Origin of the sequence: Streptomyces sp. NPDC002935 (genome assembly GCF_040611295.1) — a bacterium.
Lineage (GTDB): Bacteria > Actinomycetota > Actinomycetes > Streptomycetales > Streptomycetaceae > Streptomyces.
The window spans coordinates 113,063-169,829 of sequence record NZ_JBEXNW010000014.1 but is presented as its reverse complement, the minus strand read 5'-3'; the positions used below and the strand labels follow the sequence as shown (position 1 = coordinate 169,829).

Sequence of the window (56,767 nt, the reverse complement as noted above, 5' to 3'; positions counted from 1 at the left end):
GGCCTGTCCGGCTCACGCACGTCGGCTTCTCCGGCTGAGGGTCCGGAGGAGCCGGCACAGGGGCCCGGCGCCGGAAGGCATCGGCGCCGGGCCCCTTCCCGGGCGACCTTAGGTGAAAACGATTGTCACCGGACACGCCGTTTTCGGTCACGTCCCGACAGGCCGACGGCCGGAGCCCCCGCACAGTGGGCTCCGGCCGTCGGCTTCGGTGAGGTCTCCGTCTAGAGGGCGAGACCCGTCAGCACCAGCACCCGCTCGTAGGTGTAGTCGTCCATCGCGAACTTGACGCCCTCGCGGCCGACGCCGGACTGCTTCGCACCGCCGTAGGGCATCTGGTCGGCGCGGTAGGAGGGCACGTCGCCGATCACGACGCCGCCCACCTCCAGCGCGCGGTGGGCGCGGAACGCGGTCTGCAGGTCGTGCGTGAACACACCGGTCTGCAGGCCGTACTTGGAGTTGTTGGCGGCGGCGAACGCGGCGGCCTCGCCGTCGACCTTCTGCACCGTGAGGACCGGCCCGAAGACCTCCTCGCGGGAGATCGTGACATCGGCCGGCACGTCGGCGAGGACGGTCGGCGCGTAGGAGGCGCCGTCCCGCTTGCCTCCGGTGAGCAGCATGGCACCGGCCGCGACGGCCTCGTCCACCCACGACGCGACGCGCTCGGCGGCGGCCTCGCTGACCAGCGGGCCGACGTCCGTCTTGTCGTCGGACGGGTCGCCGGTGACCTGGGCCTCGACGGCGGCGACGATGCGCGGCAGCAGCCGCTCGTACACCGACGCGTCCGCGATCACGCGCTGCACCGAGATGCAGGACTGGCCGCCCTGGTAGTTGGAGAACGTCGCGATCCGGGTCGCGGCCCAGTCCAGGTCCGCGTCGCTCGCGAAGTCGGCGAGGACGACGGCCGCGCCGTTGCCGCCCAGCTCCAGGGTGCAGTGCTTGCGCGGCACCGAGTCCATGATCGCGTAACCGACCGTCTCGGACCCGGTGAAGGAGATGACCGGAAGACGCTCGTCCTGGACCAGGGCGGGCATCCGCTCGTTGGCGACGGGGAGGATGCTCCACGAACCCGCCGGAAGGTCCGTCTCGGCCAGCAGGTCACCGATGATCAGGCCGGACAGCGGGGTCGCGGGCGCCGGCTTCAGGATGATAGGGGCGCCGGCGGCGATGGCCGGGGCGACCTTGTGGGCGCACAGGTTCAGCGGGAAGTTGAACGGCGCGATGCCGAGGACGACACCCTTGGGGAAGCGGCGCGTGAGGGCGAGCCGGCCCTGACCGCCCGCGTCGGTGTCGAGGCGCTGGGCCTCGCCGCCGTTGAACCGGCGGGCCTCCTCCGCGGCGAACCGGAACACGGACACCGCGCGGCCGACCTCGCCGCGGGCCCACTTGATCGGCTTGCCGTTCTCGGCGGAGATGAGCTGCGCGATCTCCTCGGTGCGCTCGGCGAGGCGACGCGAGACGTGGTCGAGGGCGGCGGCGCGTACGTGGGCCGGCGTGGCGGCGAACTCGTCCCGCACGGCGTGGGCCGCGGCCACGGCCTCCTCGACCTGCGCCTCGGTGGGCACGCTGACCTGACCGACGACCCTGCCGTCCCACGGCGAGGTGACGTCGAACGTGGTCTCACCGGTGGCCTGGCGGCCGGCGAGCCAGAAGGCGTGGGTGACCCCCACAATTTCTTTCTGGGGCATGTGCGAGTCCCGGCCCTTCCATGTCGAGGGGTGTTTCTGGTGGTCTTGGCTTTCCCGCTCCACGGTAGGGCCGGTCCCACCACCGGTCGTTTGTCCGGCGCGTAGCAGTCGGGGGGTGGGGTGCGCCGGTTTGGACTGATCGTGGGGATGCGCGTGCGGCGGGGCCGGGGCCGCGCGGCACCACGGACGCTCCGGGCCGGACGGGGTCCGAGATGCCGTCCGGGGCGGGAGTCGGCCTACTCCCCCGTCGCCGCCGTCGTCTTCAGGGCCAGCCAGAGTTCCATCCGGACATCGGGATCGTCCAGGGACCGGCCGAGGATCTCCTCGACCCTGCGCATCCGGTAGCGCAGGGTGTGACGGTGCACGCCCAGGTCGGCGGCGGCCGCGTCCCACTGTCCGTGGCGCGACAGCCACGCCCTCAGCGAGGCGACGAGGTCCCCGCGCCCGGTGGCGTCGTGCTCGTGGAGCGCCCGCAGGAGCCCGTCCGCGAACGCCCGCACCGCGTCGTCCGCGAGCAGCGGCAGAACGGACCCGGCTGCCAGCTCCTCGTGCTCGACGAGGAACCGGCCCCGCCGCCGGGCGACGGACAGGGCCTGTTCGGCCTGCTTGTAGGCGGCACGGGCGGCGATCGGACCGGCGGGTGCCGAGAGGCCGACGACGAGTTCGGTCTCGTCCGCGGCGGCTCCGGCGGACTGCTCGCGCGGGGCGGTCCGCGCCGCCTCCAGCACCGCGGCGTGGTCCCCGCAGGCCGCGACCGCGGCGCCCCCGTCCACGGCGAGGACGACCAGCCGCTCCCCGTCGGGCACGACGAGCACGGACTCCCCGGAGCGTGCGGCGGCGGACTCGACGACCTCGGCGAGGCCGCCCAGCGGATCGCCGCTGACGTCGGGAACGGCGACGGCGGTCTTCGAGGGCGCGGCGGCGCCCACGCGCGCGTGCCCGTCGGCGTGCGCCCGCCCGGCCGACGCGGACACCGACTCGGCGATGATCAGCCGGAACGGCGCGTCGAGCAGTTCGCCGTACAGGTCCCCGGCGACGGCCCGGGCGTGGTCGGGCTCCCCGGCGAGCAGCATCCCCAGCACGGCCGCGCCGATCCGCTGCTCGGCCGCGTGCAGGGATCGCGACCGCTCCGTGGTGAGCGTCAGCAGGGCGATCGCCGAGTGCACGGCGTAGCGCTCGGCGGTGCCGAGGGCTCCGGCGGTGCCGACGGCGAGCGCGGCGCGCGGCCTGCGTCCTGTTCCCAGGGAGTGCAGTTCGACGCGGTCCTCCCCGCCCACCACCGAGCTCGCGGGCGCGGGCCGCTCCCGCAGCCGCTCCACGTCCGGGGTGAGCCGCGCGGCGCGGCGCTCCGCCCAGTCCGGCGCGGTGGCGACGACGGCGCCGGACGCGTCGTAGAGCGCCGCCCATCCGTCGACCTGTGCGGCGAGTGCGGTGAGCAGTCCCTCCGGCCCGCCGCTCAGCGCCTGCTTGGTGAGTTCGCGCTGTGCGGCGAACCCGGCGGTGACGGCTCGGTACTGGTCCGCGGCGATGGCGGCGGAGACGGCCTTGCTGATGGCGAGGAAGGGGGTGCGCCGGGGCACTTCGAGGAGTGGCAGCCCCTCCTCCTCGGCGGCGTCGACGAGCGCCTTCGGGATCTCCTCGTAGTTGACCCCGACGGCGAATCCGAGCCCGACGACTCCGGCATCGGCCAGCCGCTTCACGTAGCGCCGCATGACGTCGGGATCGTCCGCGTCCAGCTTGAGCGCGGTGATCAGCAGCAGTTCCCCGCCCTCCATGTACGGCACGGGGTCGGCGAGCTCGCTGACGTGTGCCCAGCGGACGGGCACGTCCAGGCGGTCCTCGCCCGCGCGCACCGTGAGCTTGAGCGCGGAGTGGTGGACGAGCGAGGCGAGCGTGGGGGGCATGAGGCCTTCAGGTCTGTGTGATCTCTGCGATCTCTGCGATCTCTGTGAGCTCTGTGATCTTTTGGCCGCTGCGTATGAAGGGCCTGTGTCGATTCTGCCTCACCGTACGGTCGCCGTGTGACGTCATACGCATACGTCCTGCTCAGCGGGTCCGCATATCCATGCGTCCGCCGGACAGGTTCCGGTATCCGGCCGTCCCGCCCGGCGGGCCCGGCAGGCCCCGGTGTCCGGCCGTCCGCCCGCAGGTCCGGGGCTTCGTGCGTCCCGCCCGGAGCCGTGGCGCTGTCGGCCGGCGTTCAGTCCCGCAGGTCCACCAGCAGCGGCGGGGCGTGCTCGCCCTGCACGCTGGTCAACGACAGGACCGCGTGCCCCGGCGGCACCCCGTGGGCCAGCTCGGACGCGGACCAGCGCTCCCGCTCGACCTGGCGCACGGTGACCGCCCGTGCGGTCGGGGCGTTCCCGGTGATCACCCGGCGCAGCATGTGCACGGCCTTGCCGGCCGGCGTCTCGGCGATGATCTGCCGGTCGGTGACGTCACGTGCCTCGATCCACTCCTTGCCCCAGACCTCGGCGAAGTCCTGCCCGTCCCAGGGGGTGAGCCCGGACAGGGCCATCCGGCATCCGATGGCGCCCAGCAGGGGGCTGCGCAACGGCCGGGGCGCGTCGTCGAGGGTGCGCAGCGTCAGGACGGCTCCCGCGTTGCCCGACCGCAGCCGCTGAATGCCCCGTACGGCCTCGGGGGTGACGATCCCGGAGGCGTCGTCGAGGACCAGACAGGCGAACAGCGACCGGTCCTCGCGGACCGCGACGCTCGCCGTGAACTGCGCGAGCACCAGCCGCGCGAGGATCCGGGAGGCATCGGCGTGGCCGCGTGCCGGCAGATCGATCCGGACCCGAACCGGATGGTCGAGGGCGCGGAGCGAGAACGGCCGTGACTGCCCGGAGGTGTCGAAGAAGCCGGCGAACGCGGGGCGGTCGAGCAGGGCGACCCGGTCGGCGAGTACCCCGCCGACATCCCCCGGATTCCCCAACTGCCGCTCGCGGGCGTCGAGTTCCCGGAGCAGCGATTCGTGTCCGGTGTCCTGGAGGCCCTTGCGGAGCGCGCCGAGCGGTCCGGGAGCTCCGTCGAGCAGCTGCCGCAGCTCGGGCACGGACGGGAACCTGCCGTGGACGGCCTGGAAGGGCCCGAGCAGCTGGGCGAGCACCGTGGTGGACCGCCTGCTGTCGCCTCCGGGGTGCGGGTCGGCGAGATCACCGACGAGCGCCTCGGCGAGCACGGCCGCCGCCTCGTCCGGGTCGGTGGTCCCGCCGTACAGGTCGAGGTCGTACACGGACTCGGGATTCCCGATCCGTACGACGACGTCGTACGCGTCGACGGGCCCGAGCCCGGCGCCCGCCGCGCCCACCACGACCACCGCGGCCCGCCCGGCGAGGGCGTGCAGGCACAGCGACTCGGCGAGCGGCCAGACGATGCTGCCGGTCTTGCCGGATCCGGGGGGCCCGACGGCGAGCAGTGAGGTACCCAGCAGGTCGGGTCCGAGGGCGAGTCCGGTGCCGCGGTAGGCGTAGGGATTACGCGGATCGTCGGCGGTCGTGCCGAGCCGTACCTGGCCGGTCACGAGGTCGTGGCGCGCGAGGCGCCCGGGCAGGTCACGCTCCCCGGAAGGGTGCAGACAGGCGGCGGAGCCGTCCTTCAGCACCGCCCCGGTGAAGGTGGCGAGGCTGTGCCGCCCGCTGCGTACGCCCTGCCAGGCCCGGGCGATCCGGGCGTGGTCGACGTCGCGCATCAGCCCGGAACGGGCCTCGGCGGCGAGCCGGTCCGCGGCGTCGGCGGCACCGGCCGCGCGGAGCTGGTTCCACTGGACGGGGTCGTCCTCGGGGGCGGGCGGGCGCTCGCTCACGGGAGCGGCCCGGCGCCACGCAGGCGGCCCGTAGCGACGCCAGACCTCACTCCATCGGCCCAGCCGCCCTACGACGATCATGATGATGAGGGCGATCAGCGTGTAGTAGCCGTACCAGAGGAACGCGTTTCCGACGCGGTCGCCGCTGTGCCGCCAGGAGTCCGGGGTGAACAGTTCGAGGGGCACGACCCACCAGCCGCCCAGGTAGCCGTTCCAGAGAAGCGACCAGATCAGCCACCCCACGAGGAACGCGATCACGGCACCGCTCAGCAGCTGGCGGGCCGGAATCCGCTCCGGCTCCTCCTCCGGCCGCGGCCGGTGCCCGAAGCGCCACACCCCGGGGGCCGCGTCCGGCCTGGGTGCGCGCACCCAGGCCACGAACGCCGATCCGTCGGGCAGCGGCGGCATCCCGGGCGCCCGTGCGGGCCGGGGCGGCGTGGGCGGCCTGTCCGGCGGCACCGGCCCGTCCGGCGGCCCTGCCGGACGCGGCACAGGATTGGCATGCGTGCCCCGCGCGTCCTGGGTCCCGTCGCTGTCCATCGCCCTTGCCCCCTGACCAGCCGCTCCGTGCGTCGTCCGCGAGTCAATCTAGTGCCCCTGCGGGGCGAGTTCACCGTTTACACGGCCGCGCCCGCTCCGGTGCGGGAGCACCGGAGGTCCGCCGCTCTATGTCCACCACGGACAACGGATTCCTCCGACAACGCCCACATGGCGCATGCCGACCCCCCGCCCTCGGCCCTAGCCTGCGAAGAAAGAAGGCAAGCGTCCGAAAACACCCCCCGCCCGGACCGCCCCGCGTTCGCCGGGGACCGTCCGGTTCGCAAGATCATCAGGGAGCCCCTCATGACCGCAGTTCCGCAGGAGCGCCGCGTCGTCACCGCCATCCCCGGCCCGAAGTCGCAGGAGCTGCAGGCCCGCCGCACCGCCGTGGTCGCGGCCGGTGTGGGGTCGGTGCTCCCCGTCTTCACGGCGCGCGCGGGCGGCGGAATCATCGAGGACGTCGACGGCAACCGGCTCATCGACTTCGGCTCCGGCATCGCCGTGACGTCGGTCGGCGCGAGCGCGGAGGCCGTCGTACGCCGGGCCTCCGCGCAGCTCCAGGACTTCACCCACACCTGTTTCATGGTCACGCCGTACGAGGGCTACGTCGCCGTCGCGGAGGCGCTCGCCGAGCTGACCCCGGGCGACCACGCCAAGAAGTCCGCCCTGTTCAACTCGGGCGCCGAGGCCGTCGAGAACGCCGTCAAGATCGCCCGCGCGTACACCAAGCGCCAGGCCGTCGTCGTCTTCGACCACGGCTACCACGGCCGTACGAACCTCACGATGGCACTGACCGCCAAGAACATGCCGTACAAGAACGGCTTCGGCCCGTTCGCGCCCGAGGTCTACCGCGTGCCGGTCGCCTACGGCTACCGCTGGCTGACCGGCCCTGAGAACGCCGGTGCCGAGGCGTCCGCCCAGGCCATCGACATGATCAACAAGCAGATCGGCGCCGACAACGTCGCCGCGATCATCATCGAGCCGGTGCTCGGCGAGGGTGGCTTCATCGAGCCCGCGAAGGGCTTCCTGCCGGCCATCAGCCAGTTCGCCAAGGACAACGGCATCGTCTTCGTCGCGGACGAGATCCAGTCCGGCTTCTGCCGTACCGGCCAGTGGTTCGCCTGCGAGGACGAGGGCATCGTCCCGGACCTGATCACGACCGCCAAGGGCATCGCGGGCGGTCTGCCGCTGGCCGCCGTGACGGGCCGCGCCGAGATCATGGACGCCGCGCACGCGGGCGGCCTGGGCGGCACCTACGGTGGCAACCCGGTGGCCTGCGCCGGTGCGCTCGGCTCGATCGAGACGATGAAGGAGCTCGACCTCAACGCCAAGGCGAAGCACATCGAGGCGATCATGAAGTCCCGCCTCGGTGCCATGGCCGAGAAGTTCGACATCATCGGCGACATCCGCGGGCGTGGCGCCATGATCGCGATCGAGCTGGTCAAGGACCTCGCCACGAAGGAGCCGAACCCGGAGGCGACCGCCGCGCTCGCCAAGGCCTGCCACCAGGAGGGCCTGCTGGTCCTGACCTGTGGCACCTACGGCAACGTCCTCCGCTTCCTGCCCCCGCTGGTCATCGGCGAGGACCTCCTCAACGAGGGTCTCGACATCATTGAGCAGGCCTTCTCCCGTATCTGACGCGTGAGGCGCCGCGGCACCGGAATCCTGGACACCACCCAAGGGCGGACTCCGCTTGGTTCCGGTGCCGCGGCGTTCGGCGTCGGAGCGTGTGAAGAAGGTGTGCGAGGTGCATGACGGGACGCGATTCCGCCTGTCGGAGCCGCACCCCCTGCCGTAGGTTCTAACCAGATCAGCGAAACACCTGCCCACAGGGGACTGTGGGTGACACCGGGCCGAGGCTCCCCCAGCTTCGCCCTGGTCGTGCCCTCGCGCACACACCCGGAGCTTCCGGCTTCGGTTCTCCTCACCGATCGGACAGTCGCCCGCCCCAAACCCCCCGGGGCGCGCGGCATTCCGGTCCGGACGGCCGTCTCGGAACCACCCCCCCTGTTCCGGGGCGGCCGACCTTCTCCCTCTTTCTCGCCGCGTCGAGCGGGCCCGTGCCGCTGAGAGTCGGCGCACTCCGTACGCGGCACCGACGCCCGTGCGATGCCCGTGGTCACCGACCGCCGTGTCCGCCCCCGTAGGGCCGTCACCGGCGCAGCAGGGGCCGCCTCGCTTCCGGCACACGAACCACTCGGCCCGGCCCTCCACCCACGCGGCCGACACGTCCTGACAGGCTGTCCCGCATGCCCCTCCTGTTCGGCCTGCTCGGCCTGCTCGCCCTCGTCCTCGTGGTCATCACCTGGCAGGTCGTGGCGGGCGGCCCGCTCGTGAACCTGGACGAGCGGCTGAGCGGTGCCCTCGTCCGCCCGGACCGGTTCTCCGAGTCGCTCGCCGACCTGGGCAGCGTCCAGGTGGCGGTCCCGGTGCTCGCCCTGGCGCTGGGTTACGTCGCGTGGCGGCGGCGCACCGCCGGCCTGGACCGGTGGTGGGTGCCGTCGGCCGCCGCCGCGGTCCTGATGGCTCTCGTCCCCGCGCTGATCGTGCCGATGAAGGAACTCGTCGCCCGCCCGGGCCCCCCGGTCATGGGACCCGGCACCGGCTTCTACCCCTCGGGGCACACGGCCACCGCCGCCATCGCGTACGGCGCCGCGACGATGCTCCTCCTCCCCCTGCTCCGTACCGCCCGCGCCGGCGCCCGCCGCGCGCTGCTGGGCGTCTGCGTGACCGTGAACGCGTGCGTGGCCTTCGGCCTGGTCCGGCGCGGCTACCACTGGCCACTGGACGTGGTGGCCAGTTGGTGCCTCTGCGCGGTGCTGCTGTACGGCCTGCGGCTCTTCCTCAGCCGAAGTACCCGTCGAAGGTCCGCGAGAACTCCCACCCGCCGAACCGGTCCCAGTTGACCGACCACGTCATCAGGCCGCGCAGGCCCGGCCAGGTGCCGTGGGTCGCGTACGAGCCGCAGTTGGTCTTCTTCGTGAGGCAGTCGAGCGTCTTGGTGACCTCGGCCGGGGACACGTAGCCGTTGCCCGCGTTGGTGGTGGCCGGCATGCCGATGGCTATCTGGTCGGGGCGCAGTGGCGGGAAGACGTTGCCCGCGTCGCCCGCGACCGGGAAGCCCGTCAGGAGCATGTCGGTCATCGCGATGTGGAAGTCGGCGCCGCCCATGGAGTGGTACTGGTTGTCGAGGCCCATGATCGAGCCGGAGTTGTAGTCCTGGACGTGCAGGAGGGTCAGGTCGTCGCGCAGGGCGTGGATCACGGGGAGGTAGGCGCCGGCGCGCGGGTCCTGGCCGCCCCACTTCCCGGTGCCGTAGTACTGGTACCCGAGTTGGACGAAGAACGTCTCCGGGGCCATGCTCAGGACGAACTTCGAGCCGTACTTGGCCTTCAGGGTCTTCAGGGCCGAGATGAGGTTGACGACCACCGGGGTGGTCGGGCTCTTGAAGTTGGTGTCGCTCGCGTCCAGGGAGAGCGAGTGGCCCTCGAAGTCGATGTCCAGGCCGTCCAGGCCGTAGGTGTCGATGATCTTCGAGACCGAGGAGACGAAGGTGTCACGGGCGGCCGCGGTCGTGAGCTGGACCTGGCCGTTCTGGCCGCCGATCGAGATCAGCACCTTCTTGCCGGCCGCCTGTTTGGCCTTGATCGCGGCCTTGAATTCGGCGTCGCTCTCCACCGTGGGGCACTCGGTGACCGGGCAGCGGGTGAAGCGGATGTCGCCCGAGGTGGTGGAGGTCGGTTCGCCGAAGGCCAGGTCGATGACGTCCCAGCTCGCGGGCACGTCGGCCATGCGCGTGTAGCCCGCACCGTTGGCGAAGCTCGCGTGGAGGTAGCCGACGAGGGCGTGGGCGGGCAGGTCCGAGCCGCCGCCACCGCCCGAACCCGCCGAGGTGGTCGCGGTGACGGTCGCCGATTTCGCCGACTCGCCCGCGTCGTTCGTCGCCGCGACCTGGAAGGAGTACGCGGTGGACGCGGACAGACCGCTCACGGTCGCCGAGGTGCCGGTGGCCGTCTGGACCTTCGCTCCGTCGCGGTAGACGGCGTAGCCGGTGGCGCCGGGCACCGCCGTCCAGGACAGGCCGACCGCCGAGGAGGTGACCGTGCCGACCGCCAGACCGGTGGGCGCGGCCGGCGGCTGGCCCGCGTCGACGCCGGGGCCGGTCAGCGACAGGTCGTCGGCGTAGTAGGTGCCGGTGCCGTACCAGCCGTGCGTGTAGATCGTGACCTTGGTGGTGGCGGCGCCGGTGCGGAAGGTGGTGCTCAACTGCTGCCAGTCGGCGGCGGACTGGGTCCAGGTGCTGACGTCGGTCGTACCGGTGCCGGTCGCGCCGAGGTAGACGTAGCTGCCGCGGACGTAACCGGAGAGGGTGTACTGCGCGTCGGGTTTCACGGTCACGGTCTGCGAGCACTGCGCGTAGTCGTTGCCGGCCGGGGTCGCCTTCAGCGCCGAACTGCCGCTGCGTACAGGGGAACCGACGGTGCTCGCCGCCGTGCAGGTCCAGCCGTCCAGGCCCGCCTCGAACCCGCCGTTCCGGGCGAGGTCCGCGTCGGCCGCACGGGCGGCCGACGAGAGCGCGACAAGGCCGGGTACGGCCAGGACGGTGGCCGTGCACAGGGCGAGAAGCCTTCGACGACGACGTGCGAACGGCCTGTTGTGTCTGGTGCGGTCCACGACTGCCTCCGGGCATGGGGGGATGGGAGGGTGGAGCGCGCCCAACTTGGTCCAGACCAATTCTGTTGTCAAGACCTCTGACAGGCAAGGGACTTCGGACGGTCGCCCAGGGCCCGGCCCCTCACCGCTGTGGGCCCTCGTTCCCGGCGAGGCCCGCCGCGGCCTCGTGCATGGCCAGTTCGAGCAGTGTCGGGTCCGTGAGCGTGCCGGAGCCGTCCGGCGGGACCAGCCAGCGGACCCCGCCGGCCGACCGTCCCGGGTACGGCACCACGATCCACGTGCCGCTCCCCGCTGTGCGCACCCCCGTGCCGAGCCACCGGGCCGCGGTCCCGGCGGGCACGAAGAAGCCCATCCGGGCGTCGCCGAAGTCGACGAGCACCGGCCCGGGTTGGTCGATCACCCGGGTCAGTACGTCCAGCGTCGGATAGCCGAGCTCCCCCGGCAGAATGAGGACGTCCCAGGCCCTTCCCGCGGGCAGCAGCGCGATCCCGAGGGGATTGCGCTCCCACTCCCAGCGGCAGGCCTCCGGATCCGGAGCCACGGATGTCAGCCACTCGACCGCCGCCTTGGGCCCTGTCATGACGGAACCTCCCTCTCGTGTCGACGCCGGTCGCGTCACAGAGGAGAGGGAGGTCCGGGCCGTGCATTACGCGGGTTCGGGCCACCAGTCGGTGGTGAACCGGGTCACACCGGCGGAGGTGGGCGTACGCCCGTGGATCATGTCCGGGATCGCGCGCCCTCAGCTGTCGAAGCCCAGTCCCAGCTTGTCCATCGTCTTCAGCCACAGATTGCGCCGGCCGCCGTGTGTGTCCGCCCGTGCCAGGGACCACTTGGTGAGCGCGATGCCGGTCCAGGCGAAGGGCTCGGGCGGGAACGGCAGCGGCTTGCGGCGGACCATCTCCAGCTCGGTGCGTTCGGTGCTCTCCCCCGCCAGCAGGTCGAGCATCACGTCCGCGCCGAACCGGGTGGCGCCCACGCCGAGGCCCGTATAGCCCGCCGCGTAGGCGACCTTGCCCCCGTATGCGCTGCCGAAGAACGCCGAGAACCGCGAGCAGGTGTCGATCGCGCCGCCCCAGGCGTGGGAGAAACGGACGCCCTCCAGCTGCGGGAAGCAGGTGAAGAAGTGCCCGGCGAGCTTGGCGTACGTCTCGGGGCGGTCGTCGTACTCGGCGCGCATCCGGCCGCCGTAGGGGTAGATCGCGTCGTAGCCGCCCCACAGGATGCGGTTGTCGGCGGACAGCCGGAAGTAGTGGAACTGGTTGGCCGAGTCGCCGAGACCCTGTCGGTTCTTCCAGCCGATGGACGCCAGCTGGTCGGCGGTGAGCGGCTCGGTCATCAGCGCGTAGTCGTAGACCGGGACGGTGTACGGACGGACGCGCTTGACCAGGTTCGGGAAGATGTTGGTGCCGAGGGCCACCCGGCGGGCACGGACCGAGCCGTAGGGCGTGCGGACGGCCATGCCGGCGCCGGACGGCTTCAGGTCGAGGGCGGGCGTGTGCTCGTACACCCGTACCCCGAGCTCCACGCACGCCCGCTTCAGGCCCCACGCCAGCTTGGCCGGGTGGAGCATGGCGACACCGCGACGGTCGTGCAGCCCGGCCAGGAAGGTCGGGGAGTCGACCTGTTCCCGTACGGCCTCGGTGTCCAGGAAGTCGAGGCCCTCGGCGAGGCCCTCGCGCTCCAGCTCCTGGTGCCAGTCGCGCAGTTCGGCCGCCTGGTGCGGCTCGGTGGCGACGTCGATCTCACCGCTGCGCTCGAAGTCGCAGTCGAGGGAGTAGCGGGCGACGGTCGCCTCGATCTCGTCGAGGTTGCGGGCGCCCAGTTCCTCCAGCTTCCTGATCTCGTCCGGCCAGCGGGTGAGACCGTTGGACAGACCGTGGGTGAGGGAAGCGGCGCAGAAGCCGCCGTTTCGGCCGGAGGCGGCCCAGCCCACCTCACGGCCCTCCACCAGGACGACATCCCGCCCGGGATCGCGCTCCTTGGCGATCAGCGCCGTCCACAGTCCGCTGTAGCCGCCGCCGACGACGAGCAGGTCGCAGGTCTCGGCGCCGGTGAGCGCGGGCTCGGGGCGGGGCTTGCCGGGATCGTCCAGCCAGTACGGGACCGGCTGGGCGTCGGAGAGAGAATTCAACCATTGATTACCACGGGTCATGGCGCTTGGGGCCATGATTTCAACTCCCTACAAGGGTGACGAGCGTTATGCCTTTTGCCTGTTCCGGCGATTACCGACAACCATTCCGGCCAGGACGAACAGTACGGCGACGAGGAACATGGCCGTACCGATGACGTTGATCTGAACGGGTGTTCCGCGCTGTGCCGAACCCCAGACGAACATGGGGAACGTGACGGTCGAGCCCGCGTTGAAATTGGTGATGATGAAATCGTCGAAGGAGAGCGCGAAGGCGAGCAGCGCGCCCGCGGCGATTCCGGGGGCCGCGATGGGCAGGGTGACGCGCAGGAAGGTCTGCGCGGGACCGGCGTACAGGTCCTGGGCCGCCTGCTCCAGCCGCGGGTCCATCGACATGACACGGGCCTTGACGGCCGTCACGACGAAGCTGAGACAGAACATGATGTGGGCGATCAGAATCGTCCAGAAGCCAAGCTGAGCACCCATGTTGAGGAACAGGGTGAGCAGCGACGCGGCCATGACGACCTCGGGCATCGCCATCGGCAGGAAGATCAGCGAGTTCACGGTGCCGCGCGCGCGGAAGCGGTAGCGGACCAGCGCGAAGGCGATCATCGTGCCGAGGACGGTGGCTCCGACGGTCGCCCAGAGGGCGATCTGGAGGCTGAGCGAGAGCGAGCCGCACATGTCGGCGACCCCGCACGGATCGCGCCAGGCGTCCGTCGAGAACTGCTGCCATTCGTAGTTGAAGCGCCCCTTCGGTTTATTGAAGGAGAACACCGTGACGACGATATTGGGCAGCAGCAGATATCCGAGCGTCACCAGGCCGGCGATGACGACGAGATGGCGCTTGAGCCAGTTCACGAAGGCCATTTAAACCAGATCCTCCGTCCCGGACTTGCGGATGTAGAGCGTGACCATGATGAGGATCGCGGCCATGAGAATGAAGGAGAGCGCCGCGGCCGTCGGATAGTCGAGAATCCGCAGGAACTGGGTCTGGATGACGTTGCCGACCATCCGGGTGTCGGTGGAGCCGAGCAGGTCGGCGTTCACGTAGTCACCGCTGGCGGGGATGAAGGTCAGCAGCGTTCCCGAGACCACACCGGGCATCGACAGCGGGAACGTCACCTTGCGGAAGGTGGTGATCGGCCGCGCGTACAGGTCGCCCGCCGCCTCGTGCAGGCGTCCGTCGATCCGCTCAAGCGAGGTGTAGAGCGGCAGGACCATGAACGGCAGGAAGTTGTACGTGAGTCCGCACACCACCGCGAGCGGGGTGGCGAGGACGCGGTCCCCGGAGGTGAAGCCGAGCCAGCTCGTGACGTCCAGGACGTGCAGCGAGTTCAGGGCGCCGACGACCGGGCCGCCGTCCGCGAGGATCGTCTTCCAGGCGAGCGTGCGGATCAGGAAGCTGGTGAAGAACGGCGCGATCACCAGGATCATGATCAGGTTGCGCCAGCGGCCCGCGCGGAACGCGATCAGGTAGGCGAGCGGATAGCCGAGCACCAGACACAGGATCGTCGCGGCACCGGCGTAGAGCACGGACCGCAGGAACTGCGGCCAGTAGTCGGTGAGCGCGTCCCAGTACGTCTGGAAGTGCCAGGTGACCTTGAAGCCCTCCTCCAGCGAGCCCGTCTGCACGGACGTGGAGGCCTGGTAGACCATCGGCAGCGCGAAGAAGACGACGAGCCACAGGAGTCCGGGCAGCAGCAGCCAGTACGGGACCAGGCGGCCACGCTTCTTGGGCGGCTTCGCGGCGGGCTGTGGCGCGATCGGTGGCGCCTCCACCTCGGTGACGGTGGCCATCAGGCGGCCTCCTCCTCGGCCGTTTCGACGCCCGCGTCGATGTCCTGGGCGGCATCGAGGCCGAAAGTGTGCGCCGGGCTCCAGTGCAGGACGACGTCCGCACCGGGGACGAGCCGGGAGTCCCGGTCGATGTTCTGGGCGTAGACCTCGAACTCCGGACAGACGGCGCTGTCGATGACGTACTGCGTGGAGACGCCGATGAAACTGGAGTCGGCGATCTTGCCGGTGATCCGGTTGCGGCCGGCGGGTATCTCGCCCGCGTCGTCCGCGTGAGTCAGGGAGATCTTCTCCGGGCGGACACCGACCAGGACCTTGCCGCCGGTCGTGGCGGTCGCCGAGCAGCGCGCCCCGGGGAGCACCAGCTTGCCGCCGCCCGCCTTGAGCACGATGTCGTCGCCGCTGCGGGAGTCGACCTCGGCCTCGATGAGGTTCGAGGTGCCGAGGAAGTTGGCGACAAAGGTCGTGTTCGGGTTCTCGTAGAGGTCGGCGGGCGCGCCGAGCTGCTCGACGCGGCCCGCGTTCATCACGGCGACCGTGTCGGCCATGGTCATGGCCTCCTCCTGGTCGTGCGTGACATGGATGAAGGTGATGCCGACCTCGGTCTGGATGCGCTTGAGCTCCAGCTGCATCTGGCGGCGCAGCTTGAGGTCGAGGGCGCCGAGCGGCTCGTCGAGGAGCAGCACCTTGGGGTGATTGATCAGCGCGCGGGCCACGGCGACACGCTGCTGCTGGCCACCGGAGAGCTGGTGCGGCTTCTTTCGTGCCTGCTCACCGAGCTGTACGAGGTCGAGCATCTCCTCGACCTGCTTCTTCACCGACTTGATGCCGCGCCGGCGCAGGCCGAAGGCGACGTTCTCGAAGATGTCGAGGTGCGGGAAGAGGGCGTACGACTGGAAGACCGTGTTCACCGGGCGCTTGTAGGGCGGCAGGTTCGTCACGTCCTGCTCGCCGAGCGAGACGGTGCCCCCGGTGGGCTCCTCCAGGCCGGCGATCATCCGCAGGGTGGTGGTCTTGCCGCAGCCCGACGCCCCGAGGAGGGCAAAGAACGAGCCCTGCGGCACGGTCAGGTCGAGGGGGTGTACGGCCGTGAAGGCGCCGTACGTCTTGCTGATCCCGGAGAGGCGGACGTCGCCGCTGTTTTCGTTCGTCATGGTGGTCACGCCCCTGTGAGCTTCGCGAACTTCTCTTCGTAGGCCGTCTCTTCCTTCTGGCTCAACGAGCGGAAGGCGTGGGACTTCGCGGCCATGGCCTTGTCAGGAATGATCAGCGGGTTGTTCGCCGCGTCCTTGTCGATCTTCGCGAGGTAGGGCTTCACCCCGTCGACCGGGCAGACGTAGTTGATGTAGGCGGCGAGCTCCGCGGCGGACTCGGGCTCGTAGTAGTAGTCCATGAGCCGCTCGGCGTTCGTCTTGTGACGTGCCTTGTTGGGGACCAGCATGTTGTCCGTGGACGTCAGATAGCCGCTGTCCGGGATGAGGAAGTCGACGTCCGGGCTGTCGGCCTTGAGCTGGACGACGTCGCCGGCCCAGGCGAGACAGGCCGCGAGGTCGCCCTTGGTGAGGTCGGACGTGTAGTCGTTGCCGGTGAAGCGGCGGATCTGGCCCTTGTCGACGGCCTTCTGGAGGCGGGCGATCGCCGCGTCGAAGTCGTCGTCGCTGAACTTCGCCGGGTCCTTGCCCATGTCGAGCAGCGTCATGCCGATGCTGTCGCGCATCTCCGAGAGGAAGCCGACGCGCCCCTTGAGCTTGGGGTTGTCGAGCAGGTCGGAGACGGACCTGACCTCGACCCCGTCGAGCGCCTTCTTGTTGTAGGCGATGACGGTCGAGATGCCCTGCCAGGGGTAGGAGTACGCGCGGCCGGGGTCCCAGTCGGGGTTGCGGAACTGGGCGGACAGGTTGGTGTACGCGTGCGGGAGGTTCGCCGGGTCCAGCTTCTGCACCCAGCCGAAGCGGATCAGCCGCGCCGCCAGCCAGTCCGTGACGACGATCATGTCGCGCCCGGTGTCCTGGCCCGCGGCGAGCTGCGGCTTGATCTTGCCGAAGAACTCGACGTTGTCGTTGATGTCCTCGGTGTACTTGACCTTGATGCCGGTCCGCTCGGTGAACGCGTCGAGCGTGGGGTGGTGCTTCTCGCTCTCGTCGACGTCCATGTACTCGGTCCAGTTGGAGAAGTTGATCGTCTTCTCCTTGGCCGAGTGGTCCTCCGACGAGACGCTGCCCTGGGGCTTTCCGGCTGCGGGGATCCCGCAGGCGCTCAGCGTCCCGAGACCGCCGACGGCCAGCGCGCCGCCCGCCGAGGCGCGCAGCAGTGACCGACGGGTGAGGGAGGCCCTGCCGTTCCGGAAGCTGCGCCGCAAGGCGGCCAGTTGAACCGGGGACAGGCGTTCGGGCTCGTACTGCTCCATGCTCTGGTGCCCTTTCGAGAGGGTCGCGGCCGTGGTCGCGGCCTGGTCTGCCACATGGCCGTAGCCGGTCGATCGGCTACGGCCGGTCCCCGAAGACCGTGCGGTGCCAGTCCTTCCTGGCGACCGCGGTGTTGTCGAACATGACGTGCTTGATCTGCGTGTACTCCTCGAAGGAGTAGGCGGACATGTCCTTGCCGAAGCCGGAGGCCTTGTAGCCTCCGTGCGGCATCTCGCTGATGATCGGAATGTGATCGTTGACCCAGACGCAGCCCGCCTTGATCTCGCGGGTCGCGCGGTTGGCACGGTAGACGTCGCGGCTCCAGGCGGAGGCGGCGAGTCCGTACGGGGTGTCGTTGGCCAGCGCGATGCCCTCGTCGTCGGTGTCGAAGGGGAGCACGACGAGCACCGGGCCGAAGATCTCGGCCTGCACGATCTCGCTGTCCTGCCCGGCGTCGGCGACGAGCGTGGGCGCATAGTACGCGCCGCTCCTGAGCTCTCCCTGGGGGGCCTCTCCGCCGGTGACCACGCGCGCGTAGCCGCGGGCCCGGTCGACGAATCCGGCGACGCGGTCGCGCTGGGCGTGCGAGATCAGCGGGCCGAGGTCGGTGTCGGACGCGAAGGGATCGCCCACGCGGACGCTCGCCATCAGGGCGCCCGTGCGCTCCACGAACGCGTCGTAGAGCGGTCGCTGCACGTACGCGCGCGTGGCGGCCGTGCAGTCCTGGCCCGTGTTGATGAGCGAACCGGCGACCGCGCCGTGCACGGCGGCCTCCAGGTCCGCGTCGTCGAAGACGAGGAAGGGGGCCTTGCCGCCGAGCTCCAGGTGGAGACGCTTGACCGTCGAGGTGGCGATCTCCGCGACGCGCTTGCCCACGGCGGTCGATCCGGTGAAGGAGGTCATGGCGACGTCGGGGTGCCCGACGAGATGTTCACCGGCCTCCCTGCCCAGACCCGTGACGATGTTGATGACGCCGTCCGGGATACCCGCCTGGGTGGCCGCCTCGGCGAACAGCAGGGAGGTGAGCGGGGTCAGCTCGGCGGGCTTCAGCACGATCGTGTTGCCGGCCGCGATCGCCGGGAGGATCTTCCACGCGGCCATCTGGAGCGGGTAGTTCCAGGGTGCGATGGAGCCGACGACACCGATGGGTTCGCGGCGTACGTACGAGGTGTGGTCGCCGGAGTACTCACCGGCGGACTGGCCCTGCAGATGCCGGGCGGCGCCCGCGAAGAAGGCGGTGTTGTCGATGGTCCCCGGCACATCGAACTCACGGGTCAGCTTGAGGGGCTTTCCGCACTGCAGCGACTCGGCCTGGGCGAACTCCTCGGCACGCTCCGCGAGCACGGCGGCGAAGCGGTGCAGCGCGTCGGAGCGGTCCCCGGGGGTGGCACCCGCCCAGCCGGGGAACGCCGCGCGGGCGGCCGCGACGGCCGCGTCCACGTCGTCGGTGCTCGCCAGCTCGTACGTGTACACCTCTTCGCCGGTGGCGGGGTTCACGACCGCGTGCGTACGGCCGGAGGTGCCCTTGGTCGGGCGACCCCCGATGTACTGCGCGCCGTCCGCGAGGCGGTCCTGCGCCTGGAAGCGATGGCCCGGTTTGTGCATGTCGCTCTCCTCCGCCGTCCTCCCCGTCGGGACGGGGGTCGGCGTAGCTCCAGCTCGATTTGAGTGCCGATCCTGACAGAGCAAAGGGACTCCAACAAGTGATTCCGTTGTTGCCTTTTGGTTACGCGACGGAATCCTTCGACCAGGTGTCGAGTCCTTCTCGGAAAGGCGGGACGGAATGTCAGTGGTGCGTGCCACAGTGGCGTGCATGGGGAAGATCGATACGCGGGAAGCACTGGTCAGTGCGGTCCAGTCGGGGACACCGGTGAAGTACCTGCACTTCTGGGGGCACCGCCCGAGCCCGGACGGCCGGCTGGGGTCGAGCTGTCTCAGCCAGTGGTGGCCGTCACCCTTCGTGGTCGACAACGTCGGATACGCGACGGCGGAGCACTGGATGATGGCGTCCAAAGCACGCCTCTTCGGCGACGCCGAGGCCGAGCGGCAGGCGATCGAGGCACCGGACCCCGCGCTCGCCAAGAAGGCCGGGCGGCTGGTGCGCGGCTTCGACAACGCCGTGTGGGAGCGCGAGCGGTTCGAGATCGTGGTCCAGGGCAGCGTCCACAAGTTCAGCGCCCACCCCGGCCTCCGGTCGTTCCTGCTGGGCACGGGCGGGCGGGTCCTGGTCGAGGCGAGCCCGATGGACCGCATATGGGGCATCGGACTCGCCACGACCGACGAGGGGGCGTCCGACCCCCGCCGCTGGCGTGGACCGAACCTGCTGGGCTTCGCCCTGATGGAGGCCCGGGAGCGGTTGCGCTAGCCGCGATGGCGCGCCCGGGGTCGGGGCTGACACTCGCGGCGCGGGGCTGACACTCGCGGCGCCCGGCCGGCGCCGGTGAGGCCGGGGCCCGGGGGGCTACCCACCCCGGACCGCCGCTGCCGCTGTGCGGATGCGGCGCGGACAAGGCCGCGCCGACGCTGCGGGCTATCGCCGGTGCGTCACCAGCGAGGTGGAGAAACCGTCGTCGCCGAACGGGTCATCGCTGCCGCCGTCGTCCGGGGCGACGATGATGAGGACGAGCAGCGCGACAGCGAGGACGAGGCCGACGGCCCCGCAGATGATCCCCGCCAGCGCCTGCCCGGGGTTCGTCGCCTCACCCCGGCGCGCCTTCCCCCGGCCGATCAGGCCGAAGATCACGGCGAGGATGCCCAGCACGATCGCCAACGGCCACACACAGAACAGAACCGCCGTGATGATGCCCAGCACGAGGCCGGCGGTCCCCATGCCGTTGCTCGGCATGGGCTGGACCAAGGGCCAGCCGTAGCCCGGCCCGCCCGGGTAGGCGGTACCCGGGCGCGCGGCGGCGTACTGCGGGTAGCCGTAGCCGTACGGGAGTCGGCCCGGGCCGTCGGGGGCGATCGGCGGCGGGGGCACGGCCTCGCCGGGGGCGGGCTGCGGGTAGGGGGTATGGCCCGCCGGCGGTGCGAAGGGGTTGTCCCAGGAGGGGCCACCGGGGCTTCCGGGTCCGGGCGGGAGCGGTGCGCCGGGCAGCGAGGTGATGGTCGGCAGGCCGTACACCGGCGGAGGCGTGGCACTCCCTCGCGCGCTCCCCGTGGGCGAGGCGATCTCCTCGGGTGGCGCCCAGGGGTTGCGCTCGGCTTCCCAGCCGGCGGCGCCCTTCGCGAGGGAGACCTGGGCGTCCGAGGCGGGGGCCGCCGGAGAGTCTGCGGAGGCGGGGCCAGGGGCCGGGATGGGGGCTGGGGCGGGGGTGGAGGTGGGGGCAGCGAAGGGCTCGGTGCCCTGCGCGGGCACGGAGGCTTTCGGCCCGTCCGCGAACGCGCTGTCCACCCACCGCGCACTCTCCTGGAGCCGGCCGCCCGCATCGCTGTCCGCCACCGGAGTCGCGTGGTCCGGCCCGTTCCCGAACTCGACGTCCGCCGAGGGCGCCGCGTGGTCCGGGGCGTCGGTGGGTGCGCGGTCCGCCTCCGGTATCGCGTCCTCAGGATCGGCGCCCGGCACGGGTATCGCGTCCACCGGAACGGCGCCCAGCGCGGGTATCGCGTCCACCGGAACGGGTATCGCGTCCACCGGAACGGCGCCCGGCGCGCTGGCCGTCACGGGCGATCCCGTACGCGCGGACGTCGGATTCCCGTCGTCCGGCGCTGTCCCCGCGTTCTCCTCGCCCGGCGGAGCCCACGCGCCCGCGTCGTGTGGCGCTTTCGGACTCTGGGCGTCGTCGGACATGCGCGAGGTCCCCTCTCTCATACGTTCCGTCATGCTACGGCCCGGGCGCGGCCGGCGGATCTCCGCCGTACGACGGCGTCGGACACGCCGGGCCCGCACGACGGGGGCCGCCTACGATGATCCCCGAGTCATCGATCAGCCGATCACCCGCGTCCCACCGAGCACGGTCCGGAGACGCCGTTCCGGGGAGGAACCCCTTGACCGAGCACATCACCGCACGCGACGACGCCCGCGACCTGCACTCCTTCATCGCCGGGCTGCCCAAGGCCGAACTGCACGTCCACCACGTGGGCTCCGCCTCCCCGCGCATCGTGTCCGCCCTCGCCGCCCGCCACCCCGACTCCCGGGTGCCGACCGACCCCGAGGCGCTCGCGGACTACTTCACGTTCACGGACTTCGGCCACTTCATCGAGGTGTACCTGTCCGTCGTCGACCTGGTCCGCACGCCCGAGGACGTACGGCTGCTGACGTACGAGGTCGCCCGGGACATGGCGCGCCAGCAGGTGCGCTACGCCGAGCTGACGATCACACCGTGGTCCTCCACCCGGCGCGGAATCGACGAACTCGCCTTCATGGAAGCGATCGAGGACGCCCGCAAGGCCGCCGAGGCCGAGTTCGGTGTCGTCCTGCGCTGGTGCTTCGACATCCCGGGGGAGGCCGGTCTCGAGGCGGCCGAGGAGACCGTGCGGCTCGCGACCGACGACCGGCTGCGGCCGGAGGGGCTCGTCTCCTTCGGGCTCGGCGGCCCCGAAATCGGCGTGCCGAGGCCGCAGTTCAAGCCGTACTTCGACCGCGCCCGCGCGGCGGGACTGCGGTCGGTGCCGCACGCCGGCGAGACGACGGGCCCGGAGACGGTCTGGGACGCGCTGAACCACCTCGGCGCCGAGCGCATCGGCCACGGCACGAGTTCCGCGCGGGACCCGAAGCTGCTCGCCCATCTCGCCGAGCACGGCATCGCCCTGGAGGTCTGCCCGACCTCGAACATCGCCACCCGCGCGGTCCGCACCCTCGACGAGCACCCCGTCAAGGAGTTCGTGGCGGCCGGCGTGACGGTGACCGTCAACTCCGACGACCCGCCGATGTTCGGCACCGATCTCAACACCGAGTACGCGGTCGCCGCCCGCCTCCTCGACCTCGACGAGCGGGGTCTCGCGGCGCTCGCCAAGAACGCGGTGGTCGCGTCGTTCCTCGACGAGGCCGGCAAGGCGAGGCTCGCCGCGGAGATCGACACGTACGCGGCGAACTGGCTCGCGCTCTGACCCAGCACAATGGGCACATGCGCACCGTGATCGCAGTCGCCCACCGCGGCGACCCCTACCGCGCCCGCGAAAACACGATCGACTCGTTGCGTTCCGCGCTCCACCGGGGCGCGGACGCCGTCGAGATCGACGTACGGCTGACCCGCGACCGCGTACCCGTACTGCTGCACGACAAGACGCTCAAACGTCTGTGGGACCACGACCGGCCGCTGCGCTCGCTCTCCTGCGACGAGGTGCGCGGGCTCACGGCGGGCGGGGTACCGACGCTGGCGGAGGCCCTCGACGCGACCGGCGACAGCCGGATCATGATCGATCTGCCGGGGTCGGTGGACGCCGAGGTCGTGCGCGAGGTCGTGGACGTGGTGCGGGCGTGCGGTGCGCAGGAGCGGGCGTACTACTGCGCCGCTGCCCCCGCCATGCTCGCCGTGCGGGCCGTGGACCCCTCCGCGGAGATCGCGCTGACCTGGACGTCACTGGCGCCGCCGCGGCCGACGCTGCTCGACGCCGTACGGCCGCGCTGGCTCAACTACCGTTTCCCGCTGGTGAACCGGGACCTGCTGGCCCGCGTGCACCGCGACGGCTGTCTGGTCTCCGTGTGGACCCCGGACACCCGTCGCTCCATGCGGCGGCTGCTCGACGTGGGGGTCGACTCGATCACGACCAACCGCATCGACACGCTCACCGCCCTGCGCAGGGACTGAGCCGGCCGCCGTCCGGCGGACCGGGCGCGGCGGCGCGCCGGCGAGGCCGCCGCCGGGCCCGTGCGGCGGGGCGTCCCTTAGGGGCGACCCCGGCCCGGATACCGGGGACGGCGCCCTGCCTGATGAGGATCCCGGGGGTCGCGTACGGCCGGAGGATGAGCGGTGTCCGCTTCCGGCACACCGTCCTCAGGAGCACCCCATGCCCTTACGCCGCACAGCAGTTGCCCTCGCCGCCGCCCTCGCTCTCGGTCTCGCGGCCGGACCGCTGGGCGCCCCGGCGTTCGCCTCCCCCGCCGCGGCGTCGGCGCGGACGGCCGCAGGGCCCGACGCCGACGCACTGCGCGCCGCGCTGGCCGGCCTCCCGGACGCGGACGCGACGGCGGCGCTCGTCCGGGTCGGGGGCACCGACGGCACCTGGCGCGGCAGCGCGGGGGTGCACGACCTGGAGAGCGGCCGCGCGGCCGATCCGGACGCCCGCTTCCGTGCCGGTTCCACCACGAAGGTCGTCACGGCGGCGGTCGTCCTCCAGCTCGCCGCCGAGGGCAGGGTCGGGCTGGGGACGCCCGTGCAGAAGTACCTCCCCGGGCTGCTGCCGGCCGGCTTCGAGCCCGTCACCGTACGGCAGTTGCTCAACCACACGAGCGGCATCCAGCCCGGTGACGGCTTCGGCGACACCTTCGAGGACGTGTACGCGCACCGCTTCGACACCCTGACGCCGCGCGAGGTCGTGGCCTCCGCTGTGGCGAAGGGACCGGAGTTCGCGCCGGGCACCCGGCAGGACTACCTGAACATCAACTACACGATCCTCGGCCTGCTGATCGAGAAGGTCACCGGCCATTCGTACGCACACGAGGCGGAACGGCGGATCCTCGGGCCCGCCGGGATGCGCCACACGTCCTTCCCCGGCACCGACCCGCGCATCCACGGGCCGCACAACCACGGTTACCAGGCGGTGCGGCGGCCCGACGGCACGACGGAGTTCGTGGACGTCACCGACTGGAACCAGGCGGACCGCTGGGCGGCCGGCGACATGATCTCCACGACGGCGGACCTGGAGCGTCTGATCACGCGCCTGTTCAAGGGAGACCTCGTCCCGGCACGGCAGTTGGAGGAGATGTTCACCGTGCCTCCGGGCATCAAGGGTGCCGACATGAGCGCCGGACTCCAGCGCTTCGAGTACGGGGGCACGGTGTACTGGCTCAAGTCGGGCGCCCGGTACGGCTACAGCGCGGTCGTCGCGGCCACCCGGGACCTGTCCCGCACCCTCGTGTACTCGGTCGACTCCACCGACGCCAAGGGCGAGTCGATGAACCCGGTCGCCCAGCGGATCGCGCTGGCGGCGCTCAAGTAGCGGCTACCGGAACGGTCTCCCGGTACGGGGCGAGCGCCTCCAGACGCTTGATCCGCTTCCGTACGACGTACAGGGGGATCACACCGAAGATCCCGAAGGACATGTCGACGACCGTCCACCAGAAGGGAATTCCGCGGATCGGTCCGCAGATCAGGGCCAGCGGGACGATGCCGGCGCAGGCGATCATCCCGAACTCGACGACCCAGATGTTGCGGACCGGATCGCGGTACGGGCCGTAGAACGCGACCGCGATCACCAGGTGCGCGAACGCCAGCCAGTCCGTTCCGTAGAGGAGGAAGGGGTAGTGGGAGTCGGCGTCGTCGAGGCCGTGCCGCACCCGCTCGATCCAGTCCATCAGGGCGGGCAGGTGCTCCGGCACGGACAGGGACCGCAACAGGTCCTCTGTCCAGTGGAGTTCGTGCACCAGCGGGAAGGCCGTGGCGCCACTGAGCACCAGGCTGACGACGAAGAAGGCAAGCCACGCGCGGATGCCCTTGAGCAGGGCGGCTCTGTCGCTCATGCCTGGAGCGTACGCCCCGACTTGAACGCGTTCAAAACCGCCCCTGCCCAGGGCTCCGGTGACTCAGGCGCCGCTCTCCCGCAGCATGTCCTCACGCTCGACGATCTTCACGCGCTCGCGGCCCTGCGGTTCGCCCAGCGCCTTCTCCGCGGCGTCCAGCCGGTACCAGCCGTCCCACGTGGTGAAGCGCACGTCCCGCTCGCCGAGGAAGGCGTCGACCGCGGCCGGCTCGGGCGAAGAGGGGACCTGCAGACGGCCGTTGGCGTGGTCGTCGAGCAGGCTGGCGACCGTCTCGTTGGCGTCGCCCTTCGTGTGACCGATGAGACCGATGGGACCGCGCCGGATCCAGCCGGTGACGTACGTGGACCGCAGGTGCTCGCCGGAGTCCTCCAGCACCCGGCCGGCCGCGTCCGGAACCGTGCCCGAGTCGACGTCCCAGGGCAGCTTGGGCAGGCTGTCGGAGAGGTAGCCCACCGCGCGGTAGACCGCGGCGACGTCCCAGTCCTTGAACTCGCCGGTGCCCTTGACGTTCCCGGTGCCGTCGAGGGCGGTGCGCTCGGTGCGCAGGCCGACGACCTTGCCGTCCTCGCCGAGGATCTCGGTGGGCGACTCGAAGAAGTGCAGGAACAGCTTGTGCGGGCGGTCGCCGGTGTCGCGGATCGCCCAGTTCTCCAGGGTCTTGGCGACCATGTCGGCCTGCTTGTTGCCGCGCCGGGTGGCGATCGAACCCTCGTCGTAGTCGATGTCCTCGGGATCGACGATGACCTCGATGTTCGGCGAGTGGTCGAGCTCGCGCAGCTCCATCGGGCTGAACTTCGCCTGCGCCGGGCCGCGGCGGCCGAAGACGTGGACCTCCAGCGCCTTGTTGGCCTGGAGGCCCTCGTGGACGTTCGGCGGGATCTCGGTGGGCAGCAGCTCGTCCGCGGTCTTCGCGAGGATGCGGGCCACGTCCAGGGCGACATTGCCGACACCGAGGACGGCGACCTTCTCCGCCTCCAGCGGCCAGGTGCGCGGAACGTCGGGGTGACCGTCGTACCAGGAGACGAAGTCCGCCGCGCCGTACGAGCCGTCGAGGTCGATGCCGGGAATGTCGAGGGCCCGGTCGGCCGTCGCGCCCGTGGAGAAGATCACCGCGTCGTAGAAGGCGCGCAGATCGTCGAGGCTGATGTCCCGCGGGTAGTCGACATTGCCGAAGAGGCGGATCTGCGGCTTGTCGAGCACCTGGTGCAGGGCGGTGATGATGCCCTTGATCCGGGGATGGTCGGGCGCGACGCCGTAGCGGATGAGACCGAACGGGGCCGGCATCCGCTCGAACAGGTCGATGGACACACCGGGATCGGCGGCCACTGCGGATTTCAGCAGCGCGTCGGCGGCGTAGATTCCGGCGGGGCCGGCTCCGACAATGGCTACCCGCAGAGGGCGAGGCATGATCAGATTCCCTTCGAGCAGGGGCAGGGGACTCGAGGGGAAGCCTAAGCTGAGGCAAACCTAAGTCAGTAGGCGGGTCGGGGCTATGACCTCATAAGGCTGACTTATGGGTGATCAAGGTCTGCTTTATGGCCGCCCGGAAAACCCGCCGGACGTCGTGTCGCTCGCTCCACCCGTCTACCGCTGGACCGCCCTTGACGGGGTGGGGTTCGCCCCGGTCCGGACCCCGGACGGCTCGACGGACGCGGAGGTCGGTATCGCCGACGGCGTCCGGGTGCGGACGGGCGAGCGGACCGGGGCGGTGGGCGCGGTGCTCGGGGCGGAGGTCCGGTCGGAACGGCCGCTCCCGCTCGGGAAGGGGCTGACGCGCCCGGGCGAAACCGACGGAGTGGGCTCGGCCGACGGACTGCTCGCGGGCGGCGGGGCCAGCGGGACCACCGGGGACACGGGTGGCTCGGGTGCCGCCGCCCTGAGCGGCAGCGCGACGAGGGCACCGACGGCACAGGCCAGGCCGGCTCCGGCCGCGGCGCGCAGCAGCCGGCGACGGGCCGCACCCCGCCGGATCGCCTCGTAGCGGCCGGGCGGTGGACCGAGATGCTCGGCGGGCGGTCGCATGATGACCGCGAGCGGGTCGTCGGCGTCGAAGTCCGGACCATCGTCAGAGTGTGTGATCAAGACTTCTCCTCAGGTGGGCGCGGAGCAGTTCGCGGGCCGCGTGGAGATCGGCCTTGATGGTCCCCTCCTTACGCCCGGTCAGCACGGACACCTCCCGGATCGGCATGTCAGCGTAGTAGTGCAGCAGGATCGGGACGCGCAGCCGTTCGGGCAGCGACTGCACGAGCAGCCGTACGGACGGATCGGCCTGTTCGTTCTGCGGGCGGACGGCCGCCTCGGCGGTCGCCCGGTGCACGGCCCTGCGTTCCCGCTCCAGTTTGCGCCAGTGGTCCCGGACGAGGTTGGCCGCGGTGACGTAGAGGAACCCCCGCGGCTCGGCCACGGAGGTCCAGCGGGCCCAGAGCCGGGTGAACGCCTCCGAGGCGATCTCGTGGGCCGTCTCGTCGTCGTCGACGAGACGGCGGCACCAGCCGGCGAGGCGCGGGTAGAGGGCGGCGAACAGCTCGGACGCTGCCTTCTCGCGGGACCCTTTCAACACTCTCCATGGTCGTGACGGCACTCGATAGGGAAGGATCCCGGGCCGCGGGCATACGGTCCATCGCCCAGGATCCTGCCTCCGGGTCCGCGGGGGACCGGGAGGCTACGACGGGAAGCGCGGCGGTCGTGCGTCAGGGGCTCGCGGAGCTCAGCGCCGCGAACACGATCACGTTGTCGAGGTAGCCGCCTCCGGAACGGGGGCCGCCGCAGGTGATGAGCCGCAACTCCGGGCGGTCCACGTCGCCGTAGACCGCGTCCGCCGGGAAGTCGGCCTTGGCGACCGTGCGTACGGCGCTGACGGCGAACACCGCCGACCTGCCGTTCTCCAGGCGCGCCACGATCCGGTCACCGCGGTGCAGACGCGCGAGGTGACGGAAGACGCCGTCCCCGTACGCGCCGACCGTGACATGACCGAGGATCACCGACGGGCCCCTCTGGCCCGGTGTCGGCGAGTGCCGGTACCAGCCGGCCCGGTCGTGCGCCGCGATCGGGGGCACCTGCACGCTGCCGTCCGGGGCCAATCCCAGCCGCATGACCGGGGTGTCGACCCCGATGGCCGGTATCCGCAGCCCGACCGGGACCGAACGCCCCAGCGCGTGCGTCGGCTTCGCGGCGGAACGCGAAGCCGGTGGTGTGCTCCCGGGCCGCGCGGCCGGGCCCCGGTCGGCCGGGTGGCCGCCGCACCCCACGAGCAGTGCGGCCGTCGCCGTGGCGACGAACGCGCGCCTGGAGAGGGGCGTCATTCCCCGGTCGCCCGCCGGCGGCGTACGACGAAGACCGCCGCGCCCGCGACGACGAACGCCGCCGCGGCACTCCCGCCGATCACCCCGCCCTGCCCCGAGGACTCCGCCGCCGTCGGCGCCACACCGGTGTCGGGCGCACCGCTCGGCCGGACGGAGACCTGACGCGGGGCCGGCGTCCGCGTCGGTGCGGCGCTAGGCAAGGCGGACGGCGTCCGGGTCGCGGGGGAGCTCGCCGGCGACGGCGCGGCGGTGACGGTCGGACGGCTCGTGGGGCTCGGAGACGTCCCGTCGGCGAACGCGGGCACCGTGCCCACCAGCACGGCGGTGCACGCAAGTGCCGTGGCACTGAAGACGGTTCGGCGCATGAATCGCTCTCTTTCGTTCGTCCGCCCGCCCGTCGGCACGGCGGGCTGCGTTACGGATCGAGCGAAGAGACGAGGCAGCGAGGGACGGGGTTGTAAAGGGGAGGCAAAGGCGCGAGAGGGACGGGCAGACCCGGCGAGACCCTATCCCTGGCCCCCTGGCGACCGTGACGGCACCGGACCGCGCGCAGTACGGTCACACGCACGACGGTAGGACGCCGGAAGAGAGACGCATGAGCCGGAACGCGGGCGAGGCCGAACGCATCGAGGACGCGGTGCTCACGCGTGCCGCGCAGGCAGGCGAAGTTGCCGCTCTGGGGCTGCTGCTGGAACGGCACCGGGCGGGTATGCGCGCGGTGGCGCTGAGCATCCTGGGGCCGGGGCCCGACGTCGACGACGTGATCCAGGACGCGGCCGTGACCGCGCTCCGCCGCGTGGGCGACGTCCGTGACCCGGCGGCCGTGGGCGCGTGGTTGCGCATGATCGTGCGCAACACGAGCCGTTCCTTACTGCGCGGCTCCGTACCTTCCCTGCCGATCGACGATCTGCGGGTGCCCTCCACGGACGCCGGGCCGGAGGGATGGCTGGAGCACCACACGATGCGGAACTGGATCTGGGAGGCCCTGGAGGAACTGTCCCCCACCCTGCGACTGCCCCTGGTGCTGCGTCACTTCAGCACGGGGGTCACGTCCTACGAGCGGATAGCCGGCGCTTGCGGAGTCCCGGTCGGCACGGTCCGCAGCCGGCTCAACCAGGGGCGGATCAAGCTCGCGGCCGCTCTCGCCGCCACCGCGGACGCCCCGCACGGTGACACGGCGCGGCGCACCCGCGCCAGCCGTGTCGAGGCACGCGAGACCTTGGCCGCCGCCGAGAGCGGACGCTTCGAAGCACTGCTGTCGGAGCGCTGGTCGCCGGGGATCGCCCTGCTCAGGGGGAACGACCCGGTGGGCGGCAGGAGCGTCCTCGTACGCGGCATGGACGGCGACCTCGAAGCCGGTGTACGACAGCGGCTGGCCCATGCCGTGGCCGGCCGGTCCCTCGTCCTGTGGGAGATGGACCTGCTCAGCCCCGCCGACGACCCCGACCACTGCCCGCCCTCGGTGGCCTGGCTGATGACCCTGGACGACGCCGGCCGTCCGCGCCGGCTGCGCCTCCTGCATCCGAGGCCGGTACAGGCCCTCGAGTCGCTCACTCCGATGTGACGGGCGTCACGCGGCCTGGATCGAACTCCGCCCGCTCTCCGGCGTCCTGCCGGTGTCATCGACACCTGCAGGACACGGAGACCCCATGACCACCACCGCGACCGATCCCCTGGCCGCCGGAACCCACACCGTCGAGATCGACGGAGTCGTGCAGCGCTATCACGTCCACGGCACGGGACCGGTGTGCGTCGCGCATTCCGGCGGACCGGGCATCGACTGGGAGTACCTGCGCATGCCCGCGCTGGAGCGGAACCTGACGATCGTCTACCCGGAGCCGATCGGCAGCGGCGCCTCCGGCCGACTCCCCTCCCACCCCCACGGCTACACCCGGCCCCGCTACAGCCGGTTCCTCGGGGCGCTGATCGAGCACCTCGGCATTCCCGAGGTCCATCTTCTGGGGCACTCGCACGGCGGCTTCGTCGCCCAGTACCACGCCCTGCACCACCCCGAACGCGTCGCCGGAGTGGTCCTCTACGACAGCGCGCCACTGACCGGTCCCGAACACGGCGCCGAGGCCATGCGCCTGGTGCGGCTGTTCGCGGCGCGGCACTCCGGCCGTCCCGGACTCCCCGAGGTCCTGGCGGCTTTCGAGGCCGTCCCCACCCTCTCCGACGACGCGGGGACGACTGCCGTCGCCAGGGGGCTGCTCCCCGCGTACTTCGCCGACTACTGGGGCCGGGAGCGGGAGTTCGCGCATCTGCGCGCCTCCGTACGGGCCACCCACATCTCCGGGCTGGACGAGGACCTCACCCCGCACGCCATCGACGACCGTGCGGACCTCGGCTCGCTCACTGTGCCGGCCTTAGTCGTCGTCGGCCGCCACGACGTCATCTGCGGGGTCCGATGGGCGGAGGAACTGCACCGGCTGATCCCCGGATCGCAGCTGCTGATCCTGGAGAACAGCGGGCACTTCGGTCACATCGAGGAGCCCGACGCCTTCTCTCGGGCGGTGACGCGTTTCGTGACGACCGCCGCACGAAGCACGGCCTCCCCCTCCGGCACGCCTCGCTCGTCACACATCTAGGTCATTCGGTCGAAGCCGGAACGCACGGTCCGGCCCAGCTTGGAACCGCACCGATGTCCGGCAACCTCCGACAAATGACGACCGCCGACCACCACCGATCAACCACCACCACCGACAACCGACAACCGACAGCGACTCAACAAGGAGCAATCACATGAGCGCCGCGAAGAACATCGTTCTCGTGCATGGCGGATTCGTCGACGGTTCCGGCTGGCAGGCGGTCCACCACCACGCTAGAGGGGTGCGGTCCGTGGCGGCCCGCGACAGCAGAACACGCACGGCGTTCGCGATGGCGAGCAGTTCGGCCGGCTGTCCGTCGGACAGCCCTCGGACCGCCTGGAGCGTTTCCGACTGCCGTGCGGGCAGCGCGGGAATCTCGTCGGCCAGCGGCTGCAGTATCTGGTTCAGCGCCGAGAAGCCGACACGTTCCCCGAACTGCGAGCCGACGACACGCAGCACCCGGAAACCGGTCTCGGACGCGCGCAGGGCCGCCGCGTCCAGCAGCGCGCTCTTGCCCACCCCCGCCTCTCCGGTCAGCACCAGCGCGGTACCCCGCTCGACGGCCGCGCCGAGAATCCCGTCGATGATCGCCAGCTCCGCCGATCGTCCATGCAGACGACCGGCCGGGTTCACGCCGCAATCGTCGGGACGGTTCCGGTCGCCTTCCGTGGCAGGCGGTACAAGGGATGACATGAAGCCCCCATCGTGGTCGGGAAGGATCAGCCACAGGACGGGAAGAACGCCGGAAAGTTCGCCATCGTCAGAGTGTCCCGCATCACAGCCCCCGATCCGAGGTGCGCCGAGAAGAGGAACGGCAGACAGGCCCGGGAGGACGCGCCTCACAACCCCGCGATCGCGTTCCAGCGCTTGGCGAACTCCGTGCGTTCGGTGGAGGTGATGTCGCGGGCGATCGCGAGCCGCTTGCGCATGGTGGCGTCGGGGAAGATCAGCGGGTCCTCGGCGAGCACGGCGGTGTCCTTGTCCTTGGAGGAGGCGAGGACGCCCTGGGCGGCGGGGACCGGGCAGACGTAGTTGACCCAGGCGGCCAGCTCGGCGGCGACCTCCGGCTCGTAGTAGTAGTCGATGAGCTTCTCCGCGTTGGCCTTGTGCCGGGCCAGGTTGGGGATCATCAGCGACTCGGCCCACAGCTCGGCGCCCTCCTCGGGGACGACGAACCGGATGTCGGGGTCGTCGGCCTGGAGCTGGATCACGTCGCCCGAGTAGGCCTGGCAGGCCAGGACGTCGCCGCTGGAGAGGTCCTTGATGTAGTCGTTGCCGGTGAACCGGCGGATCCGACCGCCGCGCACGTGCTTCTCGACCTGGTCGCACACCTGGTGGAAGTCGTCCGCCTTCCACTTGGTGATGTCGACACCGTTGCCCTGCATGAGCAGCGCGAACGCCTCGTCCAGGCCGGAGAGCAGCGTGACCCGGCCCTTGAGGTCGTCGGCCCACAGATCGGACACGTGCTTGATCTCGCGGCCGACCTTGCGGCGGTTGTACGCGATGCCGGTGATCCCCGACTGCCACGGCACCGAGGACTTGCGGCCGGGGTCGAAGGCGGGCGAACTCAGCAGCGGGTCCAGGTACTTGGTGACGTTCGGCTGCTCGGCCCGGTCCATCTCCTGCACCCAGCCGAGCCGGACGAAACGCGCGCACATCCAGTCGCTGATGACGATGAGGTCGCGGCCCGTCCGCTGATGGTTCATCAGGGACGGGCTGATCTTGCCGAAGAACTCGTCGTTGTCGTTGATCTCCTCGATGTAGTCGACGGAGATCCCGGTGCGCTTCTCGAAAGCCTCCAGCGTCGGGCGGCTGGTCGTGTCGTCGTCATCGGTGTCGATGTACAGGGGCCAGTTCGCCCAGGTCAGCCGCTTGTCCATGGCCGAGACGTCGGTTCCGGACCGGTCGCCGGGTCCCACGTACGCCGCCGGCACCCCGCACCCCGCCAGGGCTCCGAGCGCGGCACCACCGCCCAGGGCGCGCAGCAGGGACCGGCGGGACGGGGACGAGGTCTTCCGATTCACGGGCACGCGCGAAGCATGCCTACCCGGGCCCGGTCCGGACAATGGACGCTGCGTCAAGCAGTCGCCCCCCGACCCGACACCCTGTCGATCAGTTCCCGATCGTCTCGAAGGCTCCGGGCGCGGGCGCCTCGGCCGGACGCGCACGGGAAGCGGGCCGGTGAGCCGGGCGCGCACGGGAAGCGGACCCGTCGGCCGGTCCCGGCCGGGGAACGGGCGGTGCGCACGGCGGGAACGTGACCTTCACCGTCAGGCCTCCCTGCGGGCGGGGCCAGACCTCGACCGTGCCGCCGTGGGCGGTGGCGACGGCCGTGACGATGGACAGGCCGAGGCCAAGGCCGTCGCGATGGTGGCCTTTGCCGCGCGGGTGAGGCCGAGGGTGCGTGTGTATCCGTTCCGCACCCAGTCGCCGGAACGGCTGGAAGAGTCCGGCGACCTGGTCCCGCGGGATCACCGGCCCGGTGTTGTCGATCCGCAGGACGGGACGCCCCGCCTCCGTCCCGGTCCACACGCGCACCCAACTCTCTCCGCCTTCCGGGCTGTTGTGCCGTACGGCGTTGTCGGCGAGGTTGACCACCAGCCGCTCGATGAGCTGCGGATCACCCAGGACGGGCGCGGAGCCGAGGTCGGCCCGCACACGAGGCCCACCGACCTCGGAGCAACCGGACGACTCCCCGCCGACCCCGGACCCACCGGACGACGCCCCATCGGACGACTCCCCACCGGCCTCGGGCCCACCGGACGACTCCCCGTCGTCACGGGAGCCGCCGTCCACCACCGCGCCGTCCACCGCCCCGCCGTCCACCACCGCGCCGTCCGGCATCCGCTCCCGCACCACCTCCGCGAGGTCGATGAACTCCCTGCGCTGGAGCCCTCGTTGGCTGCGCGCGAGCGTCAACAGGGCGTCGATGAGCCGTGCCTGTTCCTGTCCGGCCGCGCGGACCCGCAGGCACGCGGCCCGCAGGCTCTCCACCGACGCCCCGGGGTCGGCGAGCGCGACGTCCACGATCGCCTGCTGGAGCGTGAGAGGAGTGCGCAGTTCGTGCGACGCGTTGGCGACGAACTGCTTCTGCGCCTCGAACGCGCCTTCCAGCCGCCCCAGTACGTCGTCGAAGGTGTCCGCCATCGCCTTGAGCTCGTCCTCGGGGCCCGGCACCGCCAGACGCTGGCGGAGGTTGTCCGCGGAGATCCGGCGGGCGGCGGCGGTCATCGTGCGCAGCGGCGCGAGGACGCGTCCGGCCATCAGCCAGCCCAGGGCCACGGAGGCGACCGTCATCACGGCGAGCGCGACGCCCGCCTCGACCAGCAACTGGTGGAGTTGATCGGCGCGCAGGGCCTCGGCGTACATCGTGAGCGTCGGCGGATCGGGGGTCTGTCCCTCGCCCCCGGGCAGCCCGGGGGCCACGGACGAACCCCCGACCGCGGTCGCCGGCGCGGTCCGCGACGCCAGCAGATAGGTGAAGCCGAGCAGGGCGGCCCCCGCCACCACGAACAGCGCGCTGTAGAGCAGGGTCAGCCGCCGGCGAATGCTGCGCGGGGCGAGCCGCCACCGGACACCGCCGAGGGCCGGCCGGCCGCGGGCGGTCCGCGATGCTCGCCACCGAAGGCGGCCGGGCGGTGCCGGACGCGGGCGCGGGCCGTACGGGGCCGGGCGGTCCGCTCCGGCTGATGCGTCCGTCATGCGATCCGGTACCCCGCCCGGTCCACCGTCGCGATGAGCGGCGGCTCCCCCAGCTTGCGGCGCAGACGGCTCACCGTGACCTTCACGGTCTGGCTGAACGGGTCGGCCGCCTCGTCCCACGCCCGCTCCAGGAGTTCCTCGGTGGAGACCACCGCACCTTGCGCGGCCAGCAGGAGTTCGAGCACGGCGAACTCCTTCGGACTGAGGGCGAGCCCCGATCCGCCCCGGGTCGCCTGCCGCCGCGCCGGGTCGAGCCGCAACTCCCCGCGGATCAGGACAGGAGGCAGCGCGGGCTGCGCACGCCGCGCCAAGGCCCGTATCCGCGCGACGAGTTCGGAGAACGCGAACGGCTTGGGCAGATAGTCGTCGGCGCCGAGGCCGAGCCCCATGACCCGGTCGGCCACGGTCCCGGACGCGGTGAGCATCAGCACCCTCGCCCGGCTGCCGCCCGCGGCCAGCGTCCGGCACACCTGGTCGCCGTGGACGCCCGGCAGATCGCGGTCGAGCACGACGACGTCGTACCCGTTGACATCGGCTCGTTCCAGCGCCGTCGGCCCGTCCAGCGCGAGATCGACCGCCATGCCCTCGCGGCGCAGCCCGGCGGCCACGGTCTCGGCGAGCTCTTCATGGTCCTCGACCACCAGCACACGCATGGCGGTCAGTGTGGCGGCCCGGGGGTTACACGGGGATAAGCGTTCCCTGTGCGAGCCCCGCACCCCCCGGCCGGGCCCGGCCGTCCCGGCGTACGCCTCCGGCTCGCCGTCGGTTCGCGATAAGGACGGCCGTTCCCGTGCCGTAACCGCCCCCGGGCTTGGCTGGAGCACAACACGACACCGCACCCCGCCCTGACGGTCGAGCCACGACACGTGACGGCGCGGTCGTGCGCCACCGTGCGCCAACGCGTCCGACCCGGCGGCACCGCCGCCCGCCCCATGGAGGAAACCCATGCGTGCACTGGCCACTCGGCCACAACGACTCGCCCTGGCCTGCGCCTTGATCTCGGCCGCCACCCTCGGGACCGTCAGCGCCTCGGCCGCTTCGGCGTCCGACAGGTCCACCGTGACCACGGCGACGGCGTGGACCGCCGTGTCCGCCCGGCTCACGCAGCACGCGACCGGCCAGCCGCCGAAGGGCAGTCTGCCGCCCGGAGGAGCCATGCCGGCCATCGGTTACCGGCCGACCTCGCACGCGCCCGGCGACGTGAACACCGCCAACGACGCGTTCGCGGTGTGTATGCGCGGCCACGGCCAGAAGGTCTTCCCGGCGTTCCACGCCTCGAAGGACAAGCGGGGCCACATCCGGTTCAGCGTGAGGGTGGGGGCGTCCAAGGGATTCGACCCGCAGTCCAAGAGCTACGGGGCCTCCGTGAAGGCGTGCTCGCCGATCCTGAAGAAGGCCGGCATCACCGTCTCGTCGGGTGCCGGTCTGCCTCCGCTGCCCGTTCCGGGCAAGCCCGGCAAGCCCGGCACCGGATCCGGCGGAGGCCCTGTCGGCGGCTCCGTCGGAGGCTACGGCGAGCTGCCCGGCTTCCACACGGAGAAGGGGAACGGGAAGGCGGGCGCACCCGACGGACCCACGCTCTCCAGCGTGACCGAGAGCGTCTGAGCCGAACGCCCAGGTGGAACACCGTGGCCCCGGCCGGGATCGACTCCCGTCCGGGGCCACGTGGTGCGTACGAGCGGAGCGTGAACGCCGCTCGGCCGGCCGGCGGTCAGCCGTCCAGCGACGTCATCACGTGCTTGATGCGCGTGTAGTCCTCGAAGCCGTACCCCGACAGGTCCTTGCCGTAGCCGGACTTCTTGAAGCCGCCGTGCGGCATCTCGGCGACCAGCGGGATGTGGGTGTTGATCCACACGCAGCCGAAGTCGAGGGACTTGGACAGGCGCATCGCGCGGCCGTGGTCCTTGGTCCACACCGAGGAGGCGAGGGCGTAGTCGACGCCGTTGGCCCACTCGATGGCCTGGGCCTCGTCCGAGAAGGACTGGACGGTGATGACCGGGCCGAAGACCTCGTTCTGGATGATCTCGTCGTCCTGCTTGAGGCCGGAGACGACGGTGGCCGCGTAGAAGTAGCCCTTGTCGCCGACCTGCTTGCCGCCCGCCTCGACCTTGGCGTGCGCGGGCAGGCGCTCGATGAACCCGGCGACCTGCTTGAGCTGGTTCGGGTTGTTCAGCGGGCCGTAGAGCACGTCCTCGTCGTCCGGCTGACCGGTCTTCGTGTCGGCGGCGGCCTTGGCGAGCGCGGTGACGAACTCGTCGTGGATGGACTCCTGGACGAGGACACGGGTGGCGGCCGTACAGTCCTGGCCGGCGTTGAAGAAGCCCGCGACCGAGATGTCCTCGACGGCCTTGGCGATGTCGGTGTCCTCGAAGACGACGACCGGGGCCTTGCCGCCGAGCTCCAGGTGGACGCGCTTGACGTCCTTGGACGCCGACTCGGCGACCGAGATGCCCGCGCGGACGGAGCCGGTGATGGACGCCATCGCCGGGGTCGGGTGCTCGACCATCGCGCGGCCGGTGTCGCGGTCGCCGCAGATGACGTTGAAGACACCCTTGGGCAGGATGCCGCCGAGGATGTCGGCGATCAGGACGGTGGAGGCGGGGGTGGTGTCCGAGGGCTTCAGGACGACCGTGTTGCCCGCGGCGAGGGCCGGGGCGAACTTCCACACCGCCATCATCATCGGGTAGTTCCACGGCGCGACCTGGGCGCAGACGCCGATCGGCTCGCGGCGGACGATCGAGGTCATGCCCTCCATGTACTCGCCGGCCGAGCGGCCTTCGAGCATGCGGGCGGCGCCCGCGAAGAAGCGGATCTGGTCGACCATCGGCGGGATTTCCTCGGACCGGGTCAGACCGATCGGCTTGCCGGTGTTCTCCACCTCGGCGGCGATCAGCTCCTCGGCCCGCTCCTCGAACGCGTCCGCGATCTTCAGGAGAGCCTTCTGGCGCTCGGAGGGGGTCTTGTCCCGCCACTCCGGGAAGGCCGCGGCGGCGGCGGCCATCGCGGCGTCGACGTCCGCCTCGCCGGAGAGCGGCGCGGTCGCGTACGCCTCGCCGGTCGCGGGGTTGACCACCTCCGTGGTCCGTCCATCGGCGGCATCGCGGAATTCTCCGTCGATGTAATTGCGCAGACGACGCAGCTCGGTGCTCACTGCCCGGCCCTCCTGTCGGATGTCCAACGCCCCAGGTGTCCACTACCTGAGATGCCTGAGCCCCCACCCTAATCCGTGGCTCCACGTTTTCAACACCCCCGAATGGCCCAGAGCTGCGAAATCCGCAAGACGCGTACCCGTAAACAACGAATTTCATCGCCGCATGCTTGCGGAACTATCGAGACGTCGTGCAGAGTGAGCTCGTGGCCAGTCGAAGCGCGGAACCCAGGGACTCCCGCGAGTCCAGGAACGGCAGTCCCCAGTTGGACACCGTCTCCCTCGCCATCATCGAGCAGCTCCAGCAGGACGGACGCCGCCCGTACGCCGCGATCGGCAAGGCCGTTGGCCTCTCCGAGGCCGCCGTGCGGCAGCGTGTCCAGAAGCTGCTCGACCAGGGCGTCATGCAGATCGTCGCCGTCACGGACCCGCTCACCGTGGGATTCCGCAGGCAGGCGATGGTGGGCATCAATGTCGAGGGCGACCTCGACCCGGTGGCCGAAGCACTGACTGCCATGTCGGAAGTCGAGTACGTGGTGATGACTGCGGGCTCGTTCGACATCCTCGCCGAGATCGTCTGCGAGGACGACGACCACCTGCTGGACGTCATCAACCGACGCATCCGGGCGCTGCCCGGGGTGCGCTCCACCGAGAGCTTCGTCTACCTGAAGCTCAAGAAGCAGACCTACATGTGGGGAACCCGATAGCCGTGAGCACCAAGGACCTCAGCAAGACCGCGTACGACCACCTGTGGATGCACTTCACCCGCATGTCCTCGTACGAGAACGCGCCCGTCCCCACCATCGTCCGTGGTGAGGGCACCTACATCTACGACGACAAGGGCAAGCGCTACCTCGACGGTCTCGCGGGCCTGTTCGTGGTCCAGGCCGGCCACGGCCGCACCGAGCTGGCCGAGACGGCCTTCAAGCAGGCCCAGGAGCTGGCCTTCTTCCCGGTGTGGTCCTACGCCCACCCCAAGGCCATCGAGCTGGCCGAGCGCCTCGCGCACCACGCGCCGGGCGACCTGAACAAGGTGTTCTTCACCACCGGTGGCGGCGAGGCCGTCGAGACCGCGTGGAAGCTGGCCAAGCAGTACTTCAAGCTGCAGGGCAAGCCGACCAAGTACAAGGTCATCTCACGTGCGGTCGCCTACCACGGCACCCCGCAGGGCGCCCTGTCCATCACCGGCCTGCCGGCCCTGAAGGCCCCCTTCGAGCCGCTGGTCCCGGGTGCCCACAAGGTCCCCAACACCAACATCTACCGCGCCCCGCTCTTCGGCGACGACCCCGAGGCCTACGGCCGCTGGGCCGCAGACCAGATCGAGCAGGAGATCCTCTTCGAGGGCCCGGAGACCGTCGCCGCGGTCTTCCTGGAGCCGGTGCAGAACGCCGGTGGCTGCTTCCCGCCGCCGCCCGGCTACTTCCAGCGCGTGCGCGAGATCTGCGACCAGTACGACGTGCTGCTGGTCTCGGACGAGGTCATCTGCGCCTTCGGCCGCCTCGGCACGATGTTCGGCTGCGACAAGTTCGGCTACGTACCGGACATGATCACCTGCGCCAAGGGCATGACCTCGGGCTACTCCCCGATCGGCGCGTGCATCGTCTCCGACCGCGTCGCCGAGCCGTTCTACAAGGGCGACAACACGTTCCTGCACGGCTACACCTTCGGCGGCCACCCGGTCTCCGCGGCCGTGGCACTCACCAACCTCGACATCTTCGAGCGCGAGGGCCTGAACCAGCACGTGCTGGACAACGAGGCCAACTTCCTGCAGACCCTGCAGAAGCTGCACGACCTGCCGATCGTCGGCGACGTCCGCGGCAACGGCTTCTTCTACGGCATCGAGCTGGTCAAGGACAAGGTGACCAAGGAGACCTTCACGGACGAGGAGTCGGAGCGCGTGCTCTACGGCTTCGTCTCCAAGAAGCTCTTCGAGTACGGCCTCTACTGCCGCGCCGACGACCGCGGTGACCCGGTCATCCAGCTGTCGCCGCCGCTGATCTCCGACCAGTCGACCTTCGACGAGATCGAGGGGATCGTCCGTCAGGTCCTGACGGAGGCGTGGACGAAGCTCTGATCTTCCCCTGGTGATCAACAACGGCCCCGGTGCCGCCCGTTCGAGTGAGAATGGGCGGCCCGGGGCCGCGTGCTGTCCGGCCTGGCGGCCCCGACTCCCTAGCGTGCCCTTTGACTCCTCCCCCTCGTGAACGAGGGGGATTCCTGGCTCACGCCGCTCGGTCGCTCAGCGAACGATCGAGTCTTACGCGATCAGCACCAGCCGGGTTGAGACCAGCCCGGACGGCAGAAACGCCTAGGAGGTAGCGCGTGCTTGGTTCTCGCGACGCACTGTCCGCAACACACGCTACCTACGACTGTGCGCGTGACTGATGGGTCCTGCCTTCGTTCCCTCGTACGGGGGACTTCGCACGGCAAATCTGATCTGAACGAGGTGTACGCGATGGTGGCCCCGCCGGACAACGACGTGCTCTGGGCACGCGCCCTGCACGTCAAGCACAACGGCTCGCCCGCGCTCAGCGGTGTCTCGCTCGGCGTCCGTGAGGGCGAGATCCTCGCCGTCGGCGGCCCGCGCGGCAGCGGCAAGACGACCCTCCTGCAGTGCCTGTCCGGCCAGCTTCTGCCGCAGCAGGGCGAGGTCTGGTTCAACAGCTCGCCCGTGCACACCATGGGCCCGCTCACCCGCGAGCGGCTGCGCCGCGACCGGTTCGGCTGGATCGACCCGACCCCGGTCCTGGTCCCCGAGCTGAACGCCTGGGAGAACGCCGCCCTCCCGCTGATGCTGCGCGGCTGCGCCCGCCGGGCCGCCAAGACCGCCGCCCTGGAGTGGCTGGAGCGCCTCGACATCGGCGGCTGCGCCCGCAAACGCCCGCACGCCCTGCTCCAGGCCGAACGGCAGCGCGTCGCCATCGCCCGCGCCCTCGTCCCCTCCCCCACCGTGCTGTTCGCCGACGAGCCGACGGCCCCGCTGCACCGCGCCGACCGCGCCCATGTGCTGCGCACGCTCACCACGGCGGCCCGCTCGCACGGCATCACCGTCGTCCTCGCCACCCACGACGCGGACACCGCGGCGCTCGCCGACCGCACGGTGTCGTTGCTCGACGGACGGCGTGTGAACACCGTCCACCTGCCCCCGGTGGCCGAGACGGAAGGCCGGGCCGCGTGCTCGCTCTCCGTCTAGCCCGCGGGGGCCACCCCCTCGTCCAGCTCCGCCGGCTCCTGGTCGCCGCCGCCTCCGCGGGCACCGGGTTCCTGCTGCTGTGCACGCTGGGATACGCGCTGAGCCATCCGGACACCTCGGGCGCCGGCGCGCTGCGCCTGGCCTGGTGCGTCGTTCCTCTCGCCGCCACGGTCCACTTCGCCGTCGCGGTGGCCCGCACCGACCCCGCCACCCGCCCCCGGCCCGGCCTGTCCGCCATCGGCCTCGGCCCGGGCCGCCTGATGGCGTTCTCCGCCGTCACGACCGCCCTGTCGACACTCCTCGGCTCGCTGCTCGCCCTGCTCCTCTTCCTCCACCTGCGCGGCGACCTGACCGGCATTCCGTTCGACGGCGCGGCGGCGGAGTTCCTCGCCGTCGGCCACTCCCTGCCCCTGCCCGCGGCCCTGACCCTGCTCATCCTGGTGCCGATCGCGGCCTCCGGTGCGACCGCCCTGGTGCTGCGCCCACGGCACAGCGGGCCGCAGCGCACGGCATGGTCGTACGGCCGCTCCTGGATCTCCGCCCGGCAGAACGCGGTCGCGAGCGCTCCGGCGCGCGCGCCCCTGCGGGGCGGACGGCACGCGGGAGGCGGTCGCGGCACGCCCGCCACGCCCACCGCCTCCACCTCCACCTCCAAGGCGACCGGCACGGCCAGCACGGCCAGCACAGCCAGCACGGCCGAAGGATTCACGGACGGATTCACAGACGGATTCACGGACGCCGACGGCGCCGCGCCGCCGCAGCCGGACCCGCGGGCCCCGGACACGGGCTCGGCCTCAGTCGCGGATGCGGATGTGGACGGCCCCGACTTCCACTGGACCGCCGAGGCGTACGCCAATGGGGACACCCCGCAGAGGGTGGGTGCGCAGGACCGTTCGGACGACGCCGTCACGAACGGGCACCCCGGGACGCCCGCCTCGTACGAGGACACGGACGCGCCCGAGGTCCCCCGGGACCGGCGTCGGGCCGCCGAGGCCGACTCCCACCGGCTGCCGCCCCCGGAGAGCTCCCCGAACGGGCTCCCCTGGGGCGCGGCCACGCTGGCCGCCGGGCTGGCCGTGGAGACATACGCGAGCCGTTCGGGACCCGCGCCCGCGCTCGCGCTGCCCGGCGGTTTCGTCGGCGGCCCGGCCGGGGTGCTGCTCGGCTGGGTGCTGACGGCGGTCGGTCTTGCCATCGCGGGCCCCGCGATCACCTATCTGTGCGGGGGGCTGCTCCAGGCCGTACGTCCTGGCGCGCTGCGACTGCTGGCCGGGCGGGTGCTCCAGGCGGAGGCGCGGCGCATCGGGCAGCCGCTGGGCGTGGTGTGCGCGGTGGCGTCGGGCGGGTTCGCCATGACGACGCTGTACACCGGTGCCCGGCCCGCGTTCGGTCCGCTGACCACCCTCGGCGCCCTGCTGGTCGCCGGGTGCACGCTGCTGACGCTGGTGACCGCCGCCGTCGAGGCGAAGCAGGCACGCGCGGACACCACGGCCGCGCTGCTGCGGCTGGGGGCGCCCGCCACCGTGCTGCGGGGCGCCGCGGCCCTGCGCGTCGCCACCCTTTTCGCCGCGTTCGCCCCGCTGACCTGGGCGGTCGCCGAGCTGGCCGCGCTTCCCCTGATCGGCTGATCCGCCCCACGGACCGGTCCGCGCGATCGCCGGGGAAAAGTCCGCGCCGGGCGATGAGTTCAGCGCGGGCCCGCGGTCTATCCCTGCGAACGGCACAACCACTGACGGGAGACCCTCGCATGTACCAGCAGATGATCTTCGTGAACCTGCCGGTGTCCGACGTGGACACCTCGAGGAAGTTCTTCACGGAGCTCGGCTACACGATCAACCCGCAGTTCTCCACCGACGACTGCGCCTGTGTGGTGATCAGCGACACGATCATCGCGATGATGCTCAGCAAGCAGCGCTACGCGGACTTCACCAAGAAGCAGATCGCGGACGCGACCAAGACCAGCGAGGTGCTGCTGTGTCTGAGCGCCGAGAGCCGCGCGAAGGTCGACGAGCTCGTCGACGGCGCGATCGCCGCCGGCGGCTCGGCGACAGGCGAGACACAGGACCAGGGCTTCATGTACGGCCGCGCCTTCGACGACCCGGACGGCCACACCTGGGAGGTCATGTGGATGGACCCGGCGGCGGTCCAGGGCTGAATCCCCGCCGACCCGGTTCACGTCCCGGGGCCGGCGCGCGGCACGGGGGTCCGCGCACCGGCCCCGCGGCTGTGCCCCAGGCCCGGGCGTCCAGTGCTCAGCGTGGCGGAGCGTCACCCGCGTACCGGGGGCCCGGGTGACGCGGCGACACGGCGACACGGCGAGGTGTCGTGCCGGGCGCCACGAACCCGGGTGTGCTACGCACGGCACGCCCTAGCATGGCCACGTGCAGCCGACACCTCTCCACGCATCCCATGACCATGAGATCGAATCCCTCGCCGAGTTCGACGAGGTCGTCTCGACGGGCGGCACACTCGCCCGGTTCCGTGTCCAGGCAGTCGATCTGACGGACCGTACGCAGGATCTGCTCTCGGTGGACACCACGGGTGCCGTGTTCCTCGGCTGCCCGATGGAGCCCGAGGCGGCCGCACGGATCCGGGCGTCGGGCGCCCTCGTCTTCCCGCCCGTACCGGGGCTGCCCCTCGACCCCTACCGGGGCTGCCTCTACTCCCCCGACGAACTCTTCGACTCGCTCGACGCGGGGTACGAGTCGACACCCGACGCCCGTGCGTACGCCTGGTTCCAGCAGACCAAGGCCGACGGCGACATATTCGCGTCGATGGTGCGCGCGGTCCACGACGACTCCGTCTCGGACGCGCTCGACGAACTCCTCCTCGGGGCGCGGGTGGTCGGCGTGATGGGCGGCCACGCGATGGCCCGCGGCACGGAGGCGTACGCGGGGGCCGCGCGACTCGGCCGCGCGCTCGCGCGTTCCGGTCTCATGGTCGCCACCGGCGGTGGTCCGGGCGCGATGGAGGCGGCGAACCTCGGCGCGTACGCGGCCCCTTTCGACGACGGCATGCTCGACGAGGCGCTGAACATCCTGGCCGCCGTCCCGTCGTTCACCCCCTCCATCACCGACTGGGCGCGAGCGGCGTTCGCGGTGCGGGAGCGCTGGCCGTCGGGCGGTCCCTCGGTCGGCATCCCCACCTGGTTCTACGGCCACGAGCCGCCGAACGCCTTCGCCGAGCACGTGGCCAAGTACTTTGCCAACGCGACCCGCGAGGACGGGCTGCTGGCCCGCTCGAACGCGGGTGTCGTCTTCCTGCCGGGCGCCGCCGGGACCGTACAGGAGATCTTCGACAACACGACCCCGAACTACTACGAGTCGAGGGGCGAGCCAACTCCCATGGTCCTGGTGGACCGTGCGCACTGGACCGAGCGATATCCCGCCTGGCCGCTGCTCCGATCGCTGGCACGGGAGCGCGCGATGGAGTCGCGGATCGCTCTCGTCGACCGGGTCGATGACGCTCCGGAGGCGCTCAAACACCTCAGCGGTCACGACTCGGCAAAGCCAACGCCTCGACAGGGCATATGCATTGACAGCCCTTAGGTTGCGCTTATAAACCTGTGAAACTCCTGGGGGTGCTGTTGCCACGGAATGATTCGCCGCAAATCCCCCAACACCCCCCGCAGTTGCGCAACCTGTGAAGGGCAATCGTGTCCATATCTCGACGCACCGCACGTACCGTGCGAATCCTCGGCGTTGCCTCCGCCTCTGCCGCGCTCGCGCTCGGCGTCGCCGGCAACGCTCTCGCTTGCAACATCCGTGACTTCTCGGCCGACGCCACGTGCGACGGCAACGGGAAGGGCATCATCACCGTGACCGACACGGACGCCTCCGCCAAGGAGGCCACCGTCACGGTCTACCTCGAGTCGAACGGCGCCGACGCGCGCATGGTCGGCGAAAAGACGGTCACCGGCAGCCGTGACGGTGCCACCGTCACGTTCTCCGAGGACTGGGCTCCCGAGACCAAGTACCGGGTCCACATCAGTGTCCCGAAGCTCGTCGACGCGGACGTCTCGCCGATCCTGACGACGCCGGCCGAGGCCTGCGCCCCTGAGTCGGAGTCGCCGTCGCCGTCGGAGAGCCCGAAGCCGTCGGAGACCCCCTCCACCTCGGAGACGCCTTCGGACTCGGCGACCCCGTCGGACTCGGAGAGCAGCGACGCTCCGGCGACGCCGGGCGACAACCAGCCGTCCGCGGCGGCCGGTGAGTCCAACCTCGCCGAGACCGGTGCGAACTCCAGCACCCCGGTGATCGCCGGCATCGCCGGTGCGCTCGTCGTCGTCGGTGGCGGAGCGGTCTTCTTCGGCATGCGCCGCCGTGGCGCCTCGAAGGCCAACTGACCCGCATCCTGTACGACCGTGTGGCCCGCCTCCTCAACGGGGGCGGGCCACACGGCTGTACGGGCGTCACCGGCCGAACGCGCCCGCTCCGGCCGGAAGTCGAGTGGACGCGCTCGCCGGGAACGCCGACCGGCCGCTGTCCGGCGGCAGTCCGGCACCGGTCCGCGCGGGAGCACAGCCGCCTCACCGGCGCCTCGGCCGGGTGGCCTGGTTCTCCGGACCCGGGCGGCGGACTACTCCCCGAGCACGACGACTTCGGCCGCGTCGAACTCCACGCCGACCACGTCCCCGGGCTCCGGCGCGTCCCGCAGCGCGCACGCCGCCTCCAGCCGGGGCGCGTCCCGCGGCTGAAGCTGTACGGCGACGTGGGTGCCCCGGAAGGTGCGTGCGGCGACCGTGCAGCGCAGCCCGTCCGCCGCGGCCACGAGCCGTACCCCGGCGGGCCGTACGAGGAGTGTGCCGGGCCCCTGGGCGGCACCCTCGGGCACCGGGATCTTGCCCCACGGGGTGTCGGCGGCCGTCGCGCTCACCGTCGCCTCGACCACGTTGTCGAAGCCGAGGAAACGGGCCACGAACGCGTCCGCGGGATGCTGCCAGACCTCAAGTGGCGTACCGGACTGGGCGATCCGTCCGTCGCGCATCACCACGACCCGGTCGGCGAGCGCGAAGGCCTCGCCCTGGTCGTGGGTGACGGCGAGCACCGTCGTACCCAACTCGCCGAAGAGGCCACGGAGTTCGACGACCAGCCTCTCGCGCAGCGAGCGGTCCAGCTGGCCGAGCGGTTCGTCGAGCATCAGCAGGCGGGGGCGGGGCGCGAGGGCGCGGGCCAGCGCGACGCGCTGCTGCTCGCCTCCGGAGAGGGAGGCGACGGCACGGTTCCGGGCTCCGGGCAGGCCGACGAGATCCAGCAGCTCTCCGACGCGGGCCGCCTGTCCGCTCTTCGACGTGCCGTGCATGCGCAGCCCGAAGGCGACATTGCCGCCCACATCCCGTTGCGGGAAGAGCTGATGGTCCTGGAACATCAGGCCCACGCCCCGCCTGTGCGCGGGAACGCCCGCCTGGTCCTGCCCGTCCAGCACCACTCGGCCCGCGTCCGGGGACTGCAGTCCCGCCACCGTCCGCAGCAGCGTGGACTTGCCGCTGCCGCTCGGCCCGAGCACGCACACGATCTCGTGCTCGGCGACATCGAGGTCGACGGCGTCGAGCACGGCCCGTCCGCCGAGGCGTACGGTCGCGCCCTGCAGGCTCAGCAGCATCTAGAACTCCCCGGTCCGGTCGGTCCGTACCCGCTCCAACAGCAGCAGCGCCACCGCGCACACCACCATCAGAATCGTCGAAAGGGCCATCGCCTGGCCGTAGTTGAGATCGCCCGCGCGCCCGAGCAGCCGGGCCACGGCCACCGGCAGCGTCGGGTTGTCGGGCCGCGCGATGAAGACCGTCGCCCCGAACTCCCCGAGGGAGACGGCGAAGGCGAAGCCGGCCGCGATCAGCAGCGCCCGCCGCACCATCGGCAGATCGACCTCGCGCCACACCCGCCAGGGCGACGCCCCGAGCACGGCCGCGGCCTCCCGCAGCCGCCCGTCCACCGCCCGCAGCACGGGCAGCATCGTCCGTACGACGAAGGGCACACCCACCAGCGCCTGTGCCAGCGGCACCAGGATCCAGCTGGCGCGCAGATCCAGGGGCGGCTCGTCCAGGGCGATCAGGAACCCGAAGCCCACGGTCACCGCGGAGACGCCGAGCGGCAGCATCAGCAGCGCGTCGAAGCCCCGCATGAAACGACCGGCGCGCCGGGTGAGGGCCGCCGCCGCGAGCCCGCCGATCAGCAGGGCGATGGCGGTGGCGGCGAGCGCGTACTCCAGCGAGTTGCCGATCGCCTCGATCGGGGCGACGAGGAAGACGCCTCCGTCGTCGTCGGCCAGCGCCCGGTAGTAACCGAATCCCGGGGCGTCGAGGGAACGCCGGACCAGGACCGCGAGCGGCAGTACGAGGAGGACCGCGATGCTCAGCAGCACTCCCGCGAGGAGCGCCCACTGTCCGGCCCCGCGCGGCCGGCGCGCGGTCGTCTCCGGGGCCACCAGACGCAGGGCGGTCTCCCGTCGTCGTACGGTCCCGGCGTGCACGGCGAGGATCGCGCCCACCGCCACGAACTGGACGATCGTCAGCACCGCCGCCGTCGCGAGGTCGAAGATCTCGGAGGTCTGCCGGTAGATCTCGACCTCGAGGGTCGAGAAGGTGGGGCCGCCGAGGATCTGCACCACACCGAACGAGGTGAAGGTGAAGAGGAAGACCATGAGGGTGGCGGCGGCCACGGCCGGCCCGAGCGCCGGCAGCGTCACCCTGCGCCACGCCGCGAAGCGCGAGGCGCCGAGCATGCGCGCGGCCTCCTCCTGGCGCGGGTCGAGCTGCGACCAGAGCCCGCCGACGGTCCGTACGACGACCGCGTAGTTGAAGAAGACGTGCGCGAGCAGGATCGCCCACACCGTGGTGTCCAGGCGCACGCCCCACAGCTCGTCGAGCAGCCCGCCCCGGCCGACCAGCGCGAGGAACGCCGTGCCGACGACCACGGTCGGCAGCACGAAGGGCACGGTCACCACGGCCCGGAGGATCTGCTTGCCCCTGAAATCGAAGCGCGCGAAGACATACGCGCCGGGCAGCGCGATCAGCAGCGTGAGCACCGTCGAGGCGAGCGCCTGCCAGGTGGTGAACCACAGCACGTGCCGGATGTCGGACTGGGCCGGCACCTCCCAGATCCGGCCGAGCTGCCAGTCGCCGTCCACGTGGAGCCCGCGCGAGACGATCGCGACGACGGGATAGGCGAAGAAGACCGCGAAGAACACGACGGGCAGGGCCATCAGCCCGAGCCGGGCCGCACTCTGCCGCCCGCGGGCCCTCCGCGGAGCTCCGTCGGCTCCGCGGGTTGCCTCGGCTCCGCCCGCTTCCTCGGCTACTTCAGTACGAGCGAGGTCCACGACTTGACCCACTGGTCGCGTTCGGCGGCGATCTTCGCGGGGGCCAGGGTCTCGGGGTCCTTGGCCTGCGGACCGTACCGCGTGAATTCCGGGGGCACCTGAGCGGCCTCGCGGACCGGGTAGACGAACATGTTGAGCGGCATGTCGTCCTGGAACTCCTTGGTGAGCAGGAAGTCGAGGAGCGCCTTGCCGCCCTTGGCGTTCTTGGCGTTGCTGAGCAGACCCGCGTACTCGACCTGCCGGAAGCAGGTGCCGGCCGCGACCCCGGTCGGGGCGGTGGTGGGCTTCGGGTCGGCGTAGATGACCTCGGCGGGCGGCGAGGAGGCGTACGAGACGACGAGCGGCCGGTCGGCCTTGGCCTTCTTGCCGCCGGCGGACCCCGAGAACTCGTCGTTGTACGCCTGCTCCCAGCCGTCCACGACCTTCACGCCGTTGGCCTTGAGCTTCTTCCAGTAGTCCTCCCAGCCCTTGTCGCCGTAGTGCGCGGCGGACCCGAGCAGGAAGCCGAGGCCGGGCGAGGACGTGGAGGCGTTCTCGGTGACGAGGAGGTCCTTGTACGCGGGCTTGACCAGGTCGTCGAAGGACTGCGGCGGCGTCAGCTTGTGCTTGCTGAACCAGGCCTTGTCGTAGTTGACGCAGATGTCGCCCGTGTCGATGGGCGTGACCCGGTGCTTGTCCTGGTCGGCCCGGTACTCCGGCAGGACCAGATCCGCGCCCTTGGCCACGTACGGCTGGAAGAGCCCGTTGTCGAGCGCGCGGGAGAGCAGGGTGTTGTCGACGCCGAAGAGGACGTCGCCCTGCGGGTTGTCCTTGGTCAGGATGGCCTTGTTGACGGCCTGCCCGGCGTCGCCGTCCTTGAGGACCCGGACCTTGTACCCGGACTGCTTCTCGAAGTCCTTGAGCACGTTCTTCGACACGAGCCACGAGTCGTGGCTGACGAGCGTGATCGTCTTCTGATCGCCCGAGCCGGCGTCGTCGGACGAGCTGCACGCGGACAGTGCGGGCAGCGCGACGAGGCCGAGCCCGACGGCCATGACCGCGAACCGCCTGCTGCTGGTGATGCTCACTGATTCCTCCTGGGTGACCAGGAAGAGACGCGGCCCCGCCCGGGACCTCTGACGGTTCCCGGGCAGGGCGCAACAGCTTGAGTAATGACCGAACTTCCTACCCAGAATGACCTGGGCAAGGTTCAGAGGGTCTGCGGTCTGTCCCGCACTCTCAGCGCTGTGGCGCTCCCCTGTCGGAATATGAAGATGTCGGACTGTGAAGAGGTGACGATGAAGATGTACTGACGCGGCTCAGACTACCGCTCGGTCGTCTGACGCGGCTCAGACTACCGCTCGGTCGCGGCGAGCTGACCACACGCTCCGTCGATCTCCTGGCCACGGGTGTCCCGGACGGTCACCGGCACGCCATGGGCCGCGATCGCCTCGACGAACGCCTTCTCGTCCTCGGGCCGCGAGGCGGTCCACTTCGAACCCGGGGTCGGGTTGAGCGGGATGAGGTTGACATGCACGGGCCTGCCCTTGAGCATCCGCCCGAGCCGGTCACCACGCCACGCCTGGTCATTGATGTCCCGGATCAGGGCGTACTCGATGGACAGGCGCCGCCCGGACTTGGCCGCGTACTCCCATCCGGCGTCCAGCACCTCGCGCACCTTCCACCGTGTGTTCACGGGGACGAGGGTGTCGCGCAGTTCGTCGTCCGGGGCGTGCAGGGAGATCGCGAGCCGGCACTTGAAGCCCTCGTCGGAGAACCGGTTGATGGCGGGGACCAGCCCGACCGTCGACACGGTGATACCGCGCTGCGAGAGCCCGAGCCCGTCCGGCTCGGGGTCAGTGAGGGCCCGGATCGCCCCGACCACCCGCTTGTAGTTGGCGAGCGGCTCGCCCATCCCCATGAAGACGATGTTGCTCAGCCGCGCCGGACCCCCGGGGATCTCGCCGTCGCGGAGCGCCCGCATGCCGTCGACGATCTGGTGCACGATCTCGCCGGTCGACAGGTTCCGGTCGAGGCCGGCCTGTCCGGTGGCGCAGAAGGGGCAGTTCATTCCGCAGCCCGCCTGCGAGCTGATGCACATGGTCACCCGGTCCGGGTAGCGCATCAGCACGGACTCGACGAGCGTGCCGTCGAAGAGCCGCCACAGGGTCTTGCGCGTGGTTTCCTGGTCGGTCGACAGGTGCCGTACGACCGTCATCAGCTCGGGAAGCAGCGCCTCCTGGAGCTTGCCGCGCGAGGCGGCCGGGATGTCGGTCCACTCCGCGGGGTCGTGTGCGAACCGGGCGAAGTAGTGCTGCGAGAGCTGCTTGGCACGAAACGGCTTCTCACCGATCGCGGCAACCGCCTCTTTGCGCTCGGCTGGCGTGAGATCGGCAAGGTGCCGCGGCGGCTTCTTGGCTCCGCGCGGCGCGACAAAAGTGAGTTCTCCGGGCTTCGGCATAACCCTTCCAGTGTCGCAGATCAACACCACCGGCCCAGGCCAGAGTGGGGTGGGGGCGGTCACCTGCGGGTACCGTCTGTCACCTTTAGGCGACCTCGCACGGCCCAGGGACGGCCAGGGACGGCCCAGGAGAGTGCCCGCTCGTCGCCGACATGCCCCAGATCGCGTCCGCCCAGGGCCGTCACTCAGCGGCTGGGGAGCGACCCGTAGCCGTTCGCTGTAGAGCCAGGTGAAGGTGCGTGGGCGTCCTCGCTATGCCTCCGGGTTTTGCTACCCCCTGGGGTACGGATTCCGGGAATTCTGCAGCGGCTCTCCATACAGTGGTGCCCATGAGCGCCGGGGGGACCTTGCCAGCGCGGCCATCCACCGATGCGACCGCCATAGGGTACGGGCAGCGGGAGATCCAGAACGGTCTGATCGTCACCGCGGCCGCTCTGTCGTTCGGCGCTGCCGGCTTGTCGGGGGCCGCGCTGGTCGACGGCGACGTGGCTCGGTGGCTTCTCGCCTCGGCCGGCGGCCTGTGCGCGCTTTGCGGCCTGTTCGCACTGATAGGGACAGCCGCCGCGTCCAACGAGAGATTCGTCTTCGACGCCACGGGGTGGTGGTGGTTCGGCCCGTTCGGGGACACGCTACTGACGTGGGATTCACTGGCCGGGGTATGCATCTACTCCACCGGTGACTCGGCCGTCGACCACGGCACCGCGACACTCGAGCTCTTCCCCGGCGGGGACTTCGACCGCGATCACCCCGTGCTGTGGCGCCACGTACGGGACGCCGACCCGCCCGCCGACGGTCTCCCAAGGCTGCGCTACCGCATCGAGCTCAGCAACATCGTCAACGTGACCACGGACGTCGAGCAGGCGTGTTCCCGTTGGGTCCCGCCCGACCTCTGGCACGGCAACAAATGGCAGCCCAACGGCTACAAAGGCCGCGCCGACCGCACCGGCCACCGGCGCAGACTGCGGGAGCGGGCACGGATCACAGCCCCGCAGGCGGATTCGACGACCCCGCTCCCGCCGCACGACGCCGTGCCGCCCGGCGACCCGCAGAATGAGGCACCGTCCGGCAGTCCCGGCTGAACGGCCGGGCTGTGCCGACCGACTCGAAGGGGCCCGCCACCGCGCTCGCCGACCTGGGCCTGTGCCGAGCCCCGACCACTCGACCCTGCCGGCCGCGCCTCCGTCTCGGGGTCAGGGCTCCACTAGCTGATCGGGTCCAACGTCGAACTCGCTCCGGTCACCTTCAGCGGCTTCCGGCCGCCCGCCCGTAGAGATCGTGACGACCTCGTTGCCGTCCGGATCTGAGGTGCGACTCAAGGCACGACGCTAGGGCGTGATCCAATCTGCCCAACCAAAGGTGAACTTGTACGCGGCGCGTGCGGCGTCCCGCCCTCGGCTGCCGGCCAGGAGTGCTACAGCCAGGGCGACGACGAACAGCGAGGCAAAGGCACCAGCGATGATCACGCCCGTCCTCGGCGACCAGACGACGCCCACGAAGACGCTTGCGGTGATCGTGATCGCCAAGCCCATGTGGGCAATGGGCAGTTCCACACGAAACAGGTTCCGCAGCGCACCCCGTGATGCCTGTATGTCCGCGTTGTAGCGCTCTCTTGCCGCATCAGGATCGGCGTTCGATCCCTCCGGCCATGGCTGCTCCACGAGCATCCTCCCCCCTTCGCCCCTGGCCGGGAGCTTAGACCTCGGCCTTGTCCCCATCACCTCAGCCCACCGCTCTCCCCAGCTCCCATCCCGTTCGCCGTCGACGCACACACAGTGGAGCGGGCTGGGGGCGATCACCCGCCTGTCGCGCAATCGATCAACGCTGCGACCTGCGACTCCGGTGTCAGCGGTTGTCAGCGCGGGGCGTCGTCGATTCCCCCGGCCTAGGTACGGCTGTACCGGTGTCGCGATCGACGGGGGTGACCCGGGCCCGAAAGACGGGGTGGTGCGTGTCGGTCGCCTCGGGGCGTCCGCCGACCGTCGTGCGACGGCCTGCGGACGGCCCACAGGCGGACCACGACCGGGCCGCCCGCCAGCCCGGCGGGCCCAGCCGACCGGGCGGACCCGGCGGACCCGGCCAGGCGCTCCCCGTTACGCGAACTGGCCGGGCTGGTAGGCGCCGGCGGGCTGCTGGACGATGACGTTTCCGCGGTTGAAGGCGTTGATGATGGAGATGCAGCACACCAGGGCGGCGAGCTGCTCCTCGTCGTAGTACTTGGCGGCGTTCGCCCAGCACTCGTCCGTGACCCCGCCGGCCGCGTCGGCGATGCGCGTGCCCTGCTCCGCCAGTTCCAGGGCGGCGCGCTCGGCGTCGGTGAACACCGTGGCCTCCCGCCAGGCCGCGACCAGGCTGAGGCGTACCGCGGTCTCCCCCGCGGCGGTGGCGTCCTTGGTGTGCATGTCGGTGCAGAAACCGCAGCCATTGATCTGGCTGGCGCGAAGCTTCACCAGTTCCTGCGTCGCGGCCGGCAGAGTCGAGTCCGAGAGCACTATGCCCGCGGCGACGATGTGCTTCGTGAACTTGGCCGCGACCGGGCTGGCGAAGAGGTTCAACCGAGCTTCCATGGTGGGCTCCTGTGTCGTCGTTCGTGGTTACACCTCTTCGACGGAACAGCCCCGCACGATGTGACACCGACGAATGTGACCTGCGTCTCCCTCCCGCGCCGCAGCGGGGATCACGCTCCACGAGGTTCGGGTCAGCACACGGCAGGACACGGCAGGATGCTGCCACGAAGCCACACCAAGGCCTAGAATCGAATACGTGTACGAAAAAGTGTCCCGCCTGGAGCATCTGCGCAGCGTCCGCGCATGGCTGCTCTGGCAACTGCGCCGCACCGACGACACCATCACCGAACTGGAACGCCAGGAGGTCGCCGCCACCCGCGCGGCCCGCACGTCGCCCCCACCGCCCCGCGGATGGAAGCTCGCGATGCGCCGAACGGGCGGCGGAAAGGCCACTCCGGACGCCGTCCACACGGGTGACTGCGGCATGGCGGGGAAGAACACGAAGCCGCTGGCACGCGAGCAGGCCCTCCGGGCGATCACGGAGGACGGCGTCACCGCGTGCCCGTACTGCCGCCCCGACACGGATCTAGGTGTCCTTTGAACCACGAGCAACCGCAAGCCGAGGACGTACACACCGCGCCCATCGTCGTGGGTCGCCCGGCCGGGACCGGCGGCCGCCGGGTGACGATGCGCGGAAGGCGCGCAGGCATCGCCCACAGCGACGCCGACCTGGTCGAATTCCTGCGTCGTGCGGGTCTGCCGGACGCGTGGGAACTCCTCGACGATCCGCACTGGGTGGAATGGCAGGACGGCCGACCCCACGAATACGACACCACCCCTCCCGGTCACACGGATCACGGTGCGGTGATCGGGTGACCGGAAGGGGTGGTGTCGTGGATGTGTACGGAGAGGATGTCCGCGGGAAGCCGCCGGTCAGCCCGATCCGACGAAGAGCACGAACAGCAGCCAGACCACCGGGGCCGTCGGAAGCAGTGAGTCCAGGCGGTCCATGATGCCGCCGTGGCCCGGCAGCAGGGTGCCCATGTCCTTGATGCCGAGGTCCCGCTTGATCATGGATTCGCCGAGGTCACCGAGCGTGGCGCTGGCCGCGACCGCGAGGCCGAGGATCAGCCCCTGCCACCAGGTGCCGTCGTCGATCAGGAACTGCATGCACAGCGCACCCGCCACCATCGCGAAGCTGACCGCTCCGAACAGACCCTCACGAGTCTTTCCGGGGCTGATCCGCGGCGCCAGCTTGTGCTTTCCGAAGCGCCAGCCGACGGCGTAAGCACCCGTGTCGCTGACGACCGTCAGGAGCAGGAAGGTCAGCACCCGGCGCGGGCCGTCGTCCGCCGTGAGCATCATGGCCACGAAGGTCGCCAGGAACGGCACGTAGAAGGCCGCGAAGACCCCCGCCGTGACGTCCTTGAGGTAGCCCTCGGGCGGTTCCGTCATCCGCCAGACCAGGACGGCCAGTGCGGTGAGCGCCATGGCCACCCACGCGCCCTCGGCACCGCGAACGTATCCGGCGACGACCATGGCGGCCCCGCCGAGCGCCAGCGGCACGAGGGGCGCCTTGATGCCCTTGCGCTCCTCCAGCCGTGAGGTGAGCTCCCAGAGTCCCACCACCACGGCGACCGCTATGACGCCGACGAAGACGGCCTTGACGACGAACAACGACGCGACGATCACCGCACCGAGCCCGACTCCCACTCCTATGGCCGCGCCCAGGTCGCGTCCCGCACTCTTCTTCTGAGGTGCGGGGGCGGGCTGGGGGGCGGCGCTGGGCATGGGCTCCTGCGGGATCTGCGGGTTGTGCGACGGATCCCCGTAGGGCGCCGTCGTCGGTGTCTCGGCGCGGACCGAAGGGCCGCTCAGCCGAGCGGCCCCCCTGTCGTCATCCTGGTCTCCGCCATGTGCGGGTACGTCTGGCGCGGTGGGCATGGGCCGAGTGTGCTGCGCGTCATGCGCATCGTACGTGGGACCCGCCGGGGTTGCCCCCTGGACAGGTCCCTGCTCGGACGGCCCCCAGTACCCGGCTTGTGGCGGCGCCCCCCAGGAAGAGTCGTTCATCAGACCTCGAGCAGCTCCGCTTCCTTGTGCTTCAGGAGCTCGTCCACCTGGGCGACGTACTTCGCCGTGGTGTCGTCGAGCTCCTTCTCCGCGCGACGGACCTCGTCCTCGCCGGACTCCTTGTCCTTGACGAGCTTGTCGAGAGCGTCCTTCGCCTTGCGGCGCACGGCGCGGATCGAGACCTTGGCGTCCTCGCCCTTGGTCCGCGCGACCTTGATGTACTCCTTGCGACGCTCTTCCGTCAGCTCGGGGAACGTCACCCGGATGATGTTGCCGTCGTTGCTGGGGTTGACGCCCAGGTCGGAGTCACGGATCGCCTGCTCGATGTTGCGCAGCGCGCTCTTGTCGAACGGGGTCACCACGGCCATGCGCGGCTCCGGCACGGAGAACGAGGCCAGCTGGTTGATCGGCGTCAGCGCGCCGTAGTAGTCGGCCACGATCTTGTTGAACATCGCCGGGTGCGCACGGCCGGTGCGGATCGCGGCGAAGTCCTCCTTGGCGACCACGACGGCCTTCTCCATCTTCTCCTCGGCCTCGAGGAGGGTCTCTTCGATCACCACTTGCTCCTGCGTGTCTTGAGTAGGCCCGGCAGCTGTTTCCTCGTCGGGGTTCGGCGGCCGGCTGCGTCGCGTCTTATTACTGCACGGTTCCGGACCAGCAGGACATTGTCCATCCCCCGGTCAGGGTCCGTACTGGACCGGGACTCGCACCCGGTCCGGAGCGTTCTTCGTCAGGCCCGGCCGCTCTGGTCGCCCACGAGTGTGCCGATCTTCTCACCCTTGACGGCCCGCGCGATATTGCCCTCCGCCAGGAGCTCGAAGACCAGGATCGGCAGCTTGTTGTCCCGGCACAGCGTGATGGCGGTCATGTCGGCGACCTTGAGGTCCCGGGTGATGACCTCGCCATAGCTGAGCGAGTCGAACTTGACCGCTTCGGGGTTGGTCTTCGGGTCGGAGTCGTAGACACCGTCCACGCCGTTCTTGCCCATGAGGAGCGCCTCGGCGTCGATCTCCAGGGCCCGCTGGGCGGCGGTGGTGTCGGTGGAGAAGTACGGCATGCCCATCCCGGCGCCGAAGATGACCACACGGCCCTTCTCCAGGTGCCGCACGCCGCGCAGCGGGATGTACGGCTCCGCGACCTGGCCCATGGTGATGGCGGTCTGGACGCGGCTGTCGATGCCTTCCTTTTCCAGGAAGTCCTGGAGGGCGAGGCAGTTCATTACGGTGCCGAGCATGCCCATGTAGTCGGAGCGCGCCCGGTCCATGCCGCGCTGCTGGAGTTCGGCCCCGCGGAAGAAGTTGCCGCCGCCGATGACGACGGCGATCTGGGCTCCGCCGCGCACGACGGCCGCGATCTCGCGGGCGATCTTGTGCACCACGTCGGGGTCGACGCCCAGTCCGCCGCCACCGGCGAACGCCTCGCCGGAAAGCTTCAGCAGAAAGCGTCCAGCGCCTTTGCCGTCGTCGGTCTTCTCGCCCTTGTCGGCCTGGGTGGTGGTCATGGAGATCTCCTCATGGTGCACATACGAAGAAGGCCATTGCCGGTGGGGTGTTGTTCGCATCCCATGCTCGGCAATGGCCTCCTCGTCAGATCTGCTGTCGTCCGGCACACGCGCGTGGGTGCCGGCGCACGCGGACGACTGCTGTCGACCCTATAGGGGTCGCGCGTCGATCGCGGTACGGACTCAGATGCCGACCTTGATGCGCGAGAAGCGCTTCAGGGTGACACCGGCCTCGTCCAGAACCTTCTGGACGGACTTCTTGTTGTCGAGCGCGTACGGCTGACCGAGGAGGGTGGCCTCCTTGAAGAAGCCGTTGACGCGAC

52 protein-coding genes, 2 pseudogenes and 1 riboswitch (2 of these 55 cut by a window edge) are annotated in these 56,767 nt (G+C 70.9%); of the genes and pseudogenes, 21 read left to right on the top strand and 33 right to left on the bottom strand.

The genetic code is table 11. The features are described 5' to 3' along the window. Positions 1–38, top strand: the 3' portion of a protein-coding gene (locus ABZX90_RS21080; protein ID WP_355206861.1) for a glycoside hydrolase family 3 C-terminal domain-containing protein. The gene continues 2,812 nt to the left of window position 1, outside the view; the window shows 38 of its 2,850 coding nt (coding positions 2,813–2,850); the start codon falls outside the window, past its left edge; the stop codon is at positions 36–38. A 183-nt stretch (positions 39–221) separates the two neighbouring features. Here the strand turns inward: ABZX90_RS21080 and ABZX90_RS21075 are convergent, their stop codons facing one another. The 3 genes from ABZX90_RS21075 to ABZX90_RS21065 form a co-directional block, all read right to left on the bottom strand. Continuing rightward, entirely contained in the window at positions 222–1,667 is a 1,446-nt protein-coding gene (locus ABZX90_RS21075) for an aldehyde dehydrogenase family protein (RefSeq protein WP_351123823.1), read from the bottom strand. Between the two features lie 254 nt (positions 1,668–1,921). Then, on the bottom strand, positions 1,922–3,589 hold the full coding sequence (locus tag ABZX90_RS21070; RefSeq protein ID WP_351123500.1) for a PucR family transcriptional regulator: 1,668 nt from the start codon (positions 3,587–3,589) through the stop codon (positions 1,922–1,924). A 296-nt stretch (positions 3,590–3,885) separates the two neighbouring features. Next, entirely contained in the window at positions 3,886–6,030 is a 2,145-nt protein-coding gene (locus tag ABZX90_RS21065; RefSeq protein WP_351123502.1) for an ATP-binding protein, read from the bottom strand. Between the two features lie 303 nt (positions 6,031–6,333). Here ABZX90_RS21065 and gabT point away from each other — a divergent pair, with 303 nt between their 5' ends. The 3 genes and pseudogenes from gabT to ABZX90_RS21050 all read left to right on the top strand — a co-directional run bounded on the left by gabT (position 6,334) and on the right by ABZX90_RS21050 (position 8,936). Further along, entirely contained in the window at positions 6,334–7,668 is a 1,335-nt protein-coding gene (gene gabT, locus ABZX90_RS21060) for a 4-aminobutyrate--2-oxoglutarate transaminase (RefSeq protein WP_351123504.1), read from the top strand. A 200-nt stretch (positions 7,669–7,868) separates the two neighbouring features. Beyond that, positions 7,869–8,066, top strand: a pseudogene (locus ABZX90_RS21055) (hypothetical protein); the annotation flags it as partial. 213 nt (positions 8,067–8,279) lie between these two features. Further along, positions 8,280–8,936, top strand: coding sequence for a phosphatase PAP2 family protein (locus tag ABZX90_RS21050; RefSeq protein ID WP_351123507.1), 657 nt, complete (start codon positions 8,280–8,282; stop codon positions 8,934–8,936). Here ABZX90_RS21050 and ABZX90_RS21045 read toward each other — a convergent pair. The 8 genes from ABZX90_RS21045 to ABZX90_RS21010 form a co-directional block, all read right to left on the bottom strand. Then, positions 8,875–10,704: a glycoside hydrolase family 18 protein gene (locus ABZX90_RS21045; RefSeq protein WP_355206856.1), complete on the bottom strand. Its 1,830-nt coding sequence runs from the start codon at positions 10,702–10,704 to the stop codon at positions 8,875–8,877. The two genes, ABZX90_RS21050 and ABZX90_RS21045, sit on opposite strands and share 62 nt — an antisense overlap. 121 nt (positions 10,705–10,825) lie before the next feature. Then, entirely contained in the window at positions 10,826–11,284 is a 459-nt protein-coding gene (locus tag ABZX90_RS21040) for a hypothetical protein (protein ID WP_351123511.1), read from the bottom strand. Positions 11,285–11,443: 159 nt separating this feature from the next. Then, positions 11,444–12,871, bottom strand: coding sequence for an FAD-dependent oxidoreductase (locus ABZX90_RS21035; RefSeq protein ID WP_355206853.1), 1,428 nt, complete (start codon positions 12,869–12,871; stop codon positions 11,444–11,446). Positions 12,872–12,901: 30 nt separating this feature from the next. Beyond that, the gene (locus ABZX90_RS21030) at positions 12,902–13,702 is read right to left on the bottom strand and encodes an ABC transporter permease (protein WP_266763303.1); all 801 of its coding nucleotides are present in this window, start codon (positions 13,700–13,702) and stop codon (positions 12,902–12,904) included. Continuing rightward, positions 13,703–14,632, bottom strand: coding sequence for an ABC transporter permease (locus ABZX90_RS21025; RefSeq protein ID WP_351123519.1), 930 nt, complete (start codon positions 14,630–14,632; stop codon positions 13,703–13,705). After that, positions 14,632–15,792, bottom strand: coding sequence for an ABC transporter ATP-binding protein (locus tag ABZX90_RS21020; protein ID WP_351123522.1), 1,161 nt, complete (start codon positions 15,790–15,792; stop codon positions 14,632–14,634). Before ABZX90_RS21020 ends, ABZX90_RS21025 begins: the two co-directional genes overlap by 1 nt. Then, complete coding sequence (locus tag ABZX90_RS21015) at positions 15,789–17,036, bottom strand: spermidine/putrescine ABC transporter substrate-binding protein (protein WP_351123525.1); 1,248 nt, start codon at positions 17,034–17,036, stop codon at positions 15,789–15,791. The genes ABZX90_RS21020 and ABZX90_RS21015 overlap by 4 nt, the downstream gene beginning before the upstream one ends. Positions 17,037–17,112: 76 nt before the next feature. After that, positions 17,113–18,639: a gamma-aminobutyraldehyde dehydrogenase gene (locus ABZX90_RS21010; RefSeq protein WP_355206847.1), complete on the bottom strand. Its 1,527-nt coding sequence runs from the start codon at positions 18,637–18,639 to the stop codon at positions 17,113–17,115. Between the two features lie 178 nt (positions 18,640–18,817). Between ABZX90_RS21010 and ABZX90_RS21005 the strand changes: the two genes are divergently transcribed. After that, positions 18,818–19,399, top strand: coding sequence for an NADAR family protein (locus ABZX90_RS21005; RefSeq protein ID WP_355206844.1), 582 nt, complete (start codon positions 18,818–18,820; stop codon positions 19,397–19,399). Positions 19,400–19,564: 165 nt separating this feature from the next. Here the strand turns inward: ABZX90_RS21005 and ABZX90_RS21000 are convergent, their stop codons facing one another. Continuing rightward, on the bottom strand, positions 19,565–20,824 hold the full coding sequence (locus tag ABZX90_RS21000; RefSeq protein WP_355206841.1) for a DUF4190 domain-containing protein: 1,260 nt from the start codon (positions 20,822–20,824) through the stop codon (positions 19,565–19,567). 58 nt (positions 20,825–20,882) lie between these two features. Here ABZX90_RS21000 and ABZX90_RS20995 point away from each other — a divergent pair. The 3 genes and pseudogenes from ABZX90_RS20995 to ABZX90_RS20985 all read left to right on the top strand — a co-directional run bounded on the left by ABZX90_RS20995 (position 20,883) and on the right by ABZX90_RS20985 (position 24,135). Then, a pseudogene (locus ABZX90_RS20995) lies at positions 20,883–22,083 on the top strand (adenosine deaminase). A 17-nt stretch (positions 22,084–22,100) separates the two neighbouring features. Beyond that, a complete protein-coding gene (locus ABZX90_RS20990; RefSeq protein ID WP_355206838.1) occupies positions 22,101–22,784 on the top strand; it encodes a glycerophosphodiester phosphodiesterase in 684 nt (227 codons plus the stop codon). 199 nt (positions 22,785–22,983) lie between these two features. Beyond that, positions 22,984–24,135: a serine hydrolase domain-containing protein gene (locus ABZX90_RS20985; RefSeq protein ID WP_355206835.1), complete on the top strand. Its 1,152-nt coding sequence runs from the start codon at positions 22,984–22,986 to the stop codon at positions 24,133–24,135. Here the strand turns inward: ABZX90_RS20985 and ABZX90_RS20980 are convergent. From ABZX90_RS20980 to ABZX90_RS20955, 6 genes are all read right to left on the bottom strand, one after another. After that, positions 24,128–24,655, bottom strand: coding sequence for a hypothetical protein (locus tag ABZX90_RS20980; protein WP_351123540.1), 528 nt, complete (start codon positions 24,653–24,655; stop codon positions 24,128–24,130). The genes ABZX90_RS20985 and ABZX90_RS20980 overlap by 8 nt on opposite strands. 63 nt (positions 24,656–24,718) lie before the next feature. Further along, complete coding sequence (locus ABZX90_RS20975) at positions 24,719–26,083, bottom strand: FAD-dependent oxidoreductase (protein ID WP_355206832.1); 1,365 nt, start codon at positions 26,081–26,083, stop codon at positions 24,719–24,721. 177 nt (positions 26,084–26,260) lie between these two features. Further along, the gene (locus ABZX90_RS20970; RefSeq protein WP_355206829.1) at positions 26,261–26,758 is read right to left on the bottom strand and encodes a hypothetical protein; all 498 of its coding nucleotides are present in this window, start codon (positions 26,756–26,758) and stop codon (positions 26,261–26,263) included. Continuing rightward, positions 26,742–27,233: an RNA polymerase sigma factor gene (locus ABZX90_RS20965; RefSeq protein WP_351123548.1), complete on the bottom strand. Its 492-nt coding sequence runs from the start codon at positions 27,231–27,233 to the stop codon at positions 26,742–26,744. Before ABZX90_RS20965 ends, ABZX90_RS20970 begins: the two co-directional genes overlap by 17 nt. A 133-nt stretch (positions 27,234–27,366) precedes the next feature. Then, entirely contained in the window at positions 27,367–27,978 is a 612-nt protein-coding gene (locus tag ABZX90_RS20960; RefSeq protein WP_355206826.1) for a class F sortase, read from the bottom strand. Further along, the gene (locus ABZX90_RS20955; RefSeq protein WP_351123553.1) at positions 27,975–28,343 is read right to left on the bottom strand and encodes a sortase-dependent protein; all 369 of its coding nucleotides are present in this window, start codon (positions 28,341–28,343) and stop codon (positions 27,975–27,977) included. The genes ABZX90_RS20960 and ABZX90_RS20955 overlap by 4 nt, the downstream gene beginning before the upstream one ends. Before the next feature lie 230 nt (positions 28,344–28,573). Between ABZX90_RS20955 and ABZX90_RS20950 the strand changes: the two genes are divergently transcribed. Both ABZX90_RS20950 and ABZX90_RS20945 read left to right on the top strand, forming a co-directional pair. Beyond that, positions 28,574–29,542 (top strand): sigma-70 family RNA polymerase sigma factor, encoded by a 969-nt coding sequence (locus tag ABZX90_RS20950; protein ID WP_355206823.1) that lies wholly within the window; start codon positions 28,574–28,576, stop codon positions 29,540–29,542. 85 nt (positions 29,543–29,627) lie between these two features. Further along, entirely contained in the window at positions 29,628–30,566 is a 939-nt protein-coding gene (locus tag ABZX90_RS20945) for an alpha/beta hydrolase (RefSeq protein ID WP_355206820.1), read from the top strand. Between the two features lie 150 nt (positions 30,567–30,716). On the opposite strand, the gene ABZX90_RS20940 is transcribed toward ABZX90_RS20945, so the two are convergent. From ABZX90_RS20940 to ABZX90_RS20925, 4 genes are all read right to left on the bottom strand, one after another. Further along, on the bottom strand, positions 30,717–31,199 hold the full coding sequence (locus ABZX90_RS20940) for an ATP-binding protein (RefSeq protein ID WP_351123561.1): 483 nt from the start codon (positions 31,197–31,199) through the stop codon (positions 30,717–30,719). Positions 31,200–31,405: 206 nt separating this feature from the next. After that, positions 31,406–32,596 carry a spermidine/putrescine ABC transporter substrate-binding protein gene (locus ABZX90_RS20935; RefSeq protein ID WP_355206816.1) on the bottom strand — a complete coding sequence of 397 codons (1,191 nt, stop codon included), beginning with the start codon at positions 32,594–32,596 and terminating at the stop codon, positions 31,406–31,408. Between the two features lie 82 nt (positions 32,597–32,678). Beyond that, positions 32,679–34,268, bottom strand: a complete 1,590-nt coding sequence (locus ABZX90_RS20930) for an ATP-binding protein (protein ID WP_355206813.1) — start codon at positions 34,266–34,268, stop codon at positions 32,679–32,681. Continuing rightward, a complete protein-coding gene (locus ABZX90_RS20925) occupies positions 34,265–34,921 on the bottom strand; it encodes a response regulator transcription factor (RefSeq protein WP_351123569.1) in 657 nt (218 codons plus the stop codon). Before ABZX90_RS20925 ends, ABZX90_RS20930 begins: the two co-directional genes overlap by 4 nt. A gap of 292 nt (positions 34,922–35,213) precedes the next feature. Here ABZX90_RS20925 and ABZX90_RS20920 point away from each other — a divergent pair, with 292 nt between their 5' ends. Then, a complete protein-coding gene (locus tag ABZX90_RS20920) occupies positions 35,214–35,873 on the top strand; it encodes a hypothetical protein (RefSeq protein WP_355206810.1) in 660 nt (219 codons plus the stop codon). Positions 35,874–35,979: 106 nt separating this feature from the next. On the opposite strand, the gene ABZX90_RS20915 is transcribed toward ABZX90_RS20920, so the two are convergent. Continuing rightward, entirely contained in the window at positions 35,980–37,419 is a 1,440-nt protein-coding gene (locus tag ABZX90_RS20915; RefSeq protein WP_355206807.1) for a gamma-aminobutyraldehyde dehydrogenase, read from the bottom strand. Positions 37,420–37,607: 188 nt separating this feature from the next. On the opposite strand from ABZX90_RS20915, the gene ABZX90_RS20910 reads away from it, so the two are divergent. The 7 genes from ABZX90_RS20910 (at position 37,608) to ABZX90_RS20880 (ending at position 44,954) form a co-directional block, all read left to right on the top strand. Beyond that, positions 37,608–38,123, top strand: a complete 516-nt coding sequence (locus ABZX90_RS20910; RefSeq protein ID WP_351123578.1) for an Lrp/AsnC family transcriptional regulator — start codon at positions 37,608–37,610, stop codon at positions 38,121–38,123. After that, positions 38,108–39,490 carry an aspartate aminotransferase family protein gene (locus tag ABZX90_RS20905; protein ID WP_351123580.1) on the top strand — a complete coding sequence of 461 codons (1,383 nt, stop codon included), beginning with the start codon at positions 38,108–38,110 and terminating at the stop codon, positions 39,488–39,490. Before ABZX90_RS20910 ends, ABZX90_RS20905 begins: the two co-directional genes overlap by 16 nt. Positions 39,491–39,871: 381 nt before the next feature. Continuing rightward, positions 39,872–40,609 (top strand): ATP-binding cassette domain-containing protein, encoded by a 738-nt coding sequence (locus ABZX90_RS20900; protein WP_351123825.1) that lies wholly within the window; start codon positions 39,872–39,874, stop codon positions 40,607–40,609. Continuing rightward, positions 40,591–42,237, top strand: coding sequence for a hypothetical protein (locus ABZX90_RS20895; RefSeq protein ID WP_355206802.1), 1,647 nt, complete (start codon positions 40,591–40,593; stop codon positions 42,235–42,237). Before ABZX90_RS20900 ends, ABZX90_RS20895 begins: the two co-directional genes overlap by 19 nt. 119 nt (positions 42,238–42,356) lie before the next feature. Beyond that, the gene (locus ABZX90_RS20890; RefSeq protein WP_351123586.1) at positions 42,357–42,764 is read left to right on the top strand and encodes a VOC family protein; all 408 of its coding nucleotides are present in this window, start codon (positions 42,357–42,359) and stop codon (positions 42,762–42,764) included. A gap of 226 nt (positions 42,765–42,990) precedes the next feature. Continuing rightward, positions 42,991–44,157: a Rossmann fold nucleotide-binding protein gene (locus tag ABZX90_RS20885; protein WP_355206799.1), complete on the top strand. Its 1,167-nt coding sequence runs from the start codon at positions 42,991–42,993 to the stop codon at positions 44,155–44,157. 137 nt (positions 44,158–44,294) lie between these two features. Beyond that, positions 44,295–44,954 (top strand): LAETG motif-containing sortase-dependent surface protein, encoded by a 660-nt coding sequence (locus ABZX90_RS20880; RefSeq protein WP_355206796.1) that lies wholly within the window; start codon positions 44,295–44,297, stop codon positions 44,952–44,954. 233 nt (positions 44,955–45,187) lie between these two features. Here ABZX90_RS20880 and ABZX90_RS20875 read toward each other — a convergent pair whose 3' ends face one another. The 4 genes from ABZX90_RS20875 to rlmN all read right to left on the bottom strand — a co-directional run bounded on the left by ABZX90_RS20875 (position 45,188) and on the right by rlmN (position 50,366). Next, the gene (locus tag ABZX90_RS20875) at positions 45,188–46,210 is read right to left on the bottom strand and encodes an ABC transporter ATP-binding protein (RefSeq protein ID WP_351123595.1); all 1,023 of its coding nucleotides are present in this window, start codon (positions 46,208–46,210) and stop codon (positions 45,188–45,190) included. After that, complete coding sequence (locus ABZX90_RS20870; protein ID WP_351123598.1) at positions 46,211–47,809, bottom strand: iron ABC transporter permease; 1,599 nt, start codon at positions 47,807–47,809, stop codon at positions 46,211–46,213. Positions 47,810–47,901: 92 nt separating this feature from the next. Beyond that, on the bottom strand, positions 47,902–48,987 hold the full coding sequence (locus ABZX90_RS20865; protein ID WP_355206944.1) for a thiamine ABC transporter substrate-binding protein: 1,086 nt from the start codon (positions 48,985–48,987) through the stop codon (positions 47,902–47,904). Between the two features lie 82 nt (positions 48,988–49,069). Next, positions 49,070–49,175, bottom strand: a riboswitch (TPP riboswitch). 84 nt (positions 49,176–49,259) lie between these two features. Next, entirely contained in the window at positions 49,260–50,366 is a 1,107-nt protein-coding gene (gene rlmN, locus ABZX90_RS20860; protein WP_351123601.1) for a 23S rRNA (adenine(2503)-C(2))-methyltransferase RlmN, read from the bottom strand. Between the two features lie 329 nt (positions 50,367–50,695). Between rlmN and ABZX90_RS20855 the strand changes: the two genes are divergently transcribed. Next, positions 50,696–51,445: a hypothetical protein gene (locus tag ABZX90_RS20855; RefSeq protein ID WP_355206791.1), complete on the top strand. Its 750-nt coding sequence runs from the start codon at positions 50,696–50,698 to the stop codon at positions 51,443–51,445. 246 nt (positions 51,446–51,691) lie between these two features. Here the strand turns inward: ABZX90_RS20855 and ABZX90_RS20850 are convergent, their stop codons facing one another. Then, complete coding sequence (locus ABZX90_RS20850) at positions 51,692–52,030, bottom strand: hypothetical protein (RefSeq protein ID WP_355206788.1); 339 nt, start codon at positions 52,028–52,030, stop codon at positions 51,692–51,694. Between the two features lie 426 nt (positions 52,031–52,456). Then, the gene (locus ABZX90_RS20845; protein ID WP_355206785.1) at positions 52,457–52,930 is read right to left on the bottom strand and encodes a carboxymuconolactone decarboxylase family protein; all 474 of its coding nucleotides are present in this window, start codon (positions 52,928–52,930) and stop codon (positions 52,457–52,459) included. 196 nt (positions 52,931–53,126) lie between these two features. Between ABZX90_RS20845 and ABZX90_RS20840 the strand changes: the two genes are divergently transcribed. Both ABZX90_RS20840 and ABZX90_RS20835 read left to right on the top strand, forming a co-directional pair. Further along, entirely contained in the window at positions 53,127–53,471 is a 345-nt protein-coding gene (locus ABZX90_RS20840; RefSeq protein WP_351123613.1) for a DUF6233 domain-containing protein, read from the top strand. A gap of 86 nt (positions 53,472–53,557) precedes the next feature. Then, complete coding sequence (locus tag ABZX90_RS20835) at positions 53,558–53,746, top strand: hypothetical protein (protein WP_355206941.1); 189 nt, start codon at positions 53,558–53,560, stop codon at positions 53,744–53,746. Positions 53,747–53,803: 57 nt separating this feature from the next. Here ABZX90_RS20835 and ABZX90_RS20830 read toward each other — a convergent pair whose 3' ends face one another. The 4 genes from ABZX90_RS20830 to tsf all read right to left on the bottom strand — a co-directional run. Further along, a complete protein-coding gene (locus ABZX90_RS20830) occupies positions 53,804–54,943 on the bottom strand; it encodes a phosphatidate cytidylyltransferase (RefSeq protein ID WP_351123619.1) in 1,140 nt (379 codons plus the stop codon). After that, positions 54,943–55,500: a ribosome recycling factor gene (frr, locus tag ABZX90_RS20825; protein ID WP_266763198.1), complete on the bottom strand. Its 558-nt coding sequence runs from the start codon at positions 55,498–55,500 to the stop codon at positions 54,943–54,945. Before frr ends, ABZX90_RS20830 begins: the two co-directional genes overlap by 1 nt. 173 nt (positions 55,501–55,673) lie before the next feature. Beyond that, complete coding sequence (gene pyrH, locus ABZX90_RS20820) at positions 55,674–56,444, bottom strand: UMP kinase (RefSeq protein WP_351123623.1); 771 nt, start codon at positions 56,442–56,444, stop codon at positions 55,674–55,676. A gap of 183 nt (positions 56,445–56,627) precedes the next feature. After that, positions 56,628–56,767, bottom strand: the 3' portion of a protein-coding gene (gene tsf, locus ABZX90_RS20815) for a translation elongation factor Ts (RefSeq protein ID WP_351123626.1). Its footprint extends 697 nt past the window's final position; 140 of the gene's 837 nt are visible here — the last part of the coding sequence; its start codon lies beyond the right edge, outside the window; it ends in the stop codon at positions 56,628–56,630.

Coding starts and splice junctions, on each gene's coding strand:
- ABZX90_RS21070 (WP_351123500.1), bottom strand. CDS start 3,589: ATGCCCCCCACGCTCGCCTCGCTCGTCCACCACTCCGCGCTCAAGCTC.
- ABZX90_RS21065 (WP_351123502.1), bottom strand. CDS start 6,030: ATGGACAGCGACGGGACCCAGGACGCGCGGGGCACGCATGCCAATCCT.
- gabT (WP_351123504.1), top strand. CDS start 6,334: ATGACCGCAGTTCCGCAGGAGCGCCGCGTCGTCACCGCCATCCCCGGC.
- ABZX90_RS21050 (WP_351123507.1), top strand. CDS start 8,280: ATGCCCCTCCTGTTCGGCCTGCTCGGCCTGCTCGCCCTCGTCCTCGTG.
- ABZX90_RS21040 (WP_351123511.1), bottom strand. CDS start 11,284: ATGACAGGGCCCAAGGCGGCGGTCGAGTGGCTGACATCCGTGGCTCCG.
- ABZX90_RS21035 (WP_355206853.1), bottom strand. CDS start 12,871: ATGGCCCCAAGCGCCATGACCCGTGGTAATCAATGGTTGAATTCTCTC.
- ABZX90_RS21030 (WP_266763303.1), bottom strand. CDS start 13,702: ATGGCCTTCGTGAACTGGCTCAAGCGCCATCTCGTCGTCATCGCCGGC.
- ABZX90_RS21025 (WP_351123519.1), bottom strand. CDS start 14,632: ATGGCCACCGTCACCGAGGTGGAGGCGCCACCGATCGCGCCACAGCCC.
- ABZX90_RS21015 (WP_351123525.1), bottom strand. CDS start 17,036: ATGGAGCAGTACGAGCCCGAACGCCTGTCCCCGGTTCAACTGGCCGCC.
- ABZX90_RS21010 (WP_355206847.1), bottom strand. CDS start 18,639: ATGCACAAACCGGGCCATCGCTTCCAGGCGCAGGACCGCCTCGCGGAC.
- ABZX90_RS21005 (WP_355206844.1), top strand. CDS start 18,818: ATGTCAGTGGTGCGTGCCACAGTGGCGTGCATGGGGAAGATCGATACG.
- ABZX90_RS21000 (WP_355206841.1), bottom strand. CDS start 20,824: ATGTCCGACGACGCCCAGAGTCCGAAAGCGCCACACGACGCGGGCGCG.
- ABZX90_RS20990 (WP_355206838.1), top strand. CDS start 22,101: ATGCGCACCGTGATCGCAGTCGCCCACCGCGGCGACCCCTACCGCGCC.
- ABZX90_RS20985 (WP_355206835.1), top strand. CDS start 22,984: ATGCCCTTACGCCGCACAGCAGTTGCCCTCGCCGCCGCCCTCGCTCTC.
- ABZX90_RS20980 (WP_351123540.1), bottom strand. CDS start 24,655: ATGAGCGACAGAGCCGCCCTGCTCAAGGGCATCCGCGCGTGGCTTGCC.
- ABZX90_RS20975 (WP_355206832.1), bottom strand. CDS start 26,083: ATGCCTCGCCCTCTGCGGGTAGCCATTGTCGGAGCCGGCCCCGCCGGA.
- ABZX90_RS20960 (WP_355206826.1), bottom strand. CDS start 27,978: ATGACGCCCCTCTCCAGGCGCGCGTTCGTCGCCACGGCGACGGCCGCA.
- ABZX90_RS20955 (WP_351123553.1), bottom strand. CDS start 28,343: ATGCGCCGAACCGTCTTCAGTGCCACGGCACTTGCGTGCACCGCCGTG.
- ABZX90_RS20950 (WP_355206823.1), top strand. CDS start 28,574: ATGAGCCGGAACGCGGGCGAGGCCGAACGCATCGAGGACGCGGTGCTC.
- ABZX90_RS20945 (WP_355206820.1), top strand. CDS start 29,628: ATGACCACCACCGCGACCGATCCCCTGGCCGCCGGAACCCACACCGTC.
- ABZX90_RS20930 (WP_355206813.1), bottom strand. CDS start 34,268: ATGACGGACGCATCAGCCGGAGCGGACCGCCCGGCCCCGTACGGCCCG.
- ABZX90_RS20925 (WP_351123569.1), bottom strand. CDS start 34,921: ATGCGTGTGCTGGTGGTCGAGGACCATGAAGAGCTCGCCGAGACCGTG.
- ABZX90_RS20920 (WP_355206810.1), top strand. CDS start 35,214: ATGCGTGCACTGGCCACTCGGCCACAACGACTCGCCCTGGCCTGCGCC.
- ABZX90_RS20900 (WP_351123825.1), top strand. CDS start 39,872: ATGGTGGCCCCGCCGGACAACGACGTGCTCTGGGCACGCGCCCTGCAC.
- ABZX90_RS20890 (WP_351123586.1), top strand. CDS start 42,357: ATGTACCAGCAGATGATCTTCGTGAACCTGCCGGTGTCCGACGTGGAC.
- ABZX90_RS20875 (WP_351123595.1), bottom strand. CDS start 46,210: ATGCTGCTGAGCCTGCAGGGCGCGACCGTACGCCTCGGCGGACGGGCC.
- ABZX90_RS20870 (WP_351123598.1), bottom strand. CDS start 47,809: ATGGCCCTGCCCGTCGTGTTCTTCGCGGTCTTCTTCGCCTATCCCGTC.
- rlmN (WP_351123601.1), bottom strand. CDS start 50,366: ATGCCGAAGCCCGGAGAACTCACTTTTGTCGCGCCGCGCGGAGCCAAG.
- ABZX90_RS20855 (WP_355206791.1), top strand. CDS start 50,696: ATGAGCGCCGGGGGGACCTTGCCAGCGCGGCCATCCACCGATGCGACC.
- ABZX90_RS20850 (WP_355206788.1), bottom strand. CDS start 52,030: ATGCTCGTGGAGCAGCCATGGCCGGAGGGATCGAACGCCGATCCTGAT.
- ABZX90_RS20845 (WP_355206785.1), bottom strand. CDS start 52,930: ATGGAAGCTCGGTTGAACCTCTTCGCCAGCCCGGTCGCGGCCAAGTTC.
- ABZX90_RS20835 (WP_355206941.1), top strand. CDS start 53,558: ATGCGCGGAAGGCGCGCAGGCATCGCCCACAGCGACGCCGACCTGGTC.
- ABZX90_RS20830 (WP_351123619.1), bottom strand. CDS start 54,943: ATGAACGACTCTTCCTGGGGGGCGCCGCCACAAGCCGGGTACTGGGGG.
- pyrH (WP_351123623.1), bottom strand. CDS start 56,444: ATGACCACCACCCAGGCCGACAAGGGCGAGAAGACCGACGACGGCAAA.